The 57,453-nt window shown below is 67.0% G+C and carries 56 protein-coding genes (2 of these 56 running past the window's edge); 43 read left to right on the top strand and 13 right to left on the bottom strand.

The annotated features are described in order from the left end of the window. On the top strand, positions 1-525 hold the 3' portion of the coding sequence (locus tag U7114_RS13390; protein WP_323057627.1) for a CoA ester lyase. Its footprint begins 315 nt before the window's first position; the window shows 525 of its 840 coding nt (coding positions 316-840); its start codon lies beyond the left edge, outside the window; its stop codon occupies positions 523-525. Positions 526-535: 10 nt separating this feature from the next. On the opposite strand, the gene U7114_RS13385 is transcribed toward U7114_RS13390, so the two are convergent. Continuing rightward, positions 536-2,005 carry a lipase maturation factor family protein gene (locus U7114_RS13385; protein ID WP_323057626.1) on the bottom strand — a complete coding sequence of 490 codons (1,470 nt, stop codon included), beginning with the start codon at positions 2,003-2,005 and terminating at the stop codon, positions 536-538. A gap of 113 nt (positions 2,006-2,118) precedes the next feature. On the opposite strand from U7114_RS13385, the gene dxr reads away from it, so the two are divergent. From dxr to U7114_RS13350, 7 genes are all read left to right on the top strand, one after another. Next, entirely contained in the window at positions 2,119-3,303 is a 1,185-nt protein-coding gene (gene dxr / locus U7114_RS13380) for a 1-deoxy-D-xylulose-5-phosphate reductoisomerase (protein ID WP_323057625.1), read from the top strand. Between the two features lie 17 nt (positions 3,304-3,320). After that, positions 3,321-4,652 carry a site-2 protease family protein gene (locus U7114_RS13375; protein ID WP_323057624.1) on the top strand — a complete coding sequence of 444 codons (1,332 nt, stop codon included), beginning with the start codon at positions 3,321-3,323 and terminating at the stop codon, positions 4,650-4,652. Between the two features lie 126 nt (positions 4,653-4,778). Beyond that, positions 4,779-5,468 carry a MarR family transcriptional regulator gene (locus tag U7114_RS13370; RefSeq protein ID WP_323057623.1) on the top strand — a complete coding sequence of 230 codons (690 nt, stop codon included), beginning with the start codon at positions 4,779-4,781 and terminating at the stop codon, positions 5,466-5,468. After that, positions 5,465-5,980, top strand: coding sequence for a hypothetical protein (locus tag U7114_RS13365; protein ID WP_323057622.1), 516 nt, complete (start codon positions 5,465-5,467; stop codon positions 5,978-5,980). The genes U7114_RS13370 and U7114_RS13365 overlap by 4 nt, the downstream gene beginning before the upstream one ends. 76 nt (positions 5,981-6,056) lie before the next feature. Continuing rightward, positions 6,057-6,350, top strand: coding sequence for a YciI family protein (locus U7114_RS13360; RefSeq protein ID WP_157238606.1), 294 nt, complete (start codon positions 6,057-6,059; stop codon positions 6,348-6,350). 34 nt (positions 6,351-6,384) lie between these two features. Beyond that, entirely contained in the window at positions 6,385-7,551 is a 1,167-nt protein-coding gene (gene ispG / locus U7114_RS13355) for a flavodoxin-dependent (E)-4-hydroxy-3-methylbut-2-enyl-diphosphate synthase (RefSeq protein WP_013600504.1), read from the top strand. Next, on the top strand, positions 7,514-8,404 hold the full coding sequence (locus tag U7114_RS13350) for a DUF4081 domain-containing GNAT family N-acetyltransferase (RefSeq protein WP_157242576.1): 891 nt from the start codon (positions 7,514-7,516) through the stop codon (positions 8,402-8,404). Before ispG ends, U7114_RS13350 begins: the two co-directional genes overlap by 38 nt. On the opposite strand, the gene U7114_RS13345 is transcribed toward U7114_RS13350, so the two are convergent. From U7114_RS13345 to U7114_RS13335, 3 genes are read right to left on the bottom strand one after another with little or no spacing between them, the layout of a single operon-like run. Continuing rightward, entirely contained in the window at positions 8,401-9,039 is a 639-nt protein-coding gene (locus tag U7114_RS13345) for a TetR family transcriptional regulator (RefSeq protein WP_323057621.1), read from the bottom strand. The genes U7114_RS13350 and U7114_RS13345 overlap by 4 nt on opposite strands. Next, the gene (locus tag U7114_RS13340) at positions 9,036-9,779 is read right to left on the bottom strand and encodes an ABC transporter permease (RefSeq protein WP_321216236.1); all 744 of its coding nucleotides are present in this window, start codon (positions 9,777-9,779) and stop codon (positions 9,036-9,038) included. Before U7114_RS13340 ends, U7114_RS13345 begins: the two co-directional genes overlap by 4 nt. 11 nt (positions 9,780-9,790) lie before the next feature. Beyond that, complete coding sequence (locus U7114_RS13335) at positions 9,791-10,627, bottom strand: ABC transporter ATP-binding protein (protein WP_323057620.1); 837 nt, start codon at positions 10,625-10,627, stop codon at positions 9,791-9,793. 459 nt (positions 10,628-11,086) lie between these two features. On the opposite strand from U7114_RS13335, the gene U7114_RS13330 reads away from it, so the two are divergent. From U7114_RS13330 to U7114_RS13320, 3 genes are read left to right on the top strand one after another with little or no spacing between them, the layout of a single operon-like run. Then, positions 11,087-12,898: a proline--tRNA ligase gene (locus U7114_RS13330; RefSeq protein ID WP_323057619.1), complete on the top strand. Its 1,812-nt coding sequence runs from the start codon at positions 11,087-11,089 to the stop codon at positions 12,896-12,898. A gap of 7 nt (positions 12,899-12,905) precedes the next feature. Continuing rightward, the gene (locus tag U7114_RS13325; RefSeq protein WP_323057618.1) at positions 12,906-13,700 is read left to right on the top strand and encodes a sulfite exporter TauE/SafE family protein; all 795 of its coding nucleotides are present in this window, start codon (positions 12,906-12,908) and stop codon (positions 13,698-13,700) included. 57 nt (positions 13,701-13,757) lie between these two features. Next, entirely contained in the window at positions 13,758-15,149 is a 1,392-nt protein-coding gene (locus tag U7114_RS13320) for a pyridoxal phosphate-dependent decarboxylase family protein (RefSeq protein ID WP_323057617.1), read from the top strand. Between the two features lie 17 nt (positions 15,150-15,166). Here the strand turns inward: U7114_RS13320 and U7114_RS13315 are convergent, their stop codons facing one another. From U7114_RS13315 to U7114_RS13305, 3 genes are all read right to left on the bottom strand, one after another. Beyond that, positions 15,167-16,210, bottom strand: a complete 1,044-nt coding sequence (locus U7114_RS13315) for an aminoglycoside phosphotransferase family protein (protein ID WP_323057616.1) — start codon at positions 16,208-16,210, stop codon at positions 15,167-15,169. Between the two features lie 49 nt (positions 16,211-16,259). Next, the gene (locus U7114_RS13310) at positions 16,260-17,027 is read right to left on the bottom strand and encodes a VIT family protein (protein WP_323057615.1); all 768 of its coding nucleotides are present in this window, start codon (positions 17,025-17,027) and stop codon (positions 16,260-16,262) included. A 135-nt stretch (positions 17,028-17,162) separates the two neighbouring features. After that, a complete protein-coding gene (locus U7114_RS13305; RefSeq protein WP_323057614.1) occupies positions 17,163-18,284 on the bottom strand; it encodes a DUF4439 domain-containing protein in 1,122 nt (373 codons plus the stop codon). 134 nt (positions 18,285-18,418) lie between these two features. On the opposite strand from U7114_RS13305, the gene rimP reads away from it, so the two are divergent. The 5 genes from rimP (at position 18,419) to rbfA (ending at position 24,459) form a co-directional block, all read left to right on the top strand. Next, entirely contained in the window at positions 18,419-19,033 is a 615-nt protein-coding gene (rimP, locus tag U7114_RS13300) for a ribosome maturation factor RimP (protein ID WP_321215848.1), read from the top strand. Beyond that, positions 19,033-20,013, top strand: a complete 981-nt coding sequence (gene nusA / locus U7114_RS13295; protein WP_104997387.1) for a transcription termination factor NusA — start codon at positions 19,033-19,035, stop codon at positions 20,011-20,013. The genes rimP and nusA overlap by 1 nt, the downstream gene beginning before the upstream one ends. A 164-nt stretch (positions 20,014-20,177) precedes the next feature. Beyond that, positions 20,178-20,534: a YlxR family protein gene (locus U7114_RS13290; protein WP_321215849.1), complete on the top strand. Its 357-nt coding sequence runs from the start codon at positions 20,178-20,180 to the stop codon at positions 20,532-20,534. A gap of 152 nt (positions 20,535-20,686) precedes the next feature. Further along, a complete protein-coding gene (gene infB / locus U7114_RS13285; RefSeq protein ID WP_323057613.1) occupies positions 20,687-23,602 on the top strand; it encodes a translation initiation factor IF-2 in 2,916 nt (971 codons plus the stop codon). 347 nt (positions 23,603-23,949) lie between these two features. Continuing rightward, positions 23,950-24,459 (top strand): 30S ribosome-binding factor RbfA, encoded by a 510-nt coding sequence (rbfA, locus tag U7114_RS13280; protein ID WP_157238601.1) that lies wholly within the window; start codon positions 23,950-23,952, stop codon positions 24,457-24,459. 77 nt (positions 24,460-24,536) lie between these two features. On the opposite strand, the gene U7114_RS13275 is transcribed toward rbfA, so the two are convergent. Beyond that, positions 24,537-25,670 carry a ScyD/ScyE family protein gene (locus tag U7114_RS13275; RefSeq protein WP_323057612.1) on the bottom strand — a complete coding sequence of 378 codons (1,134 nt, stop codon included), beginning with the start codon at positions 25,668-25,670 and terminating at the stop codon, positions 24,537-24,539. A 180-nt stretch (positions 25,671-25,850) separates the two neighbouring features. On the opposite strand from U7114_RS13275, the gene U7114_RS13270 reads away from it, so the two are divergent. Both U7114_RS13270 and trxA read left to right on the top strand, forming a co-directional pair. Beyond that, entirely contained in the window at positions 25,851-26,336 is a 486-nt protein-coding gene (locus U7114_RS13270; RefSeq protein WP_321215852.1) for a nucleoside deaminase, read from the top strand. Between the two features lie 2 nt (positions 26,337-26,338). Beyond that, complete coding sequence (trxA, locus tag U7114_RS13265) at positions 26,339-26,776, top strand: thioredoxin (RefSeq protein ID WP_157238598.1); 438 nt, start codon at positions 26,339-26,341, stop codon at positions 26,774-26,776. 14 nt (positions 26,777-26,790) lie between these two features. Here trxA and U7114_RS13260 read toward each other — a convergent pair whose 3' ends face one another. Continuing rightward, positions 26,791-27,948 carry a pyridoxal phosphate-dependent aminotransferase gene (locus U7114_RS13260; RefSeq protein ID WP_323057611.1) on the bottom strand — a complete coding sequence of 386 codons (1,158 nt, stop codon included), beginning with the start codon at positions 27,946-27,948 and terminating at the stop codon, positions 26,791-26,793. A gap of 88 nt (positions 27,949-28,036) precedes the next feature. Between U7114_RS13260 and truB the strand changes: the two genes are divergently transcribed. The 12 genes from truB (at position 28,037) to U7114_RS13200 (ending at position 39,731) form a co-directional block, all read left to right on the top strand. Beyond that, a complete protein-coding gene (gene truB, locus U7114_RS13255) occupies positions 28,037-28,975 on the top strand; it encodes a tRNA pseudouridine(55) synthase TruB (protein ID WP_323057610.1) in 939 nt (312 codons plus the stop codon). Between the two features lie 2 nt (positions 28,976-28,977). Continuing rightward, positions 28,978-29,331: a hypothetical protein gene (locus U7114_RS13250; RefSeq protein WP_321215854.1), complete on the top strand. Its 354-nt coding sequence runs from the start codon at positions 28,978-28,980 to the stop codon at positions 29,329-29,331. A gap of 19 nt (positions 29,332-29,350) precedes the next feature. After that, positions 29,351-29,818, top strand: a complete 468-nt coding sequence (locus U7114_RS13245) for a hypothetical protein (RefSeq protein WP_321215855.1) — start codon at positions 29,351-29,353, stop codon at positions 29,816-29,818. Positions 29,819-30,053: 235 nt separating this feature from the next. Then, positions 30,054-31,085 carry a TerC family protein gene (locus U7114_RS13240; RefSeq protein ID WP_323057609.1) on the top strand — a complete coding sequence of 344 codons (1,032 nt, stop codon included), beginning with the start codon at positions 30,054-30,056 and terminating at the stop codon, positions 31,083-31,085. Between the two features lie 21 nt (positions 31,086-31,106). Next, the gene (locus U7114_RS13235) at positions 31,107-31,478 is read left to right on the top strand and encodes a winged helix-turn-helix domain-containing protein (protein ID WP_323057608.1); all 372 of its coding nucleotides are present in this window, start codon (positions 31,107-31,109) and stop codon (positions 31,476-31,478) included. Between the two features lie 134 nt (positions 31,479-31,612). Then, entirely contained in the window at positions 31,613-32,596 is a 984-nt protein-coding gene (locus U7114_RS13230; RefSeq protein ID WP_157238593.1) for a bifunctional riboflavin kinase/FAD synthetase, read from the top strand. A 26-nt stretch (positions 32,597-32,622) separates the two neighbouring features. After that, positions 32,623-33,477, top strand: a complete 855-nt coding sequence (gene kynA, locus U7114_RS13225; protein WP_323057607.1) for a tryptophan 2,3-dioxygenase — start codon at positions 32,623-32,625, stop codon at positions 33,475-33,477. After that, complete coding sequence (locus U7114_RS13220; protein ID WP_323057606.1) at positions 33,474-34,733, top strand: kynureninase; 1,260 nt, start codon at positions 33,474-33,476, stop codon at positions 34,731-34,733. The genes kynA and U7114_RS13220 overlap by 4 nt, the downstream gene beginning before the upstream one ends. Before the next feature lie 181 nt (positions 34,734-34,914). Next, complete coding sequence (gene rpsO, locus U7114_RS13215; RefSeq protein ID WP_321215859.1) at positions 34,915-35,184, top strand: 30S ribosomal protein S15; 270 nt, start codon at positions 34,915-34,917, stop codon at positions 35,182-35,184. A 243-nt stretch (positions 35,185-35,427) separates the two neighbouring features. Then, positions 35,428-37,686 carry a polyribonucleotide nucleotidyltransferase gene (locus tag U7114_RS13210; RefSeq protein ID WP_157242566.1) on the top strand — a complete coding sequence of 753 codons (2,259 nt, stop codon included), beginning with the start codon at positions 35,428-35,430 and terminating at the stop codon, positions 37,684-37,686. A 125-nt stretch (positions 37,687-37,811) separates the two neighbouring features. Beyond that, positions 37,812-39,155 (top strand): M16 family metallopeptidase, encoded by a 1,344-nt coding sequence (locus tag U7114_RS13205; protein WP_157238590.1) that lies wholly within the window; start codon positions 37,812-37,814, stop codon positions 39,153-39,155. Between the two features lie 63 nt (positions 39,156-39,218). Continuing rightward, entirely contained in the window at positions 39,219-39,731 is a 513-nt protein-coding gene (locus U7114_RS13200; RefSeq protein WP_323057605.1) for a DUF1579 domain-containing protein, read from the top strand. Positions 39,732-39,804: 73 nt separating this feature from the next. Here the strand turns inward: U7114_RS13200 and U7114_RS13195 are convergent, their stop codons facing one another. From U7114_RS13195 to moaA, 3 genes are read right to left on the bottom strand one after another with little or no spacing between them, the layout of a single operon-like run. Beyond that, on the bottom strand, positions 39,805-41,556 hold the full coding sequence (locus U7114_RS13195; RefSeq protein ID WP_323057604.1) for an HNH endonuclease signature motif containing protein: 1,752 nt from the start codon (positions 41,554-41,556) through the stop codon (positions 39,805-39,807). A gap of 59 nt (positions 41,557-41,615) precedes the next feature. Continuing rightward, the gene (locus U7114_RS13190) at positions 41,616-41,882 is read right to left on the bottom strand and encodes a MoaD/ThiS family protein (RefSeq protein ID WP_157238589.1); all 267 of its coding nucleotides are present in this window, start codon (positions 41,880-41,882) and stop codon (positions 41,616-41,618) included. Between the two features lie 5 nt (positions 41,883-41,887). Then, on the bottom strand, positions 41,888-43,021 hold the full coding sequence (gene moaA, locus U7114_RS13185; protein WP_323057603.1) for a GTP 3',8-cyclase MoaA: 1,134 nt from the start codon (positions 43,019-43,021) through the stop codon (positions 41,888-41,890). 294 nt (positions 43,022-43,315) lie between these two features. Here moaA and U7114_RS13180 point away from each other — a divergent pair, with 294 nt between their 5' ends. The 7 genes from U7114_RS13180 (at position 43,316) to U7114_RS13150 (ending at position 48,959) form a co-directional block, all read left to right on the top strand. Further along, a complete protein-coding gene (locus U7114_RS13180; RefSeq protein WP_416235556.1) occupies positions 43,316-44,836 on the top strand; it encodes a molybdopterin-dependent oxidoreductase in 1,521 nt (506 codons plus the stop codon). A 23-nt stretch (positions 44,837-44,859) separates the two neighbouring features. After that, positions 44,860-46,137, top strand: coding sequence for a gephyrin-like molybdotransferase Glp (gene glp / locus U7114_RS13175; protein ID WP_323057602.1), 1,278 nt, complete (start codon positions 44,860-44,862; stop codon positions 46,135-46,137). Further along, positions 46,125-46,619: a cyclic pyranopterin monophosphate synthase MoaC gene (moaC, locus tag U7114_RS13170; RefSeq protein ID WP_321215863.1), complete on the top strand. Its 495-nt coding sequence runs from the start codon at positions 46,125-46,127 to the stop codon at positions 46,617-46,619. The genes glp and moaC overlap by 13 nt, the downstream gene beginning before the upstream one ends. Next, positions 46,616-47,146 (top strand): MogA/MoaB family molybdenum cofactor biosynthesis protein, encoded by a 531-nt coding sequence (locus tag U7114_RS13165; protein WP_321215864.1) that lies wholly within the window; start codon positions 46,616-46,618, stop codon positions 47,144-47,146. The genes moaC and U7114_RS13165 overlap by 4 nt, the downstream gene beginning before the upstream one ends. Next, a complete protein-coding gene (locus U7114_RS13160) occupies positions 47,136-47,609 on the top strand; it encodes a molybdenum cofactor biosynthesis protein MoaE (protein ID WP_321215865.1) in 474 nt (157 codons plus the stop codon). The genes U7114_RS13165 and U7114_RS13160 overlap by 11 nt, the downstream gene beginning before the upstream one ends. Before the next feature lie 96 nt (positions 47,610-47,705). Next, positions 47,706-48,476: a 4-hydroxy-tetrahydrodipicolinate reductase gene (gene dapB, locus U7114_RS13155; protein ID WP_323057601.1), complete on the top strand. Its 771-nt coding sequence runs from the start codon at positions 47,706-47,708 to the stop codon at positions 48,474-48,476. 3 nt (positions 48,477-48,479) lie between these two features. After that, positions 48,480-48,959, top strand: coding sequence for a hypothetical protein (locus U7114_RS13150; RefSeq protein WP_323057600.1), 480 nt, complete (start codon positions 48,480-48,482; stop codon positions 48,957-48,959). A gap of 55 nt (positions 48,960-49,014) precedes the next feature. On the opposite strand, the gene U7114_RS13145 is transcribed toward U7114_RS13150, so the two are convergent. Next, positions 49,015-50,250: a heparan-alpha-glucosaminide N-acetyltransferase domain-containing protein gene (locus U7114_RS13145; RefSeq protein WP_323057599.1), complete on the bottom strand. Its 1,236-nt coding sequence runs from the start codon at positions 50,248-50,250 to the stop codon at positions 49,015-49,017. An 84-nt stretch (positions 50,251-50,334) separates the two neighbouring features. Between U7114_RS13145 and U7114_RS13140 the strand changes: the two genes are divergently transcribed. From U7114_RS13140 to U7114_RS13115, 6 genes are all read left to right on the top strand, one after another. Beyond that, a complete protein-coding gene (locus tag U7114_RS13140; RefSeq protein ID WP_370460360.1) occupies positions 50,335-50,694 on the top strand; it encodes a hypothetical protein in 360 nt (119 codons plus the stop codon). Between the two features lie 138 nt (positions 50,695-50,832). Further along, complete coding sequence (dapA, locus tag U7114_RS13135; RefSeq protein WP_157238585.1) at positions 50,833-51,741, top strand: 4-hydroxy-tetrahydrodipicolinate synthase; 909 nt, start codon at positions 50,833-50,835, stop codon at positions 51,739-51,741. A 41-nt stretch (positions 51,742-51,782) separates the two neighbouring features. Continuing rightward, complete coding sequence (locus tag U7114_RS13130) at positions 51,783-53,474, top strand: ribonuclease J (protein WP_157238584.1); 1,692 nt, start codon at positions 51,783-51,785, stop codon at positions 53,472-53,474. Positions 53,475-53,608: 134 nt separating this feature from the next. Then, positions 53,609-56,527, top strand: a complete 2,919-nt coding sequence (locus U7114_RS13125; protein WP_323057598.1) for an FtsK/SpoIIIE family DNA translocase — start codon at positions 53,609-53,611, stop codon at positions 56,525-56,527. 23 nt (positions 56,528-56,550) lie between these two features. Next, a complete protein-coding gene (pgsA, locus tag U7114_RS13120; RefSeq protein ID WP_321215869.1) occupies positions 56,551-57,195 on the top strand; it encodes a CDP-diacylglycerol--glycerol-3-phosphate 3-phosphatidyltransferase in 645 nt (214 codons plus the stop codon). Next, positions 57,192-57,453, top strand: partial view of a CinA family protein gene (locus U7114_RS13115; RefSeq protein WP_157238582.1) — the 5' portion only. Its footprint extends 218 nt past the window's final position; only the first 262 of its 480 coding nucleotides appear in the window; the start codon lies at positions 57,192-57,194; its stop codon lies off the right edge, out of view. The genes pgsA and U7114_RS13115 overlap by 4 nt, the downstream gene beginning before the upstream one ends.

Below are 57,453 nucleotides of genomic sequence, written 5' to 3'. Positions count from 1 at the left end.
CTCGACGCCCTGGAGGGCTATAAGGTGATTGCGCTGTGTGAAACAGCGCTCGGAGTCCTTAACGCCCCCGCCATTGCCGCCGTCCCCAATGTGGTGGGCTTGATGTGGGGGGCAGAGGACCTGCTGGCATCGCTGGGCGGTACGTCCAGCAGGAAGGCCGACGGCGGCTACCGGGCGGTGGCGCTGCACGCCCGTTCCGCCGTGCTGCTGGCCGCGCGCGCCTGCGGCAAGGAGGCGGTGGATGCGGTTTACACGAACATCCCGGACCTTGCCGGGCTGGAGGAGGAGGCGGCCGACGCCGTGGCCTCCGGCTTCAGCTCCAAAGCGTGCATCCATCCGAGCCAGGCAGCCGTGGTCCGCGCCGCCTACGCGCCCTCCGACGCCGAAGTGGCGGCGGCTGAAGCCCTCCTGGAGGCTGCAGAGTCGGCAGGGTCAGGAGTGTTCCAGTACCAGGGAAAGATGATCGACGGGCCCATCCTGAAGCATGCCCAGGAAATCATCCGCCGGGCCCAGGGCATGGGCTAGCCGTTCCGCCTCATCCCGGCCGCCCGTGCGACCGCCGCAATGACAGCGGGGGGATCGGCTCGTACAGCAGCGTCCGCACCCACCGGTTTCCGGTTTCCCGGAACTCCTTGCGGCTTGCGAACCGGTAGTGGTAGCTGCGCACGCGCACCCAACGCGGCGGGGCGCCGTCGAACGGGTCATCGCGGAGGAGCCGCAGCGTCTGCCGGTCCGCCTCCAGGAGCTTGCCCAGGAAGGCGTAGAACCACTCCTCATGGACGGTCCTTAGCGGCAGGAACCACATCAGCCAGTCCAGGCGCAGGTGGTAGGGCGCCCACTGCCGCGGGAGCCCGCCGGGCTCGCCGGGCTTGCCCTTGAAGCCGTACTCCCGCCACTCGGAGGAGTCGTCCGGGTCCTCGTCGGAGGTGCCCTCCACCACTATTTCAATCCGCTGCTTGGTGACCGTGCCGAACGCGCCGTAGGTGTTGACCAGCTGCCACCGGTTGAAACTGGCATTCATCAGCTGCCGGCGCGAGAAGAGGTTGCGCAACGGCCAGTAACTGAGCACAACCAGCAGCAGCGTGGCAGCCAGCGTGATGGCCAGCCACCACAGCGGCGTCTCCCGGTCCACGCCCGGCGCTCCGTGCCAGTCCAACGGAATGGCCGGCAGGACGGCGTGGGCAACCGGATCACTCACGGCGGCGAAGGCCAGCACAATGGCAATCCAGTTAAGCCACGCGAAGTTGCCTGTGGCCACCAGCCAGAGCTGGGTGGCGATGACAATGCCTGCCGCGACGCTGGCAACAGGCTGCGGAGCAAACAGGAAGAACGGCACCACCAGCTGGGCGAAGTGGTTGCCCAGCACTTCCACCTTGTGCAGCGGCTTAGGCAGGAGATGCGCCTGCCGGCTGAGCGGACCCGGCATGGGCTGCGTCTCGTGGTGGTAGTAGAGGGCAGTCAGGTCACGCCATTCCCGGCCGCCGCGGATCTTGATCATCCCGGCGCCGAACTCCAGCCTGAACACCAGCCACACGATCAGGATCAGGATGGTGCGGGGAGGGTCCGTCTGGTCCGAGCCCAGGAAGGCCACCGTGAAGCCGGCCTCCAGGAGCAGCATCTCCCAACCGAACCCGTAAAAGGTCTGCCCTACGTTCACGATGGACATGTACAGCAGCCACAGGACAAGGAACGCTATCAGCGGAACCCACGGCGGGCCCTGCTGCGGGATGCCGGCCACGAGCAGAGCCGATACCAGCAGCCCTGCGGCGCACACCCAACGCAGCAGGCGGTCCGAATACCGCCAACGGAACAGGGTGGGCCGGCGCAGGCGGCTGAAGCCGGAAAGGTATTCGGGGACGGGGAGAAGGCCGCGTTCACCCAGCAGCGCCGGGAACTGGTTCAGCGAGGAGAGGAACGCAACGAAATACAGTGCCGCCACGCCTCGCTGCAGCACCTGCCGGGCGAATTCGTATTCCGGCGCATCAAACCAGGAGAGCCAGTCCACGCAGTCCACGTTACGCCCGCTCCCAACAGTGCTGCTACTGGGGCCAAAGGGATGTTGAGGGGCCCCGCTTAAGGCGGCGGCTGTCCGGCAGCGCGGTGCGGGATACTTAAGCAATGCAGCCACGCAGAATCGTCCTCCTCGGATCCACCGGTTCCATCGGCACCCAGGCGATTGACGTCGTCGACGGCGCCCCGCACCTTTTCGAGGTGGTGGCCCTCAGCGCCGGGGGAGGCAACCTGGAGCTCCTCGCTCGCCAGGCGGTGCACACGGGTGCCTCTGTGCTTGGCATAGCCGCCGGGGACCCCGGTCAACTGGCCTACTTGGTGGCCGAAGCCGCAGCCGCTGCCGGCAAGCAGGGTTACCGGCCGGAAATCATTGCCGGACCGGACGCGTCCACCCGTATTGCGGGGGTCGAGGCTGACGTGGTCCTGAACGGGATCACCGGTTCCATTGGCCTGGCGCCCACCCTGGCGGCCCTCAAGTCCGGTGCCACGCTGGCGCTTGCCAACAAGGAGTCCCTGATTGTGGGCGGTTCGCTGGTGAAGGCCGCTGCCCGCGAAGGCCAGATCGTGCCGGTCGATTCCGAGCACTCGGCGATCGCCCAATGCTTGCGTTCCGGATCTGCGGCGGAAGTGGAAAAACTGATCCTCACCGCGTCCGGCGGTCCCTTCCGCGGCAGGAGCAGGGACGAACTGCACGGGGTAACTCCACAGGAGGCGCTGGCGCATCCCACGTGGGATATGGGTGTCATGGTCACCACCAATTCCGCTACCCTCGTCAACAAGGGCCTGGAAGTCATCGAGGCGCACCTGTTGTTCGATGTTCCCCTGGACCGGATCGATGTGGTGGTGCATCCGCAGTCCGTGGTGCACTCGATGGTGCAGTTCATCGACGGGTCCATCATTGCCCAGGCGTCCCCGCCGGACATGCGCCTCCCCATTGCCCTGGGACTGGGCTGGCCGGACCGGGTGCCCAACGCGGCCGCGGCCTGTGACTGGACGCGGGCCGCTTCGTGGACATTCGAGCCGCTGGATACGGAAGCCTTCCCCGCCGTCGGACTCGCCAAGGACGCCGCGAAGCAGGGCAGCACGTTCCCCGCCGTGTTCAACGCCGCCAACGAGGAAGCCGTGGCGGCCTTCCATGCCGGGCGCATCAGGTTTACCGACATCGTGGCCACCATCGAGTCCGTCCTCAGCGAACATTCAGGCTCCTCCGGGCTGACAGTGGAGTCCGTGCTGGATGCTGAGGACTGGGCACGCGCCCGCGCCCACGAACGTTTAGCAGTCAGCAGTCTCTAGGAAGCAGCAGCACGTCAATGACCCCCGTTCTCCTTTTTGTCCTCGGCGTCGTCTTTGTGGCGATCGGCATCGCTGCCTCCATCGCGCTCCATGAAGTGGGCCACCTGCTGCCTGCGAAGCTCTTCAAGGTCCGCGTCACCAAGTACATGATCGGCTTCGGCCCTACGCTCTGGTCGCGGCGGAAAGGCGAAACCGAGTACGGCGTCAAGGCCATCCCGCTGGGCGGCTACGTCTCCATGATTGGCATGTATCCGCCCAACAAGGAGGACGGTTCGGTCCGGCCCTCCAGCACGGGCATGTTCCAGACCCTGGCCACCGAAGCCCGGTCCGCGGCCCATGAGGAAGTGGGCCCCGGCGATGAGGGCCGGGTGTTCTACCGGCTTCCGGTCTGGAAGAAGATCATCGTGATGCTGGGCGGGCCGGCCATGAACATGGTGCTTGGCGTGCTCCTCACCGCCGTCCTGCTGATGGGCTTTGGCGTCGCCACGGCCACCACCACCATCTCCGACGTCTCCAAATGCCAGGTGGCGGCGGGGGAGACAGTGGATCCCGACTCTGCGGACTGCCGGCTCACCCCCGCCGCGGCGGCCGGCCTCAGGCCCAACGACAGGGTCATCGCCTTCGACGGCAAATCGGTGGCCAGCTGGGACCAGCTGACGGAATGGATCCGGGCTTCCGCGGGGCGCGAGGTAGCCATTACCGTGGAGCGGGACGGCACCCGGGTGTCCGCCACGGTGACTCCGGTGCTGTCGGCTCGCCCCGTCATCGGCACGGACGGACGCCAGGAAACGGACGACGCCGGCAACCTCCGTTACCAGGACGTCGGCTTCCTGGGTATCGGTTCCCAGACTGAACTGGTGGCCCAGCCGGCGTCGTCCGTTCTTCCAGTGGCGGGGGAGAACATCCGCCAGGTGGCAGGGGTGGTCTTCAACCTGCCCGCACGCGTCGTGGGCGTGGCGAAGGCTGCCTTCAGCGAGGAGCCCCGCGACCCCAACGGCCCCATCAGCGTGGTGGGCGTGGGACGGGTGGCCGGTGAAGTGGCCGCCATGGAAGAAATCCCGGTGCAGTCCCGGCTGGCCGCACTGATCGGGCTGCTCGCCGGCCTGAACTTCGCGCTGGCCGTGTTCAACCTGATACCGCTGCTGCCTTTGGACGGCGGACACGTAGCCGGCGCCCTGTACGAGGGTGCGCGGCGCCGCGTGGCCAAGCTGCTCGGCAAGCCGGACCCGGGAGCCTTCGACATCGCCAAGCTGCTGCCGGTGACCTACGTGGTGGCCGCCCTGCTCATCGGCATGAGCGCGCTCCTCATTTATGCCGACATTGTGAAGCCCGTGAACCTCTTCGGCTGACGCCTGCGGCTCCTTCGGGAGAGCAGGACCGACGGCTGATTTCCGATTTTAAGCTAAATATGACTGATATTTAATAATCAGCCGCAGGTGGTTGATTCGGAGGAATCAGCTGCCTAAGGTTGGAACATGTTCGTTCTCACCATTGACCAGCGGGGGAGCACCTCGGATGTGGACCGCGTCCCGGACCTGATCGCCGCACTGCAGAGCCGCACCCCGGTTCCGTTTGAGCGCTCAGTGGGTGACGAACTCCAGGGTGTAGTGGAACAGGCTGCGGACGTCGTGGACGTCGCCCTGCATGCACTGCGCAGCGGGTACTGGTACGTGGGCATCGGCATAGGCGCCGTGCACCTCGCTCCGGGTGCCAGCCCGCGGGAAGGGTCCGGAAGCGGCTTCGTGGCGGCGCGCAAGGCAGTGGAACTCGCTAAAAGCGCGGCCGGCCAGGTCCCGTTGTCAGTGGTGTCCGGCACCATGGTCCGTGGGAGGGACATTCGGTCCCCGCAACAGAATGATGCAGCACAGGAAGGCGTCATGGCCTGCTCCAACGCACAGGCAGTGCTTCGGCTGATCGGGCGCCTGGTGCAGCAGCGCACGGAGGCCCAGTGGCGGGTGGTGGACCACCTGCGCGCGCAGGGGGACGGCAGGCACGGCAGCCAGAAGCAGGTGGCCCGGGAACTGGGAATCACCGAGCAGTCGGTGAGCCGTGCGGTGCTGAGGTCCGGCTGGCAGGAAGAATGGGCGGCGAGGCCCGCAGCGGCAATGCTCCTTGACTATGCGCAGTCCCTGATTGCGGGCACCCGGACGGAAGGAAACCAGTGAACGCACTCTGGATCACGGTTGCGCTGCTCGTGGCAGGATTCGCCGGCTGGCCCGTGACCGCACTGGTGTTCCGGCTCGCCAAGACCATTGATGACAAGGCAGACGCAGCCAAGGCGGCCGAGGAAGCCGGAGGGGCAGCCGACGATCCGTCCGCGGACGTCACCGTCGACCCTCCGCCTTCCGGCCGGGGCCAAAATGTGGACGATGAGCTGACCGCCGTGGCCAGCGCACCGCCGTCGGCCGGTCCTGGCTCCGGACCGGCGGCTCCCACCCAGCGGATCCTTCGGGGCGGCGCCATCATTGGAGTCCTGGAGCGGCTCGGAGTTTGCCTTGCCATCCTCACCGGCCAGCCGGTGGCCATCGCCTATATCGTGGCCATCAAGGGCCTGGGCAGGTTCGCGGAGTTGAAGGAAACCCCTGTGGCTGCTGAACGGTTCATCATCGGAACGCTGGCGTCCATGCTGTGGGCGGCCGGAACGGCCGCGGCCGTCAAGGTCATCTTCCTGGCGTGACAAAAGGGTCTGCCCGTCCGGTGGCAGGCGGCCCACCGGATGCGTCCGGAGGCCTGCAGGGCGATAGGGTAGCGGTATGACAGTTTTTGCCGTTGAGTACGTTTATGCCGCCGAATCCACTGACGAACGCAATGCCGTTCGGCCCGCGCACCGTGAATGGACCGCCGGCCTGGCCCAGGACGGCGCCATTCTGGCCAGCGGGCCGTACGGTGACGGTGCCGGGGCGCTGCTGATTTTCAAGGCAGCCGATGAAGCCGCCCTCAACTCGATCCTGAAACAGGATCCGTTCGCAGCAGCCGGAGTCATCGCCGGAACCCGCATCACCGAATGGTCGCCAATTACCGGCGTGCTGGCCGGCCTCGCCGCCTAAGCCGCCTCCACTTTTCGAACCTCTAGGAGTCCTCGTGACCTCGGTCAGCCTGGGAATGCCCTCAGCACCGCCACCCGTCCTTGCCCCCCGCCGCAAGACGCGGCAGATCAAAGTCGGTTCCGTGGGGGTCGGCTCGGACTCGCCCATCAGCGTGCAGTCCATGACTACGACGCCCACCACGGACATCAACGCCACCCTCCAGCAGATCGCGGAACTGACGGCGTCGGGCTGCGACATCGTGCGCGTTGCCTGCCCGTCCGCCGACGACGCCGAGGCGCTGCCCATCATCGCCCGGAAGTCCCAGATTCCCGTCATCGCGGACATTCACTTCCAGCCCAAGTACGTCTTCGCGGCGATCGAGGCCGGCTGCGCGGCGGTGCGGGTCAACCCCGGCAACATCCGCAAGTTCGATGACCAGGTCAAGGAGATCGCAGCGGCTGCCCGCGATCACGGGACGTCCATCCGCATCGGCGTGAACGCCGGCTCCCTGGAGCCCGGAATCCTGAAGAAGTATGGAAAGGCCACCCCGGAGGCGCTCGTGGAGTCTGCCGTCTGGGAAGCATCCCTCTTCGAGGAGCACGGTTTCCACGACTTCAAGATTTCCGTGAAGCACAACGACCCCGTCATTATGGTGGCCGCGTACGAGATGCTGGCGGAAAAGGGCGACTGGCCGCTGCACCTCGGCGTCACCGAGGCAGGCCCGGCATTCCAGGGAACCATCAAGTCGGCCACGGCCTTCGGGGCGCTTCTGTCCCGGGGCATCGGCGACACCATCCGGGTTTCCCTCTCCGCTCCGCCGGTGGAGGAAATCAAAGTGGGAAACCAGATCCTCCAGTCCCTCAACCTGCGTCCGCGCAAGCTGGAAATCGTCTCCTGCCCCTCCTGCGGCCGCGCCCAGGTGGACGTCTACACGCTGGCCGAGCAGGTTACGGCCGGGCTTGAAGGAATGGAGATTCCACTGCGCGTGGCGGTCATGGGCTGCGTGGTCAACGGCCCGGGCGAAGCCCGCGAAGCAGATCTTGGCGTTGCCTCGGGCAACGGCAAGGGCCAGATCTTTGTGAAGGGCGAGGTCATCAAGACTGTCCCTGAGAGCCAGATTGTTGAGACACTGATCGAAGAGGCCATGCGTATCGCGGAAGAGATGGGGGAGGCCGATGGCGAAGATGCTGTCAAGGGTAGCCCCGTGGTTAGCGTCTCGTAAGGACGTCCCCGCCCCGCCGGGGATTTCCGTCCGTACCCTGGACCGGGAGGACACTGCAGCGCTGAGGCTACTGGCGCAGCGTGATCCGGTCACGAACGTGTTCATCCTGGCGCACTTGCGTGCCGCCGGTTCCGCCGCAGCCACCAGCGGCGGAGCCGGGGTCCTCGGCGTGTTCGACGACGGCGTCCTGGCGGGTGCCTGCTGGGCAGGGGCCAACCTGGTTCCCGTGCAGCTGGACCCGGACCTGGCCGGAGTGGTGGCTGCGGCGGCCAGCGCATCCGGACGCCGCTACGCCTCCGCCTTCGGCCCCGCCAGTTCCGTACTGGCCCTTCACGCAGAATTGGTTGAGTTGGGGCACCGGGCCCACGAGGTGCGCCCGGACCAGCCTTTGATGACCATCGGCGGGCCCCCGTCCGTTGAGCCGAACCCGGGGCTGGGGCTGGGAAACCTAGCGGATTTCGACCGCATCCTGCCGGCGTGCGCCGCGATGTTCGAGGAAGAAGTGGGATATTCCCCTTTCCTGGGCGGCAGGGAGTTCTACAGCCGCCGGGTGGAAAGCCTGATTCGGCAAGGGCACTCCCTCGTGCACCTGAACGACGCCGGCGAAGTGGTGTTCAAGGCCGAACTCGGGGCCGTCACCTCTGACGTAACGCAGATCCAGGGCGTCTGGATGAACCCCCTCTACCGCGGCCAGGGGCTGAGCCCCGGGTATATGGCGGCAGTGGTGGAGCAGGCACAAAGGGTGGCGCCCACCACAAGCCTTTACGTCAACGGCTTCAACACCCGCGCACGGGCCACCTACGAGCGGGTCGGTTTCCAGCAGGTGGGGACCTTCGCCACCGTTCTCTTCTAGGACTGCGTCCCCTTCCTGCCGTCCAGGTCTCCCGTCAGGTAGCGCTGCACATTGGGTGCGACCAGCCGGACCACGTCCTCGGGTGCCGCGGACGCCAGCGGCTCCAGCCGGACCACGTAGCGGACCATCATCAATCCCACCATCTGCGTCGCCACCAGGCCGCCGCGAAGCGCCACGTCCTCCTTCGGCCCGGGCACGCCCGCCATGATGCGGCTGATGATGGCCCGTGTGGCGGTCTCCCGGAGGAGGGCGGTCTTCGCCTTCGATCCAATGGTCCCGCGCAAGAATGCCACCAGTCCTGGCTGGGCAGGGCTCTCCCACAGGCGCAGCACTGCTTGGACGATGAGCTCGGCCCGCTCGCCGGGGGGAGAATCCTCCACGCCGGCCAACACCTCCCCGGGATCCGCCGGAAGCTCCACGCTGAGGGCGAAGAGCTCGTCTTTCCCGTTGAAGAAATGGTGGATCATGGCCGGATCCACCCCGGCCGACCGCGCCACCTGCCGCAGGCTGGTCCCCTCAAAGCCGTGCTCGGCGAAAAGCCGCCGGGCCGCCTCGAGGATGTGGCCCCGCGATGCGTTTGTCCCGCCCCGGCGTCCCCGCCGCACAGCCGGGGGCTGTCCGCCCGGTGCGCTCACGGGCTCTGCCTGCGCAGGGTGAGGGAGGCCAGCACCAGGACTCCCACAACAATCGCCGCCATGATCCCGGCGTCCTGCCATAGCTGTTCCGTGGCTTCCGTGTTGGCAGCGATCTCCTGCAGGGCGTCCACGGAGAATGTCAGGGGAAGGACGTTGGAGATTGCTTCAAGGACATCGTTCATGCGGTCCCGGGCCACGAACAGTCCGCACAGCAGGATCTGCGGCACCACCACCACAGGCATGAACTGCACCGCCTGGAACTCGGTCCTGGCGAAAGCTGAACACAGCAGTCCCAGGGCCACGCCCAGGACCGCGTTGATCACGGCGATCAGGACCACGAAGCCGGGCGGCCCCTGGATATCAAGATCAAAGATCCAGTAGGCAACGGCGGTGGCCACCAGCGACTGCAGGGCGGCCATGATCGAAAACGCCAGGCCGTACCCAAAGAGGAGGTCGGCTTTGTGCACGGGTGTGGTGAGCAGCCGTTCCAGGGTTCCGGAGGTGCGCTCGCGCAGCATGGTGATGGACGTGACCAGGAACATCACCACGAAGGGGAAGATGGCCAGCATCATCAGGCCTACCCGGTCGAAGGTCCGGGGGGCTCCCGGAGGCAGCGTCTCGTTCTCGTACAGGAAGTAGACCGCAGTGAGCAGCAGCGCGGGCACCACCAGGATCATGGCGATGCTCCGGTGGTCGTGGCGGAGCTGGTCCAGCACCCGGTGCGTCGTGGCGAGCATCATTCGGACGTCCATCACCGCACGCTCCTGGTCCGTGCCTTGGGTTCCCGGGTGCCGGCAGCCGCTGCCCCGGGCGTCTCCGGCGCCGTCGTCGCAGTCGTCGTCGTCTCCTGGATGATGTGGAGGAACGCCTTCTCAAGGTCGCTGCTGTGTCCGCGCCGGCTGAGTTCCCCGGGCGTCAGCCGGGCGAGCAGCCTGCCCCCACGGAGGAGCAGCAAGTCGTCACACCGGCTGGCTTCCTCCATCACGTGGCTGGACACGAGGAGGGTCGTTCCAGCCTCTGCCATGGCCTGGAACCGGCTCCAGAGGTCCGCCCGCAGTACCGGGTCCAGTCCTACGGTCGGTTCGTCCAGCACCAGGAGCGGGGGATGCGCCACCAGTGCGCAGGCGAGGGAGGCGCGGCTGAGTTCGCCGCCGGACAGGTCCGCCGTCTTCTGCCGGGCCTGCCGTTCAAGCCCGACGGCGGTAATCGCCTCCGCCGCCTCAAGCTTCGTTTTCCGGTGCATGGCTCCGAAGTAGCGGACATTCGCTTCCACAGTCAGGTCCGGGTACAGACTCGGCGACTGGGTCACATAGCCCACCCGGTGGCGCAGGGCAGCGCTGCCGGCGGGCAGGCCCAGGACCTGAACCGTTCCGGACGCAAGCCGCTGGACTCCGACGATGGCCCTCATGAGGGTCGTCTTTCCGCTGCCCGAGGGTCCCAGCAGTCCGGTGATCCTGCCGGCCGGGATGGTGAAGTCCAGCCCGCGAAGCACAGGGACCTTGCCTCGCGTGACATTCAGGCCGGCGGCGACAATGGCGTCTCCGCCCGTTCGGCCCTGACCTTCCGGTATTGCCGCCGCATGGGACATGATCGCCCTCCGTTGCCAGGAGCAGGGCTGCCGGCGCCTGGTGGCGCCGTAATTCATCACCTGATGAATTAAAGCTAGGGCGCCGGAAAGGCCCGGTCAACAGCAAGAAATGAGAAACACTTGTCAATGTGCCTCCCATCACATAGGTTCGATCTAGCTGCGCTGGAGTGGCGTGGGCGGTCTCACCAGTCCTCACCAGTACTTAGGCGATAACGGCGTCGAGCCACGCCCGGATGCGATGACCAGCCTCATGGGGGGCCAGGGGCTTTGCATCTCCGGGCGTGGCTCAACTGCGTTCCGGGAAAGTGCCGGGCGGCTGTACCGCTGCCGGGCGGCCGGTGCCCGCACCGGCTGCGTTGCGTACCCGCCAGCGGGGAGTGGCCCTGCCAGCCGGTAGATTAGTACCAGACGAAATCCCGGCCCTGCTCTCCAGCACTCCCCAGAAACGGATACCCACCCGTGGTTACAAGACTGTCCCAGCTATTCCTGCGCACCCTCCGCGAAGATCCCGTCGACGCCGAGGTGGCCAGCCACCGGCTCCTGGTCCGCGCAGGCTACATTCGCCGTGCCGCCCCCGGCATCTACACCTGGCTGCCGCTGGGACTGAGCGTCCTGCGCAAGGTGGAAGCCGTCATCCGCGAGGAGATGGCCAGGATCGGGGCGCAGGAAGTCCACTTTCCGGCCCTCCTGCCCCGTGAGCCCTACGAGGCCACCAACCGCTGGACCGAATACGGCGAGGGCCTGTTCCGGCTCCAGGACCGTAAGGGCGCCGATTACCTGCTGGCCCCCACGCACGAGGAAATGTTCACGCTGCTGGTCAAGGACCTGTACTCCTCCTACAAGGACCTGCCGCTGAGCCTCTACCAGATCCAGAACAAGTACCGCGACGAGGCGCGTCCCCGTGCGGGCCTCCTGCGCGGCCGCGAGTTCATCATGAAGGACTCCTACTCCTTCGACGTGGATGACGCCGGCCTGGACGCAAGCTACGCCGCCCACCGCGGCGCCTACCTGCGCATCTTCGAGCGCCTCGGGCTGGAGGTCATCCCGGTGACCGCGACGGCCGGTGCCATGGGCGGCTCCAAGAGCGAAGAGTTCCTGCACCCCACCGACATCGGCGAGGACACCTTCGTGCGGTCCGCCGGCGGCTACGCAGCCAACGTTGAGGCCGTGACCACCGTGGCTCCGGCGGAGATCGACTTCACCGATGCTCCTGCCGCCGAGGTGCTCGACACCCCGGACACCCCCACCATCGACACCCTGGTGGCAGCCTCCAATACACTCGCCCCGCGCAGCGAGGCCGGCGGCGGTGCCTGGACCGCCGCCGACACGCTGAAGAACGTCGTGCTCGCCGTTACCCTGCCCACCGGGGAGCGCCAGCTGGTGGTCATCGGGGTGCCGGGCGACCGCGCCGTGGACCTGAAGCGCGTCGAAGCAAATATCGGATCCTTCCTGCCCATCGGCGGGGAGATCGGCCTGGAAGCGGCCAACGACGACGACCTCAAGAAACAGCCGCTCATCGTCAAGGGCTACCTGGGCCCCGGCCTGTCCCTGGAGGAGCCCCTGCTGGGAGCCGAAAGTGCAACGAAGCTTCTGTACCTGGTGGACCCCCGCGTGGTCCGCGGCACTTCCTGGATCACGGGTGCCAATGAGGCCGGCAGGCACGTGTACGGCCTGGTGGCCGGACGCGACTTCACCTGGGACGGCGTCATCGAGTGCACCGAAGTGCGCGAAGGCGATCCCGCCCCGGACGGCTCCGGTCCGCTGGAGACCGCCCGCGGCATCGAGATGGGGCACATCTTCCAGCTCGGCCGCAAGTACGCGGAAGCGCTGGAGCTGAAGGTCCTGGACCAGAACGGCAAGCAGGTCACCGTGACCATGGGCTCGTATGGCGTCGGCGTCACCCGTGCCGTTGCAGCGCTGGCCGAGGCCAACCACGACGCACGGGGGCTCGTCTGGCCGCGTGCTGTCGCCCCTGCCGATGTCCATGTGGTCGCCGTGGGCAAGGGCGAGGAGATCTTCGCCACCGCCGAGCGGCTGGCGGCCGACCTTGAGGCAGCAGGCCTGGATGTCCTGCTCGACGACCGGCCGAAGGTTTCGCCCGGGGTCAAGTTCGGCGATGCCGAACTGTTGGGCGTTCCCACCATCCTGGCCGTTGGCCGCGGCCTGGTGGATGGTGTGGTCGAGATCAAGGACCGCCGCAGCGGTGACGCCGAAAACGTGGCAGTGGACAAGGCGGTTGACTACGTAGTCAACGCTGTCCGCACCAGCTGACCCGGCAGTGGAGTTCGGACTCGAATCGCTCGGGCTGACAACACTCCTCTTAATCGTGCTTGCCGGTTTTGCCGCCGGCTGGGTGGATGCAGTGGTAGGAGGGGGCGGGCTGATCCAGCTCCCCGCCCTGCTGCTGGTCCCGGGGATCACCCCCGTCCAAGCGCTGGCGACAAACAAGATGGGGTCCATCTTCGGCACAGCCACCAGTGCTACCACCTACTACCGGCGCGTAGGACCGGACCTTAGGACGGCGCTGCCGATGGCCGCGATCGCCCTGGCGGGCAGCTTTGGCGGCGCCGTGCTGGCAGCGACCCTGCCCGCCACTGTCTTCAAGCCCATCATCGTCACGGCGCTGGTCGCCGTCGCCCTTTTCACAGCACTGAAGCCGGACGTTGGCGGCATCACCGCCCTGCGGCATGATGGCCGCAAGCACTACGTGGTTGCCTGCCTGATCGGGGCCGTCATTGGTTTCTACGACGGCCTCATCGGTCCGGGGACAGGCTCCTTCCTGGTCATCGCGCTGGTCTCGGCGATGGGGTATGCCTTCCTGGAAGCCAGCGCCAAAGCCAAGATCGTCAACATGGCCACCAATGCGGGCGCACTGCTGTTCTTCCTGCCCCACGGCTCCCTCCTGTGGGGCCTGGGCCTGCTGCTGGGGGCGGCCAATATGGCGGGCGGATACCTCGGAGCCAGGACAGCAGTCAAACAGGGAAGCCGCTTTGTCCGCGTGGTCTTCCTTGTGGTGGTGTCGGCCCTCATCATCAAGCTCGGCTACGACGCCTGGCAGGAAAACTTCGCCTGATACCGCCCTGGAAAAGCAGGCTCGGAGGCCCGGCCGGCGGAGGCGTAGCATGCAGATATGTCACATGGCTATGACGAGTACGCCCGGGCCCTGGCGGCAGCGGCAGGCCACGCCGCGGCCTGGCTGCGAAGCCTCCCCGAGAGGCCCGTGGGACCGGCGGCGGCCGCCCATGACCTTACCGGCGCCTTTGGCGGCCCGCTGCCGCGTGAGGGGATGCCGGCTGAGAAAGTGGTGGACCTGCTGGCAAAGACGGCAGAACCGGGGCTCATGGCCATGCCCTCCGGCCGGTTCTTTGGCTGGGTGATCGGCGGGACGTTACCTGCCGCCCTTGCCTCCGACTGGCTGGTGAGTGCCTGGGACCAGAACGCCGGACTGCGCTACGCCACCCCTGCCATGGCGGCGGTCGAGGAGGGCGCGGGCAGTTGGCTCCTGGAACTGCTGGGACTTCCTGGACAGTCCGACGTCGGGTTCGTTACCGGCGCCACGATGGCGAATTTCACCTGCATGGCGGCCGCACGGTGGCGGCTGCTTGCGGACGCCGGCTGGGACCTGGACAGTGACGGGCTGTTTGGCGCTCCGAGGGTCCGCTGCCTGGTGGGGCGGGAACGGCATGACACCGTGGACCTTGGCCTGCGCTACCTGGGCCTGGGCAAGCCCGCGGTGGTGGACGCCGACAGCCAGGGGCGGTTGATCCCCGAAGCCCTGGACGCAGCACTGGCTGGAGGCTCAGGCCCCGCATTAGTCTGCCTCCAGGCGGGGAACGTCCATTCAGGCGCTTTTGACCCGTTCCCCGAAGCCATCCGCGTTGCCCGGAAACACGGAGCCTGGGTCCATGTGGATGGCGCCTTCGGCCTGTGGGCCGCCGCAGCCCCCGAACTGCGGCATCTGATCCGTGGCTATGAGGATGCGGACTCCTGGGGAACGGATGCCCACAAAACCCTCAACGTTCCCTACGACTGCGGCATCGCAATTGTCCGGGATGCTGCAGCCCTTCGCTCTGCCATGGGCCTGCACGCCAGCTACCTGGTGCATGACGCGGAAGGTCCCGGCGATCCCTTCGAAAAGGTCCCGGAGCTGTCACGGCGGGCGCGCGGCGTGACGGTGTGGGCAGCCCTGAAGAGCCTCGGCTCCGACGGCGTTGCAGCCCAGGTGGAGGGAATGGCCGCCGCGGCCTCGGAAATCGCCGCGGGGCTGGCCGGGCTGGACGGCGTGGAAGTGCTGAACGACGTCGGCTACACCCAGGTTTGCGTGGCGTTCGGCGACGACGCCACCACCCGGGCGGTGACGGCCCGCGTCATCAGGGACGGCAGGGTATGGATGTCCGGCTCACGGTGGCGGGACCGGGACATCCTCCGGGTGTCGGTCAGCAACTGGCGCACCGAAGGGGACGAGGCGGGCACTGCCGTGGATGCGATCCGTTCCGCACTGGCCGCCGTGCGCGGCAGCTGACCCGGGAACGTCCCCGGTCAGCTTGGACCCGGGGCCTGGCCGGGCTCCGGCAACGCGTGGGCCGGCGGCAGCCCCTCCAGGGTGCGGCCGGCGAGGGTGCTGGCAACCCAGAGGGATCTCGCCAGGTCGCCGCGATGGCCGGGCTTTCCGACGTACCCCAGCGCGTTGGCCACTTCCCTGGCCACGGCCCATTGCCGGGCCGCATCGGGGTCCAGGCCGGCTGCGGCACTGAAGTCCGCGCAGCGTTGCCGCAGGCCGGCTTCGGGCTGGTTCAGCGGCAGGTCCGGCAGGCGGTTCCACAACAGCGGGGCCACGCCGAATTCCGGTTCACCGATCATGGGCTGGGGGTCAATGGCTGCGAAGCCGCCCGGCGTCGGCTTTCCGCCTGTTCCGCGCGTGCCCGGCCTGGCCAGGATGTTGAGGTAGTGCAGGTCAGTATGGACCAGGACGTCCCGCCCCGAGCGGCGCCCCACCGCGCCCCGCGTCTGGCACACCTCAAGCGCCGCTTCCAGCAGCCACCGTGGAAAGGGGCGGCCGAGCTGTTCCCAATCCGCGGGGAGGTCGTCGCTCCACTGTTCGGCACGAGCGGCGATGTGCTCGAATTCCCGCCACTGCGGCCGGTCGTCCGGAACAATGCTCAACTGCCGCACAAGCCCGCCCCACACGGCCGCGGCGTCAGCCATTGGCAGGTTGCTGAGCGGGCGCTCGGCGTCGAGCCTTTCGAGGAGCATGGAACACGTGCCTGCATCCGACGCCAACAGCGCGACGGCGCCCCGCCCGTTCCACAGTTCCAGCGCATGCCGCTCCGCCCGCGCTTCGTCGTGGGGGAAGGCGATCTTGAGGGCAGCGGGGGAGCCGTCCTCCCGGACCACCGGAATGACGATCGCACCATGGCCGTTCCAGGGCATGACGCCGGGACCAAGGCCGGAGGTAAGGCGCCACCGGTCAAGCAGGCTTTCGGCGATGCCGGGCAAGGAAGCCAGCCAGGCCCGGCCTTCCGGGGTGCCGCCGTAGCGCGCGGCAAGGTCCGGAGGGATGGGGAGTACCGTTGGCTGGCTCATCAGTCCCAGCCTAAGGGCAACGGCAGTGCTGCGCCGGGGGATGCAGGCCCTACACCACGCCCGTGGCGCCGAGCAGGCTGCCGATGCTGAACGTGGCGGCGAGGGCCAGGGCGCCGCCCACCACCACCCGGACCGCGGCCCTGGATTTGGAACCGCCGCCGATCCACGCGCCCAGTGCTCCGGTCAGGGCCAGTGCCACCAGGACAGCAGCAAAGGTCAAGGGAACACGGATTTCCGGCGGCGGAAGAAGGATTGCCAGCATCGGGAGGACCGCGCCGATGATAAAGGCCACGGCCGAAGCGAAGGCCGCGTGCCAGGGGCTCACGATGTCTGTCTCGTCGATGTTGAGCTCGGCGGTGAGGTGCGCGGCCAGGGCATCATGGGCCGTGAGTTCCTCGGCCACCTTGCCGGCTGTTTCGGGGCTGAGGCCCTTGGCAAGGTAGATGGCGGTGAGTTCCGCCAACTCCTCCTCCGGTTGCTCGGCCAGCTCCTGGCGTTCCTTCTCTATCAGGGCTTTTTGGCTGTCGCTCTGGCTGCTCACAGATACGTACTCGCCCAGCGCCATGGACACCGCTCCGCCCACCAGTCCCGCGGCCCCCGCGGCGAGGATGGGACCGGACTCGGCGGTGGCCCCTGCCACGCCAACCACGATGGCCGCCACCGAGACGATGCCGTCGTTGGCGCCCAGGACGCCCGCCCGCAGCCAGTTCAGCCGCTGGGCGGTGTCGTTGCCGTGCGGTTCAGTCTCCAGATGGCGGCGAAGTTCCGGGCTCCCGGCGTCCGCTGCACCCTGTTCGGCCGGTTCGTATGCGTCCATGCTCTTCAGCAAACCATTAGAAGTCTTCCGGGGCCACCCTGCCCTGGCAGGAAAGACGCCGCCTGCAGCGGGTTCGTCGGAGTGGGGGTGGCTGCCGTAATGATGGGAGAAGAAGTGCTGCCGCGCCCCCGGAGCTCATGGCCCTGTCGGCGCAATGGCGGAACTGGCGGGAAGGTCCGGCAGCTGGTCCTGGTCGAGGACGACGCCGGGAACCGGCCCCGGGTCGCCGCCCCAATGGCCAGCCCGGCGTGCCGCGGACTGAAGGGCGGAGATGGCCCACTCCCGCGTGCCGCCGTCGGCAAGGGCAATGACGTCCCCGAAGGCAGGCAGCGACCCCAGCTCCAGGCGGGCAAGCCCGGCAGCCGGGGCGGCAAGGAAATCCGGGTCCAGAACGTAGCCGGGCTGCTGCGCCTGTGCGGCACTGCATGCTGCCCGGGTGTGCGCCGTCGCTTCGGCGGCAAGGTCTTCATGCTCGGCGAGGAACGCTCCCGCCGCGCCGGCGTCCTTGGCCGCCAGGCGGGGGAGGGCCGCCTGGTAGGCGTAGACGCTCTGCTGTTCGGCGGCCAGGGCTGCTGAAAGCGCACTGGCCGCAGCTGCAGGCGTCCCTGCGCCGGTTGCTTCCTGTCCAGCAGATGCAGGCGCGGCGGGCGTGGGAGGGCCCTCGGGTGCCGGAGGAAGTGACGGGCAGGCGGATCCCGCGGGGGACGAGGTTGGGGTGGCTGCGGGGGTCCCTGCGGCTGCGTGCGGCAGTGTTTCCACAGCGATGCCGCCGGCCGCGGCCACATCCTCGGCGGCAAGCAGCTGGGCGGTGCCGGCGCCGGCCAGCAGCCGCGCCATCCCGCCGTCGGCCTTTGCCGCGTCAGCGAGGCGCTGCACTCCGCTGGCCGAGAGCGCGGAAGCCAGCCCTGCAAGGCCGGGAAGCGGCGTCGTGGGAAGCGCCGTCGCCGGTTGGGGGAGAGGGGAGGAATCCGACGGCGAAAGGAGGGTGCGCGCCTGCAGCGTCAGCAATGTCACAGCCGCGTCCACGGCGGCCGTTTTTCCGGCAGTATCCGGGGCGCCGCCGGCTGCGGTCGCGGCAGACAGCAGCCCGGCGGCAGTCCGCAGCTCCAGCGCATCATCCAGCGCGGCCATCCTGGCCTGCTCGGAGAACGGCGGATCCGCGGGCGGCGGCGGTTCCGCGGGGATCAGGGCGAATCCGAGGCTGAGGACAAGGAAGGCCGTGAACGAAACAACGGCGTACCGGAAATAGCGCAGCACTGGGCGGTTTTCCCGATTGTCGTCTTTCACAACAGACCATGGTGTCACGCCGGCTGGGAATCTCCGTCCCGCCGGACCGGTAAAATAGCTACGCTAGTACACACAACATCATCTATAGGGAGGCGGCGGGCATCGTGAGCAATTCAGAAGCCACGGCTTCATCGGACCTGACCGGAACGGGTAAGGCTGATGCCGCACCCGCAAACAACCCCGAAGCTGCCCGCCTCCGCGCGCTCCTTGAACCAGCGGTGCAGGCGAACCGCCTGTACCTGGAGGACGTGGCCATCCTGGCGGGTTCCCACCGGGTGGTCCACGTCGTCGTGGACCTGCCGCAGGAGGAATCCGGCGGCGTCGGCCTTGATGTCATTGCCGACATCTCGAGAGTCCTGTCCGACGTCCTGGACAACGATCCCGCCGACGACGGCCGGCCCTACGATCTCGAGGTTTCCTCGCCCGGCGTGGGGCGCCCCCTGACCGAACCGCGCCACTGGCACCGCGCGAAGGGCCGCATGGTCAAGGTCAATGTTGTCCAGGGGGACAACGTCACCGGCCGCATCCAGTCAGTGGATGACGGGGGAGTGACGATCATCCCGGAGATCGCCGTGAAAAAGGGCATGAAGCCCAAGCAGGGCGATCCCATCAAGCTTCCTTTCGACAGGATCCGCAACGGAAAAGTCGAGATCGAATTCAGCCACCTCTCTGAGGACGGTCTGGAACCTGAACACAATGGACCTTCTGAGGAGGCCTGATGGATATTGACATGAGCGCACTGAGACTTCTGGAGCGTGAGCGTGAAATTCCGCTGGACCTCCTGATCCCCACCATTGAGCAAGCGCTCCTGGTGGCCTACCACAAGTCGCCCGGCGCTTTCGAAAAGGCCCGTGCCGAACTGGACCGCAAGAGCGGCCACGTGACCATCTGGGCTGTGGAGATTGACGACGACGGCGCCCCCATTGGTGAGTTCGAGCACACCCCTGAGGGGTTCGGCCGGATCGCTGCCAGCACCGCGCGCCAGATCATCCTGCAGCGCCTGCGTGACGTTGAGGACGACAACGTGCTGGGCGAATTCAAGGGCCGCGAAGGCGAGCTGGTGTCCGGCACCATCCAGCAGGGCAACAACCCCCACATGATCCAGGTCAACCTGGGCTCCGTCGAAGCGCTGCTGCCGCCGCCCGAGCAGGTTCCCGGGGAGAAATACATCCACGGCAACCGGCTGCGCGCGTTGGTCATTGACGTCCACCGTGGTTCAAAGGGCCCGTCCGTCACCCTGTCCAGGTCCCACCCCGGCCTGGTCCGCAAGCTCTTTGAACTGGAAGTGCCGGAGATCGCCGACCGCTCCGTCGAGATCGTGGCACTGGCCCGGGAAGCCGGCCACCGTACCAAGATTGCGGTCAAGGCAAACGTTCCCGGCATCAACGCCAAGGGTGCCTGCATCGGCGAGATGGGGTCGCGTGTCCGCGCAGTCATGAACGAGCTCAACGACGAAAAGATCGACATCGTCGATTTCAGCGAGAATCCGGCTACCTTCATTGCCAGCGCGCTGTCGCCGTCGCGAGTGAATTCCGTCACCATCACCGATGAGGCCACCCGGTCCGCCCGCGTGGTGGTTCCGGACTACCAGCTCTCCCTGGCAATCGGCAAAGAGGGCCAGAACGCGCGGCTGGCAGCCAAGCTCACCGGCTGGCGGATTGACATCGTGTCCGACGCCGCCCAGGCCCGGGACAACTAGGCGGCCTCCCGCCGTCCTCCCGCGCCGGAAACGCCCCCGCAGTTTCGGGCAGAACGGCCGGGAGGGGCTAGAATAGTAAAGACCGCGCCTAACGGCCGGCAGTCGTGCGCCTTGGGCGTGCCCGTTCCGCTTACCGCGGAGTGGGCCGTCTGCGGCCAGCAAGTATGAACGTCAGGAAGATGACCGTGCCAGTAGCAAGCGGGAATCAGCCGGAGCGTACCTGCATCGGATGCCGAAAGAAGGGGCTGCGGTCTGAGTTACTCCGGCTCGTCGCCGAAGGCAGCGGATCAACCGCTGTCCTGGTGGATGAACGACGCCGGATGGCTGGCCGGGGTGCATGGCTGCATCCCAGCGAATCGTGCCTGGCTCTGGCCATCAAGCGGCGTGCATTCGGACGTGCCCTGGGGGGCGCGGCCGGTACCGCCGCCGTCGAACGCCGGATCAAGTCAGGCGCGTACGTTGCAGGCGCTCCGGTAACTGCAACACCAACCGTCCAACCTGAAAGCGGGTCAGAAATCTGATGGAAACCCGATGAGTTCCCAGCGATGAGTGCGTAACGATGACAACTTTGTTGCGCTCTGCAATGGGCCCTGCTGCAGTAATCGCGGCTTGGGCCCGCAGTAAGAAGTAGACGGTTCGTGCCTGGCTCGGTGCGGACCGAGACAGGAGAAATGTGGCCAAGGTCCGCGTACACGAGCTCGCAAAAGAGCTCGGTATTACTTCCAAAGATGCAGTGACAAAACTGCAGGAACTGGGCGAATTTGTTCGCTCCGCCTCTTCCACCATTGAGGCCCCCGTTGTGCGGAAGCTGCGCAACGCCTTCCCGGACGCCGCCCCCAAGGCAGCAGCTCCGGCAACAGCCCCCAAGGCTCCCGCCCCGGCGGCAGAAGCACGCCCCTCAACCCCCGCTCCCGGACCGGCCGCCCCCAAGGCTCCCGCTCCGCAGGCGCAGGCACCGGCCCCCGCCGCTCCGGCAGCACCGGCACAGGCGGCTGCTCCGGCAGCACCCGCTGCCAGCGCACCGGCTGCCCCGGCCGCCCCTGCCCAGGCCGCTCCGACCACCGGGGCAAAGCCCGGCGCCCGGCCGGCACCCAAAGCCGAAACCCCTGCTGCACCAACCCGCTCCGGCGGTTCAGGGCAGGGCAGCTCGGCACCACGTCCCGGCGGTCCCCGTCCGGGCAACAACCCCTTCGCTACGTCCCAGGGCATGCCCCGCGGCCGTGGCGGCGACGGCGAGCGTGCTCCCCGTCCCGGCAACAACCCGTTTGCCACCTCCCAGGGCATGCCCCGTCCGGGTGGAAGCCGTACTGACGGCGACCGTCCCGGTGGTCCGCGCCCCGCAGCAGGTGCAGGCGGTCCCCGTCCGGGCGGCCCCCGCCCCGCGGCAGGTGCAGGTGGCCCCCGTCCCGCAGCAGGTGCAGGCGGTCCCCGTCCGGGTGCACCGCGGCCAAGTGGTGCCGGTGGAAACCGTCCCACCCCGGGCATGATGCCCAACCGTACTGAGCGCCCGGCTCCGGCCGGTGCGGGACGTCCCGGTGCCGGCGGCCGTGGTCCCGGACGCCCGGGCGGCGCTCCAGGAACCGGTGGTCCCGGTGGCGGCGGCGGTGCTCCCGCCGGCGGTGGCTTCGGCAAGGGCGGACGCGGCCGCGGCGGTACCCAGGGTGCCTTCGGCAAGGGCGGCGCCGGACGTGGCAAGCAGCGCAAGTCGAAGCGTGCAAAGCGCCAGGAACTTGAGCAGATGAGTGCCCCGTCGCTGGGTGGCGTGAGCGTACCCCGCGGCGACGGCAACACTGTGATCCGGCTGCGCCGCGGCTCGTCCATCACGGACTTCGCCGACAAGATCGAGGCAAACCCCGCCGCGCTGGTGACTGTCCTCTTCCACCTCGGTGAAATGGCCACGGCCACGCAGTCGCTGGATGAAGAGACCTTTGCCCTGCTGGGCGAGGAGCTGGGCTACAAGCTCCAGGTTGTGTCTCCGGAAGACGAGGAGCGCGAGCTGCTGTCCGGGTTCGACATTGACTTCGATGCCGAGCTCGAAGCCGAAGGCGACGAAGAACTTGAGGCCCGTCCTCCGGTTGTCACCGTCATGGGCCACGTGGACCACGGTAAAACCCGCCTGCTCGATGCCATCCGCAAGTCCGACGTCATGGCCGGCGAGCACGGTGGAATCACCCAGCACATCGGTGCCTACCAGGTCACGCACAACCATGAAGGCGACGACCGGAAGATCACCTTCATCGATACCCCGGGCCACGAGGCGTTCACCGCCATGCGTGCCCGTGGTGCGAAGGTCACCGACATCGCCATCCTGGTGGTCGCAGCGGATGACGGCGTTATGCCGCAGACCGTTGAAGCCCTCAACCACGCACAGGCGGCCAACGTGCCGATCGTTGTGGCCGTGAACAAGATCGACAAGGAAGGCGCCAACCCGGAGAAGGTCCGCGGCCAGCTGACCGAGTACGGCCTGGTTCCGGAAGAGTACGGTGGCGACACCATGTTCGTGGAGGTCTCTGCCCGCCAGAACCTCAACATCGACGAGCTGCTCGAGGCCGTCCTGCTCACCGCGGACGCTGCCCTGGACATGCGCGCCAACCCGAACAAGGACGCCCGCGGTATCGCGATCGAAGCCAACCTGGACAAGGGCCGCGGTGCGGTTGCCACCGTCCTGGTGCAGTCCGGTACCTTGCGCGTCGGCGACACCATCGTTGCAGGCACGGCCCACGGCCGCGTCCGCGCAATGTTCGACGACGACGGCAGCGCCCTGACCGAGGCCGGCCCGTCCCGCCCCGTCCAGGTGCTGGGTCTGTCAAACGTCCCGCGTGCAGGCGACACCTTCTTCGTGACCGCTGACGAGCGCACCGCCCGCCAGATCGCCGAGAAGCGCGAAGCCGCGGACCGCAACGCCGCACTGGCCAAGCGCCGCAAGCGCATCAGCCTGGAAGACTTCGACCAGGCCGTCGCCGAAGGCAAGATCGACACCCTCAACCTCATCCTCAAGGGTGACGTGTCCGGTGCCGTGGAAGCCCTCGAAGACGCCCTGCTCAAGATCGACGTCGGCGAAGGCGTGCAGCTGCGCGTCATCCACCGCGGTGTTGGTGCCATCACGCAGAACGACGTCAACCTGGCAACAGTGGACAGCGCCGTCATCATCGGCTTCAACGTCAAGCCTGCCGAGCGCGTTGCCGAACTGGCAGACCGCGAAGGCGTGGACATGCGCTTCTACTCCGTCATCTACTCCGCAATTGATGACATCGAGATGGCGCTCAAGGGCATGCTCAAGCCGGAATACGAAGAATTCCAGCTGGGTACCGCCGAGGTCCGCGAAGTCTTCCGCTCCTCCAAGTTCGGAAACATTGCAGGCTCGATCGTCCGCTCCGGCATCATCCGCCGTAACAGCAAGGCACGCATCAGCCGCGACGGCAAGATTATCGGTGACAACCTCACCGTTGAGACGCTCAAGCGCTTCAAGGACGACGCCACCGAGGTCCGCACGGACTTCGAGTGTGGTATCGGCCTTGGGTCGTACAACGACATCAACGAAGGTGACATCATCGAAACCTTCGAGATGCGTGAGAAGCCGCGCGTTTAGGCTGGTTTCGCACTAGCGGCCGGGAGCCTCCGAGTTTTGGGGGCGCCCCGCCCCTACGCTGGGCGGCAAAGGATCTTGCGATCCTCTGCCGCCCAGCTCCGGTAGGCCCGATGCCACTCCCGGGCGCCCCCAAAACTCCGAGGCGCCCCGCCCCGACGCAGGGCGGCCAAGGATCTTGCGATCCTCTGCCGCCCAGCTCCGGTAGGCCCGATGCCACTCCCGGGCGCCCCCAAAACTCTCCGGCATCGTCCCTGACTTACCAAGGCGCGCGGCAGTGAAGGCAACTCAAAAGCGGAACTGTCCTCGCGCCGTCGTACGTCCCAAATTTTTTTCTTTAGGAGTTGTTCATGGCTGATCCGGCACGTGCTGCCAAGTTGGCGCAGCGGATTAAGGTTGTTGTTGCTGAGGCCCTGGGCCGGAAGGTTAAGGATCCTCGGCTGGAGGGCATTACCGTCACTGATGCCCGGGTGACCAATGATCTGCAGCATGCCACTGTGTATTACACCGTCTTTGGCGACCAGGCTGTCCAGGCTGACGCCGCCAAGGGACTGGAGAAGGCCAAGGGGGTGCTTCGGCAGGAGGTTGGCCGGAACATTACCGTCCGGCTGACTCCCAGCCTCGAATTCGTCGCCGACCAGATTCCCGTGGTTGCCTCCAACCTGGAGGAACTGCTGCGGGAGGCCAAGAAGCGTGACGCCGAGGTGGCCGCGCTTGCCGCCCAGGCAAAGCACGCGGGCGACGCCGACCCCTACAAGAGTGACGCTTCCGCTGATGTGGACATCGACGAGGACGACTTCGACGAAGAGGACCTTGACCTCGGTGACGACGAGGAACTCGACGAAGACGGCCACAAGTAACCGTTGAGCGCAGCAGAAGGCCCGGACCGCTATGTGCGGTCCGGGCCTTCTGCTTCCCAGAAGATCTCTATCGCCCGCTAGCGGAGGTCGGCCTCGATGACCTTCCCGGCCGGCGGCCCCGCGGGCGCCCCGCCGGGACCGTGCGGGGGTCCAGCCAATGCGTTCACCGTGGCGTACAGCGTGCCCCCGCGGATCTCGACGTCCGCCGGTGATTCGACTGCGAGGAACTCGGTACGGTGTCCCTTCGATGCGATGAACCTCAGGATCTGGTTGCCGAAAAGCGATGCAACGTACACGTCGCCGTTATTCGCCACTGCCAGGCCCGTGGGGCTGAGGATGTAGTCGACCCAGAGCTTCGTCTGGCCGGTCCAGGGATTGACCTTGAAGATCGCGCCGCGGTCACCAAGCGAGGGGACCTCCGGGCCGCCGGGCAGGGACGACACGTACAGCCAGCCGTCCGGACCCATTTCCACATCCGTGGGAACAGGCTCGAATGCGTACTCGAACCCTGCGCAGCCAGGCGCCCCCAGCGTGGCCGCAGCTTCCGCCGTGAGCACTGCGGGCCGCGGCGGCAGGACCGCCAGTGTGGTGATGTCGCCCGAGCTGATGTTGACCTTGAGGATTGCGTTCGCTCCGGCATCAGCCACGTAGGCCGTGTTGGCCTGCACGTAGGTGGCGTACGGATTTGAATCCAGGGCGCCTGTGTACTGGGGCGGCGGGGCATCCGGGATGCCGGCGGCTTCCTCAAGGCACTGGCCGCTTGTGCCGGAGGCGAAACCGTAATGCTGGCCGGCGTCCGGGTTGATGGTCCGCTCGTATTCAGCGAGGTCCGCTATGGTATCGGCCTCGCCTCCGGGGCGGATCGATTTCAGGTACCCGCCCAACGCCGCCGGCACACCTTGGCCCGCCCCCTTGGCTTCAAGGAAGAAGGCCGTGGCGCCACGTGTTTCCACCCCGGCCACGCCCCAGCCTTCCGGAGCCTGGTAAACGGCATCGACAGTCCTGTCACGGTCCACGCGGCTCAGCGTCCCCGCGAAGTCCTGGGTGACGTAGACCGACTTGTTTGTTCCCACGGCCAGATGCAGGGGCGAAACGAGGCCGTCGGCCAGGACGTCCTGGTCCTGGGCTTCGTCGCGGGCCCAGGACGGAGCTGCCGGTGCGATGACGGCTGCAGCCGCCACGCAGGCGATGATGGTTAGCCTTCTCGTCATTGGGTACTCCGGGGTTGGCGCCCAAAAGTGGGCCGGGATATGAAGCCTCACGGGAGGAAATGATTCAGGGACCCCTGGCCGCCAGAGTATGCCCCCGACCGCCGGTTTGTCGCCGCGATTTCCCCCTATTCCGCCCCCTATTTCGTCCCCTAACGCCAACCCCTTGGCTAGGATCAAGCTATGACCGAGCCGAATGACACTGACCACACCGCAAGGTACTTGGAGCAGGCCGTGGAACTGGCCACCAGGAACGTCGGCGAAGGAGGCGGACCGTTCGGAGCGATTGTTGTGACGGCGGACGGGCGGGTGCACGAAGGCGTTAATCGCGTCACCCGCGACAACGATCCCACCGCCCACGCCGAAGTGGTGGCCATTCGGGCGGCAGCAACGGCGATAGCCAACTATGACCTGCAGGGAGCGGTCCTCTATGCAAGCTGCGAACCGTGCCCGCTCTGCCTTGCCTCCGCGCTCTGGGCCCGGATCGACCGCGTCCATTTCGCCGCAGACCGCCATGGCGCGGCCGCGGCCGGTTTCGACGACGCCGTCTTCTACGAGTACTTCGACGGGACCCGGCCGGAACTGTTGCCCGTCACCCGAAGCGACATCCCGTCGTCGGACGCGCCGTTCCAGGCGTGGGGCGCGTTTGAAGACAAAAAGGAGTATTAGGAATGGAAGCTGCGCTCACTGCCTGCCCGGCCTGCGGCAAGACCAACCGGGTCCCGGCGCAGGCGGCCGGCCGGCCGCGGTGCGGCAACTGCAAAGCTGACCTGCCCTGGATTGTGGACGCGGGGGACGCGGACTTTTCCGCCGTCGCCGAGCAATCGCCGGTTCCGGTGCTGGTGGACTTCTGGGCGGCCTGGTGCGGTCCCTGCCGGATGGTCAGCCCCGTGCTGGACAAGCTGGCCAGGGAACGGCCGGGCCGGATCAAGCTCGTCAAGGTGGACGTCGACAAGTCGCCGGGCCTGTCCCGGAGGTTCGACGTGCAGGCCATTCCCACGCTGATGGTCCTGGTGGACGGCAAGGTGGCAGCGCGCCAGGCCGGGGCTGCTCCCGCGGAGGCTTTGCGGACGTGGCTGGACCGGGCCCTGTCCGGAAGCCGGAGCTAGCCGGACCGGCCCCTTCAGCCGTGACGGCCGGGCAGCCGGTTCAGGCCCTCTACGAGGTCATCCTGCTTTCCGCACAGCGCAACCCGGACCCAGCCCTCGCCGATGGAACCGAATGCAGTCCCCGGCGCCACGGCAACGCCGGAATCCGCAAGGAAGCGGCGCACCCAGCTGCGGACGTCCCCGCCGCTGGCGTGGGAAACATCCGCCCACAAATAGAAGGCTCCCTGTGCCTTCAGGTAGGGGATTCCCTTGGCATCGAGGACGGCGGATGCGGCGTCCCGGTTTGCCCGATAGTGCCGGTGCGCGTGCTGGACGTAGTCCTGCGGTCCGGTCAGGGCGGCGAGCGCGGCGTACTGGGACGGTGACGCGACGCAGGAGACGATCGACTCCATCACGTTGTCCATCTCCTGCTTGATCCCGGGCGGGCAAATCAGTGCCCCGATCCGCAGCCCGGTGAGCCCGTACGTCTTGGACAGGGTCAGCGAAGTGAAGACCCGGGCATCTTCCGGCGTATCGCCGTCGAACCTGGCAGGGCTGATGTGCGGCACGTCGTAGGTGAATGCCTCGTAGCATTCATCAGAGATGACCCACAGATCGTGCCGGCGGGCCAGGTCCATCAGGTCGCGGGTGAGGTCCTCAGCCAGCACGGCGCCGAGCGGGTTGGAAGGAGAGTTCAGGACCAGCACCCGTGTCCGGCCGGTCACCAGCGCCTCGATATCGCCGGGCCTGGGCTGGAAGCCGTGGTCCGGGTACAACGGATAACCCACCGGAACAGCGTTCAGCAGGCGGCTGGTCATGGCAAACGTGGGATAGCCAGGGTTGGGGACCAGGATTTCGTCACCGGTGGAGAGCATCAGGCTCATGGCAAAGTGCAGGCCCTGCTGCGCTCCGTCCACCACATACACCCGGTCCGCGGCAATGTCGCAGCCCTGCTGCTCCCGGAACCGGGCCGCGAACGCCTCGCGCAGCCCCGGGATGCCCGCGTTAGGGGTGTAGTTGGTCTCGTCCCTGTCCAGGCACGCCATGCCTGCATCCAGGACGTGCCGGGGGAGCGGAAAACCGGGTTCGCCGATGCTGAGCACCAGGGCGCCGGGAGTCCGCCACGCGGCTTCGGTGATCTCGCGGATCTGGTTGACGGGCACGTCGCGGACATGGGCGGCAAGCTCAGGCATGCCTGCCATCCTAGTGCCGGTGCAGGCCGTTGCAGATTGCTGCAGGGCGTGCGCCGGGGCATCAACCAGCGCCGATATACTGGGAGGCGTGCTTTCTGGACTGGTGATAGTGGACAAGCCGCAGGGATGGACCAGCCATGACGTGGTTGGCCGGATGCGGCGCCTCGCAGGTACCCGGAAAGTAGGGCACGCCGGAACCCTCGACCCCATGGCCACGGGCGTCCTGGTGGTGGGCATCAACAAGGCCACCCGGCTGCTCACCTACATCGTGGGCACCTCCAAGACCTACACCGCCACCATCCGGCTGGGCCAGACCACCGTCACGGACGACGCCGAAGGCGAAGTTACTGCCACGGCAGGCACTTCGGGGGTCAGTGAGCAGGCAATCCACGACGGCGTCGCCGCGCTCACAGGCGCCATCCAGCAGGTGCCCAGCAGTGTCAGCGCCATCAAGGTCAACGGTGAACGCGCCTATGCCCGGGTGCGCTCGGGTGAAGACGTGAAGCTTGCCGCCCGCCCCGTCACCATCCACCGCTTCGAGGTGCACGGCATCCGGCGGGACCCGGAAGCGGACGTCGTGGACCTGGACGTCACCGTGGAGTGCTCCTCCGGAACCTACATCCGCGCCCTCGCCCGTGACCTGGGCAAGGCGCTGGGAGTGGGCGGGCACCTGACCGCGCTCCGCCGGACCCATGTGGGCCCGTACTCCCTGGAACAGGCGCGCACGCTCGAGCAGCTCGCCGAGGAACTCAACGTCCTCGAAATGTCGCAGGCTGCCCGGGCACTGATGCCCAACCGTGAGCTGACCGCGGAGGAAGCCACCGAGATCTCCTTCGGCCGGAGGATCGCTGCCGGCGCCGCCCCGGGCAGTCCCGCGGCGGCCACCGCCGACCACCCGGCCGCCGCCTTCGCACCGGACGGGAGCCTGGTGGCACTGCTTGCCGATGCCGGCAGCTTCGCCAAGCCCGTGCTGGTGTTTGCCCCGGGCAACGGCAGCTCCGCAACCCGCACCCCCGGTGAAGGCTGAGCGTGGACGCCTATTTCTACATCATCCTGGTGGTCGGGCTCCTGTCCACGGGCGTGTGCCTCACGGCAGGAATCCTCAAGAAGGCGCCGAACGACGTCACTATCCTGTCCGTGGCGGCGGTGGAGGTCTCCCTCCTGGTCTACCTGGTGGGCTCGATCATCCGGGTCATCGCCGGCGAACCCATCGCCGGCGAGGCATGGGAATTCTGGGGGTACCTGGTCACGGCCATGCTCCTGCCGCCGGCTGCCGTCTACTGGTCCATCCTGGAGCGGACCAGATGGAGTAACTTTGTCCTGGCCGCCGTCGGCGTCACCGCACTGGTGATGGCGGCCCGCATGAACCAGATCTGGTACTGAAGTGGAAGAAGCACACAACGTGAAAGACCAGCAGGCAACAAGCGCCGCCGGAGGGCACACCCCGGGCAACAGCCAAGCCGGCGTCAACAGCCGCAATACCGGCCCGGGGCGGCTGCTCATCGCCGTGTACGCCGTCTTTGCCATCTCGGCGTCCGCCCGTGCCGGCTACCAGATCCTCACCAAGTTCTCAGAGGCTCCGCTCGCTTACCTGCTGTCCGCCTTCGCGGCCCTCGTGTACGTGGTGGCCACCGTGTCGCTGGCCAAAGCCGGCACCACCTGGTTCAAGGTTTCGGTTGCCGCGGTGCTGGTTGAACTGGTGGGCGTGCTGGTGGTGGGCGCCCTGAGCCTCTTCGACCCCGTCCAGTTCCCGCACGAGACGGTCTGGTCGCTGTTCGGCCGGGGCTACGCCTTCATTCCGTTGCTGCTGCCCGTCCTGGGCCTGGTATGGCTGTACCGGCGGCGCCCGGGTGCACGGGCCGCTGCCTGAGGCACGCTTTCCACCAGGCCGCGGCCGCGAAAGGCGCCTGAAACTTCGTCCGGAAACCTCGTCAAGAACCCTTGTCCGGACACATGAAGTCTGCTTCACTATTTCGTATGGAGGGGAGTATCCCCGAATGCTTCGTCGTCAGTCCGGCCGCCCCTGAGCGGCCCGGTGAAGCAGGCTCCCGCGGGAGCCGGGAAAGACCTCCGGTTGGTTTATCTGACTGGAAGTGGGTTCCTTCATGTATGTTCCCCTGTGGGGCTGGCTGGCTGTCCTGCTCTTTATCGTCCTGATGCTTGCCTCGGACCTCTTTGCCCACCGCAAGGCGCACGTGATCGGCGTGCGGGAGGCGGCGCTGTGGTCCGCCGTCTGGGTGGCCTTTGGCGTTGGTTTCGGTGTCCTGGTGTGGCAGCTGTACGGTGCGGAGTTTGGCCAGCAGTACTTTGCCGGCTACCTGATTGAAAAGTCCCTCGCCGTGGACAACGTGTTTATTTGGGCAATCATCTTCACGTACTTCGCCGTACCGCGGGAGTACCAGCACCGCGTCCTGTTCTTCGGTGTCCTCGGTGCCCTGGTGTTCCGAGGCATCTTCATTGCGGCCGGCGCCGCCATCATCGCCAGCGCCGGGTGGGTGCTCTACCTGTTCGCCGCGTTCCTGCTCATCACCGGCTACCGAATGATCCGGCACCGTAACGACCACGTGGATCCGGAGAAGTCCCGGGCATTGAAGTTCTTCCGACGGCACGTGCCCATGACGGACGACTTCCACGGGCAGAGGTTCCTGATCCGGCGCCGCGGCGTGCTCCTGGCCACTCCGCTGCTCGCGGTCCTGGTCCTCGTCGAGGCGACTGACATCATCTTCGCCGTCGATTCGATTCCTGCCATCTTCGCCGTCACCGATGACGTGTTCCTGGTGTTCACCGCGAATGCCTTCGCCATCCTGGGCCTTCGCGCCATGTACTTCCTCCTGGCGGACCTTATCCACCGGTTCATCTACCTGAAGACCGGCCTGGCCCTCGTCCTGATCTGGGTGGGCATCAAGATGTTCCTGAAGATCGATATCTACTACATCCCCACTCCGGTGTCCCTGGCAGTTATTGCCGCGATCCTCTCCGTGTCGGTAGGAGCCAGCCTGTGGGCAACACGGGGCCAGGAGCGCCGTCCGCTGCCCGCACCGGAGCGCGCACCGTTTGGATCCGCCGCCCCCGAGGACCTGGAAGCCCTGGAACCGCTGTGGCGCCGCAGGCAGCCCAACAGGTCCAGCCACCTGTGACCCCCAAACGATGGAGCATCCATGACAGCTGAACGTTCCGCCGACAGCGGTCAGGAGGCTCCGGGTCCAGGCGGGCCTGCCCGGCCTGCCTGGACCTTCCTCACCAACCACGGGCATGTCCTGCTGTCCGTGGCACGGGAGCCGGACATCCTGGTTGCAGACATCGCTGAGCGGGTGGGCATCACCACCCGGGCCGCCCTGCAGATCCTCAAGGACCTTGAAAGTGCGGGCTATCTGCTGCGGACAAGGGTGGGGCGCAGGACCCACTACACCATCCGGCCCCACCAGCACTTCCGGCATCCCGCCACTGCCGCGCAGGAAGTGGACGGCTTGATCCGCCTGTTCACAGCGGCTGCGCCGGGCGATGCTCCGGCGGCACCGGCGGAACCGTAACAGCCAAACCCGCTGCTTTCCCGGCACCCGCCCGGCTTGGCAAAGTTGGCCAGGCGAATGCAGGTAATCTTAGAGAGTTCCGCGGCCGGTACCGGCCCGAACATTGATACTTGCAAGCGTTTAAGGCGAGGGTGATGGTCTACATCTGGAACGATCCGTCCGAGGTCCCGGCGGACTTCGGCCCATCTGTTGTCACCATCGGAAACTTTGACGGAGTGCACCGGGGACACCAGCAGGTGCTCTCCGAACTGGTCCGCACGGCCCGGATCACAAGGTCCAAAGCTGTTGTGGTCACCTTCGATCCACACCCGGCCCTGGTCCACCGTCCCGAGTCCGCGCCCGAGCTGATCATGGGCCTGCAGGACAAGCTCGAGGCGCTGGGGGAGCTGGGCCTGGACGCCATCCTGGTCATGAAGTATTCGCTGGACCTGGCCAGCCTCACCCCTGAAGAGTTCGTGGAGCAGTATCTGGTGGACTGCCTGCACGCCGGCCATGTGGTCATCGGCCACGACGTACGCTTCGGACGCAACAACTCGGGGGACCTGGACACCATGAAGGCCCTCGGCCAGAAGTTCGGGTTTGAGGTGCAGGTGATCAGCGAGTTCGGCTCTGAGGGCTACCCCCTGCATGACGACGACGGCACGGACCGCCGCTGCTCCTCCACCTGGGTGCGGGAGGCCCTGCAGGAAGGCGACGTCGCCACGGCGTCCGCTGTCCTGGGGCGTCCGCACCGGATGCGCGGCGAGGTTGTCCACGGCGCCGCACGCGGCCGCGCACTTGGCTTTCCCACCGCCAACCTCGCCAGCAACGCCAGCGGCCTGATCCCTGCCGACGGCATCTACGCCGGCTGGCTGGTGGACCAGGCCGGTACCCGGTGGCCCGCGGCCATTTCCGTAGGGTCGAACCCCACGTTCGACGGCGTCAGCCGCCAGGTGGAGGCCCACGTGATCGACCGGCCCAAGGAGGACGTGGAGGACTTCGATCTCTACGGCCAGACAGTAGTTGTGGAATTTGTTGCCCGGCTCCGGGGCATGGTGGCTTACCGTGGGCCGGAGGCACTCGTGGAGCAGATGCGCCTGGACGTCATCCAGGCACACGGGCTGCTGGCAAGGCGCTAGGCCGCCACCAACGAAAGGCAGTACCCGTGTCCGTCGAGAAGAACACCCGGAAGCTGGACAAGGGGATTGTCCGCGACTTCAGCTCGCGGATGAGCTACGCGTCCTACCTGCAGCTCCCAACCCTCCTGAGCGCGCAGCAGCCGGTCAGCAAGCCCGAACACCACGATGAACTTCTCTTCATCATCCAGCACCAGACCACGGAACTGTGGCTGAAACTGGTGCTCCATGAACTGCGCAGCGCCGCCGCCTGGCTCCGGGCAGACGACCTGGGGTCGGCGCTCAAAGGCATTGCCCGGGTGAAGCACATCCAGAAAACCCTCACCGAGCAGTGGTCCGTCCTGGCCACCCTCACCCCTACCGAGTACTCCCAATTCCGCGGCTTCCTCGGCAATTCCTCCGGCTTCCAGTCGAGCCAGTACCGCGCAGTGGAGTTCGTGCTGGGCAACAAGAACCGCAAGATGCTCCCGGTGTTCGAGTCGGACCCGGAGGCGCACGCCATGCTTGAGGAACTGCTGGCGGCTCCCAGCATCTACGACGAATTCCTCGCCTACCTCTCCCGGCAGGGTTTTGATGTGCCGGCGTCCGTCCTGCAACGGGACGTCACCAAAGCGCACGAGTACACGCCGGAACTGGTGCCGCTGTTCAAGCACATCTACGAGAACGCGGCGGGCAACTGGGGGGCTTACGAGGCCTGCGAGGAACTGGTGGACCTGGAAGACAACTTCCAGCTGTGGCGCTTCCGGCACCTGCGGACCGTTCAAAGGACCATCGGCATGAAATCCGGGACCGGCGGATCCAGCGGTGCTGCGTTCCTCCAGAAGGCCCTCGAACTGACCTTCTTCCCGGAACTTTTCGCTGTCAGGACGGAGATCGGACAATGAGCATCCACCAGGAGAATGCAACTGCGCCGGCTGCGGAGCAGTTGCAGCAACGGGCCGCGGAACTCGACCGGGAGGATCCGCTGGGGCACTACCGCGAGCACTTCATCGGCACCGACACGGCCGTGTCCTACCTCGATGGAAACTCACTGGGCCGGCCGCTGAAGCGGACCGCGGAGGACATCGCAACCTTCATCCGCGACGACTGGGGAGGGCGGCTGATCCGCGGCTGGGACGAGCAGTGGCTGGGCCTGCCGCAGTCCATCGGCGACCAGCTCGGACGGGCAGTCCTCGGCGCCGCGCCGGGCCAGACCATCATCGCCGACTCCACCACCGTGGTGCTCTACAAGCTGATCCGTGCCGCCCTCGCAGCGGTTGCCGATCCGGACCGCAACGAGCTGGTCCTTGACACAGAGAACTTCCCCACGGACCGGTACCTCGTCGAGGGCATTGCACTGGAGGAGGGACTTACCCTGCGCTGGATCCAGGCGGATCCGGCCGCCGGGGTGACCGTTGAACAGGTGCGCCAGGCAACCGGGCCGCGTACCGCCGTCGTACTCCTGAGCCAGATCGCCTACCGCTCGGGCCACCTGGCGGACCTCCCGGCCATCACGGCCGCAGTGCACGACGCCGGCGCGCTGGTTGTGTGGGACCTGTGCCACTCCGCGGGGTCAGTGGAGATCGCCCTGGACAGTGCCGGCGCCGACTTCGCCGCCGGCTGCACCTACAAATACCTCAACGGCGGACCGGGGTCACCGGCCTTCGCGTACGTGAACCAGCGCCACCTGGCGTCGCTCAACCAGCCGATCTGGGGATGGATGGGTCGCAAGGACGCGTTCGAAATGGCTGCCGGCTATGAGCCGGCAGCCGGAATCCGCGGGTTCCTCAGCGGAACGCCGGCGATCTTCGGGATGCTGGCCATGCAGGGCACCCTCGATGTCATTGAAGAAGCGTCCATGGCCGCCATCCGGGCCAAGGCGGAGAAGCTCACGGCCTTCGCCGTCGAGGTCTTTGATGCCTGGCTCGCGCCGCTGGGCGCTGAACTTGCCTCACCGCGGAATCCGGCAGAGCGCGGCAGCCACATCACCATCGACCATCCGGATTTCACCAAGGCGACAGTACAGGCGCTGTGGGACCGGGACGTGATCCCGGACTTCCGCGCTCCGCGCGGTATCCGCGTGGGCCTTTCGCCGCTGAGCACCAGCTACCAGGAGGTTCTGCGGGGCATGGCGGCTATGCGGGACTGCCTGCAGGGATAACGGGGCTGTTTCGACAACATTAGGCAGTGGCCGGTAAACTGGACGATGGATCCAGCTGCAGTCCGTGGCGGCTGGTTCCTGTTGCGTACGGCCCGCCCCGGTTTTCCGGCAACGGCTGCGGCGGCAGACCCGGCAGTGAGTTACTGACCTGGGCCCTCACGGCACATCCCTAGGAGTTATTGTGGCACTTGACGCCGCTGTAAAGCAGTCCATCATCAAGGAATACGCAACCGGCGAAGGCGACACCGGTTCGCCGGAGGTCCAGGTTGCCGTCCTGACCCAGCGGATCAAGGATCTGACTGAGCACATGAAGGAGCACAAGCACGATTACCACACCCAGCGCGGTCTGCTGGCCATGGTTGGTCGTCGCAAGCGCATGCTGGGCTACCTCAAGAAGACTGACATCGCCCGCTACCGTTCGCTCATCGAGCGCCTCGGCCTGCGCCGCTAGTCGGACTTAGGGGCGGCCCATTCCAGCATGGAACGGGCCGCCTTCTTCAAAAGAAAAACTAAACAGGAGGATCAACCGCATCACGCATTCGCGGTCCTCGGTAGTGATCCCCGGGAACGGCTTCGTTGACTGAAGCCGGCGGCCCGTGGGTCTCGATCGATGACCGGGTGCAGGGCCAGTAGACAGATGCTGGCTGGGTTGATGCGGCTGGACTTCCGTAAAACAGAAACGGAGGTGACTCTCTTGGAGGGTCCCGAAATCCAGTTCTCGGAAGCAGTCATTGACAATGGCCGTTTCGGCAAGCGCGTAATCCGCTTTGAAACCGGGCGCCTTGCCAAGCAGGCAGCCGGCGCAGCCATGGTGTACATCGACGATGACACTGCACTGCTGTCCGCCACCACTGCAGGCAAGCACCCGCGTGAAGGCTTTGACTTCTTCCCGCTGACGGTCGACGTCGAAGAGCGCATGTACGCTGCCGGCCGCATCCCGGGCTCGTTCTTCCGCCGTGAAGGACGCCCGTCCACCGAAGCCATCCTGGCCTGCCGCCTGATGGACCGCCCGCTGCGCCCCGCCTTCATCAAGGGCCTGCGGAACGAGGTCCAGATCGTGGTCACCGTCCTGGCGATCAACCCGGACGAGCTCTACGACGTGGTGGCCATCAATGCCTCCTCCATGTCCACGCAGCTGTCCGGCCTGCCGTTCTCCGGCCCCATCGGCGGCGTCCGCGTTGCCCTGGTTGCTGACGAAAACGGTTCACAGTGGGTGGCTTTCCCCAAGCACTCCCAGCTGGAGCACTCCGTCTTCAACATGGTGGTTGCCGGCCGCATTGCCGGTGACGACGTCGCCATCATGATGGTCGAAGCCGAAGCCACCGACAACTCCTGGAACCTCATCAAGGAACAGGGCGCCACCGCCCCCACCGAAGAGGTTGTCTCCGAGGGCCTCGAGGCTGCCAAGCCGTTCATCAAGGCACTGTGCGAAGCCCAGGCCGACCTCGCCGCCCGCGCTGCCAAGCCGACCGTTGAATTCCCGGTCTTCCTGGACTACGAGGACGATGTTTACGCCGCCGTCGAGGCCGCTGCCGCTGAGAAGCTCGCCGCTGTCTTCCAGATCGCGGACAAGCAGGAGCGCGACAACGCTTCGGACGCCCTGAAGGACGAGGTCACCGCCTCCCTCGCCGGCCAGTTCGAAGGCCGCGAGAAGGAGCTGTCCGCAGCGTTCCGCTCGGTCACGAAGCACGTTGTGCGCCAGCGCATCCTGAAGGACCAGATCCGCATTGACGGGCGTGGCCTCACGGACATCCGCCAGCTCACCGCCGAGGTCGAGGTCCTGCCGCGCGTTCACGGTTCGGCCATCTTCGAACGTGGTGAAACCCAGATCATGGGCGTCACCACGCTGAACATGCTGAAGATGGAACAGCAGATCGACTCGCTGTCTCCGGTGAAGACCAAGCGCTACATGCACAACTACAACTTCCCGCCGTACTCCACCGGCGAGACCGGCCGCGTCGGTTCGCCGAAGCGCCGCGAAATCGGCCACGGTGCCCTGGCTGAGCGCGCGCTCGTGCCGGTCCTGCCGTCCCGCGAGGAGTTCCCGTACGCCATCCGCCAGGTATCCGAAGCCCTCGGTTCCAACGGTTCGACGTCGATGGGCTCCGTTTGCGCCTCCACCCTCTCGATGCTGAACGCAGGTGTGCCCCTGAAGGCCGCCGTCGCCGGCATCGCCATGGGCCTGGTCTCCGACCAGGTGGACGGCCAGACCCGCTACGCTGCGCTGACCGACATCCTTGGTGCCGAAGATGCCTTCGGCGACATGGACTTCAAGGTTGCCGGTACCTCCGAGTTCGTTACCGCCATCCAGCTTGACACCAAGCTCGACGGCATCCCCGCTTCCGTGCTGGCAGCAGCCCTGAAGCAGGCCCGCGAGGCACGCCTGCACATCCTCGAGGTCATCAACTCGGCCATCGACACCCCGGACGAGCTCTCCGAGTTCGCACCGCGCGTCATCGCCGTGAAGATCCCCGTGGACAAGATCGGCGAGGTCATCGGCCCCAAGGGCAAGATGATCAACCAGATCCAGGAAGACACCGGCGCCGACATCTCCATCGAGGACGACGGCACGGTCTACATTGGCGCCACCAACGGCCCGTCGGCAGAAGCAGCGCGTTCCGCCATCAACGCCATTGCCAACCCGCAGGTCCCGGAAATCGGCGAGCGCTACCTGGGTACGGTCGTCAAGACCACCACCTTCGGTGCCTTCGTTTCGCTGACCCCGGGCAAGGACGGCCTCCTGCACATCTCCGAGCTGCGCAAGATCGCAGGCGGCAAGCGCGTGGACAACGTCGAAGACGTTGTCTCGGTGGGCCAGAAGGTCCAGGTGGAAATCACCAAGATCGATGACCGCGGAAAGCTGTCGCTGTCTCCGGTAGTGGCTGAAGAGGAAGGCGCCGGGGAGACCGAGCGCGTTCACGCCACGGAGCCCGCTGAAGGCGCAGAGGTCTAGCACACCGCACAGCGGGCTCGCCCGCAGCATGAAGAGGCGGGGGGGGGGGGGGGTGGGCCCCCCCCCCCCCCCCGCCGCTGTTACGATGGCAGCCAGATCCCGGCTGCCCCTCTTGAAAGGCCTCAATGACTGTTGTACCCCTGCCGCTTGAGCAGAACCACCGCGGCGATACCCTGGTCCACGGGGCCGACGGCGGCTCCGAAGTGCGGCGTTCGGTGCTGCCCGGCGGAGTGCGGGTACTGACCGAGGCGATGCCCGGGCAGCGGTCGGCCACCATCGGATTTTGGGTGGGGGTCGGTTCCCGCGATGAGGCCCCGGGCCAGCACGGCTCAACGCATTTCCTCGAGCACCTCCTGTTCAAGGGAACCAAGCGCCGGACTGCGCTGGAGATCGCCTCTGCATTTGACGAGGTGGGCGGCGAGTCGAACGCGGCCACGGCGAAGGAAAGCACGTGCTACTTCGCACGGGTCCTGGACTCCGACCTGCCGATGGCCATCGACGTCATTGCGGACATGATCACAGGCGCCGTCATCGATCCTGCCGAGATGGAGCAGGAACGCGATGTCATCCTTGAGGAAATCGCCATGGACAGCGACGACCCCACGGACGTCGCCCACGAACACTTTGTCTCAGCCGTCCTGGGCAGCCATCCGCTGGGACGCCCCATTGGCGGCACACCGGATGCCATCAAGGCGGTGGCCCGTGATTCTGTGTGGGAGCACTACCAGCGCTATTACCGGCCGGACGAACTGGTGATTACCGCAGCCGGCGGCCTGGAGCACGACGTCGTCTGCGGCCTTGTGGTGGATGCGCTTGAGTCTGCCGGCTGGTCACTTGAGTCCGATGCGGCGCCGGTGGAACGCCGGTCCACCGAACGTGCCCTCATCACCGGGACCGCAGGGCTCCACGTCGTCAAGCGCGCCGTGGAGCAAGCGAACATCATCATGGGTTGCCCCACGATCGTGGCCACGGACGAAAGGCGCTACGTCATGAGCGTCCTCAATGCCGTGCTGGGCGGGGGCATGTCCTCACGCCTGTTCCAGGAGATCCGCGAGAAGCGCGGCCTGGTGTACTCCACGTACTCCTTCGCGTCCTCCTATGCCGATGCCGGCTACTTCGGCATGTACGCCGGCTGCACGCCGTCCAAGGTACGGCAGGTGCTGGACCTGCTCGCTGTTGAGCTGGACAAGCTGGCTGAGCACGGCATCGCCGAGGACGAACTCCGCAAGGCGGTAGGCCAGCTGGGCGGCGGGATCGTGTTGGCCCTGGAGGACACCGGTTCGCGGATGTCCCGGCTGGGCCGGGCCGAGCTTGTGTCCGGCGAGTACCAGGACATTGACGAAACCCTGCGCCTGATCAAAGCTGTCACCACCGAACAGGTCCAGGAATTGGCGGCCGAACTCGCTGCCGCTCCCAGGACTGTGACCGTCGTCGGACCATTCGAGGAGACGGAAACGTTCGGACTCTGACGCGTCGGAACGGCAGGACTTAGCTCGCAAACGGCAGGACTTGGCTCTGGAGGTGAGGGGACAGTGGAACGGACCCCTCCCAGCCGTGCGCCGGGAGCTCTGGCCGCTTTCCTGGGCCGCTGGCGGGGGAGTACCCGGTTCGCCGCCGGTCCCTGGGGGCCCGAACGGACCGTCGACGCCGAGGTGACCTACACCCCGGTGGCTGGCGGATCTGCCGTCGTCCAGAGCTACCGCCACCTGGAACCGGACGGGACGCATTCCGAAGGCCACGGGATCTTCACTGTCGACCCGGATCACCAGGATGTTTTTTGGTACTACGTGGATAATGCGGGCCCGGCACCTGCAGCCGCCGCCCGCTGCACGTGGCATGACGGCGCCCTTAGGGTGGAACGCCGGGGCGGTGCCGGGTGGACCCGCCATACGTTGCGCGTCGACGGCAACGTACTCACCCACATCACGGAGCTACGAACCCGTGGCGGCAAGACCACAAGCACCACAACGGACGGGTCCGGCGGGGACGACGGGACCGGCCCGGCCTATGTTCCCTTCATGACGTCGTCGTTCCAGCGGAGCTGACGCGGTCAGACGAAGCACACCAAAATGACGGCTCATCCAGATGGCGGCAGATTCAGTCAGGTTCAAAGCGACGTCACCAGTGCACCAAGCCCCACTCCCACTCTTTGAGCGGGTCCTCGGGCAGTTTCGGGGGCATGGCGTAGAAGTCGACCCATACAGAATCCTCTTGCGAAAAGACCTCGGGATCCACAAAGTTGTCGCCCACTGGCTCTTCAAGCGGAAGTTCCGCCGGCTGGGACCCCGGGGGTTCAGCGGCAAGGAGTCCAGGCGGCCAGTGGGGTGGTTCCCAGTCGTGGTGTTCGGGCTTGTAGTGGCGGCCGGTGGGTGAGGTCCAGCCGGGTGGCTGGGTTTTGCTGCCGGGGGTGGGTTTCCAGCGGCTGTTGTGTTTGAGGCGGTGGTGTTTGGGGCAGAGTTGGGCCAGGTTGCTGATTCCGGTGGTTCCGCCGTGGTGCCAGGCCTGGAGGTGGTCTGCCTCGTTGTCCGAAGTCCGGTTGTTGCAGCCGGGGAAGGTGCATTTTCCGTCGCGGAGGCGGAGTGCTTGTTTCATGGCTTTGGTGAGGCGGTAGCTGGTACGGCCGATTTCCAGTGGCGCACCGTCCCGCGGGTCCACCAGGACGCGATGGAACGAGGCGGCGCCGTCAGCGACGAGTTTGCGGGCCATGGAGGCGGGGATGGGGCCGTAGCCGTCCAGCATTGCGGGTTCATCGGTGAGACCGAGGAGTGAGAACACCGGGACGGTGACCAGGACGTCCGCCTTGGGCACCGGAACGTCGGCAAGATCGGCGCACGCGCTGTTGACGTCAGTGGCAGCACCGGCAGAGGCCTCCCCGACAGTTGGTCCCGCGGCATCTGTGCGGATGGTTGCGGCATCTGCTTGGTCATTGACGGAAAGGAAAGCCAGCCCTACAGGGGCGTCGGTGCCCTCTACAGTGCTGTGTTCCGCCGTGCCGGTTTTGCCTGGGGTGCCTTCCTGTGCGTGGCTAAGGGCTGGTCCCGCGCTGAGGAGCAGGTGGGCGGCGACGTCTGGCCGCAGTTGCGTGAGCGTCCGGGGCTCATTGGGGCCTTGGAGTCCGCGGGCGAGGGCGGTGGTGCGGTTCCAGATGGCGGATGCGGTGCTGCCGGGCAGGTAGAGCGAGAGCCAGGCCATGCCGTCGCGGTCCGGGGCGTATTCCATCCGCCGGTCCGCGGCACATTTGCTGTGGCGCTTCTCCAGGGTCTCGGGGTGGTGGCGTTCACGCCAGCCGCGGACCTTGGCGCGGAACCGGTTAGGTACGAGTTCACCGGCGGCGGCTCCGCGGGCGGGCTTAGGTGCGTCGGGGTCGAGGAAGTGCGCAACGAGGGCGGCCGCGCCGGTAGGGCCGAGGGCATCGGCTTCGTCGACGAGGATTTTCGCGTGCTGCCAAGTGATGGTCCCGGCCGCCAGTGCGTCCATGGCCAAGGGCAGGGTGGCGAGTTGGCGGGCCTGGGTGACGAGGACCCCGGCGGCGGGGGAGCTGAGGGTCAGGACCCCGGCGATTTCCTCAACCGCCGACATCTCGGCGTAAGTCCGTTCGTGCACGGGCGCGTCCGGCGGGGTCATGGCGTTCTGGATTCCGACGGCCTCTGCCGCGTCCCCGGCCTTTACGGCGGCGATCTGCGCTTCGAGTTGCTTCGCCACGGCCATCCGCTCCAGGCGGAGCTCATAGCGGCGCTGGAGCACATCAACCCCGGCGGCGGCACCACCGCCGGCTTCCAGGGCGGAATCTTCGAGAAACAGCGCATTCAGGCGGGAGGTGGAGGCCTGAATGCCCTCCATCGCTGGTGCCGTGCCCGCGCCGTTTCCCATGGAAACATCCTCTAACGGGGGTCTGACATTTTGCGGGTGCCAAGCAGAGGAGAACTCTCCTAGCCCCCGGCGAACGGAGGCAGCACATCCACTACGTCGTCGGCCTTCAACACAACCGAATGATCGCGCACGGCGACTTCATTGAGGAGGAAGCTGCTCCGGGACAGGATGCGGGGCAGCGGAGGAGTGCCGGTGGGCGGTTCAGGGCGCTCGACTGCCAGGACAGCCTCCAAGAGATCCGCAACAGTGGAACCCGCCGCCAGGTTGAAGCGCTCTTCCTCGACGCCGGAGGCAGCGCGTGCGGCAGCGAAGTAACGTACGTTCAAAAGTTTCAGCCCCCGATGGCGCTCATGCTGCGGTCCGGCTGGACGAAGTCCGGAGCATCGAGTCCCACGTGGTCCATTCCGTGGGCTTTGGGCTTAAGCCACATGGCGTCCTGCCAGCGCTGGGCGAGTTCGCCGTCGCTGGCTCCCGAACGCAGGAGCCCCAGCAAGTCGATCTCTTCCCGGGAGAACAGGCAGCTCATGATCTTGCCCTCGGCGGTGATCCGGGTCCGGCGGCAGTCTGAACAGAACGGTTCGGTCACGGAGGCGATGATCCCCACCGTGCCCAGGACCGGGCCGGACAAAACGTCGGAAACAGACCCGGCCTCCCGCCGTCGTACTTCAAAGCGTTCCGCCGGGGCGCCGTCACGGGCGCGGGGGTCGGGGCTGAGGACAAAGTCGGAGGAGAGCAGCCCACGGATCTCGGCGGCCGTGATCATGTTCCGACGCGTCCAGCCATGGTCGGCGTCGAGCGGCATCTGCTCGATGAACCGCAGCTCGTAGCCGCGCTCCAGCGCCCATGCGAGCAATGACGGCGCCTCGGCATCGTTGATACCGCGCATCAGGACGGCGTTGAGCTTGACGGGGCCAAGACCTGCCGCCCATGCGGCATCCACCCCGGCCAGCACCTGGTCCAGGAACGGCCGGCGGGTCAGCTGGGTGAAGGTTTCCTCGTGCAGCGAATCCAGGGACACGTTGATCCGGGTCAGGCCGGCCGCCTTCAATGCAGCGGCTTTCTTCGCCAGCCCCACACCGTTGGTGGTCATTGAAATGGGCAGCCCGGGATGGTTCCGGCGGAGTGAGGCAATGATGTCAACCAGGTCGTGCCGCACCAGCGGTTCGCCACCGGTCAGGCGCAATTCGCGCACACCCAGCTGGTCCACGCCGATCCGCACGATCCGCACGATTTCCTCCGCGGACATCACTGCCTGCTTGGCGAGCCATTCCAAACCCTCGGCGGGCATGCAGTATGTGCAGCGGAGATTGCATTTGTCCGTCAGGGACAGCCTCATGTCCGTGGCCCGGCGGCCGTACCGGTCCACGAGTCCGGCAGCAGCGCCGGCGGGGCGGGCCGCCGGGACGGACGGCAGCGCTGCGCCCGCTTCCTCCCGTGGCTGCGGCATGCCTAGCTGGACACTCATGGATTCAGGCTACGCCACGATGGGCTCTGCATCACACCCGGGACGGTGCGGGCAGGGCAAACAGAATGTGTGGCCGGCAACGGGGACGCGGGTATCCGGCGAATCTATGCTGGAGATGTGGACAGCTCCCAGCCAGGGCAGGCAACGCACGACGGCGGGACACGGCTTCCGGAGCGCCCGGCGCCTTCCCTGCGGCATGGACGTGGGCGCGAGCAGCGGAGTGGGCATGGGCAGGCGCTACGGCGCCGCGCGTGGCTGGCAGCCGCGGCGGGTGCGGTCGCGGTGGGCAGCGCCCTGGTCCTGGGGGAACTCTTGGCAGCGGTGTTCAGTCCGTCGCTGTCACCTGTGACTGCTGTGGGCGGTGCCGTCATCGATGCCGTTCCTCCCGGTGTCAAGGACTGGGCTGTGGCAGTGTTCGGGACAGCGGACAAAGTTGCCCTCCTGGCGGGCATGGCGCTGGTCATCGCCGGATTCGCGGTGCTGGCAGGGGTCGTGGAGGACCGGCGGCGCTACGCCGGCGCCGCCGTGGTTGGCGTCTTTGGCCTGGCCGGCCTTGCGGCCGTCCTGACCCGTGCCCAGGCCAATGCCAACGCAATGAGCCTGGCGGTGTTCACCGCCGTCGTGGCGGTCGTCCTACTTCGGTTCCTGGTCCGCATGCTTCAGGAGTGGGGGAGCCAGGCAGCGGAGCCCGACCCAGCCGCGACGCCCGCCCCAACCCCGACCGCCGCCTTAGCAACTCCCGCCCCGGCCCGCCGCCGCTTCCTGCAGGCTTTGGCCGGGGGAGCCGCTTTCACGGCAGTCGGCGGCGTGCTCGCGGCAGCCTGGCGCGGTGCCGCCGCCGTCGTCAGCGAGGCCCGGGGCCGCGTGGCCCTGCCGGCTCCCGCGTCAGCGGCTCCGGCCATACCGGCAACTGCCGAGGCTGGAGTCGAGGGCATCACCCCGCTGGTCACCCCGAATGCCGACTTTTACCGCATCGATACCGCACTGTCCGTTCCCGCCGTCGATCCCGCCACCTGGGTCCTGAGGGTCACGGGAATGGTGGACAGGGAGGTTGAGCTGTCCTTCGCCGATCTCCTGGCCAAACCCCTGGTTGAACGCCATGTAACCCTCGCCTGCGTGTCCAACAGCGTGGGCGGCGACCTTATCGGCAATGCGCGCTGGCTCGGCTGGCCGGTCCGCGAGCTCCTCGCACTGGCAGGCCCCCGGCCCGGCGCGGACATGGTCCTGTCAAGGAGCGCCGACGGCTGGACCGCAGGAACGCCCCTTGAGGTGCTCAGCGACGGCAGGGATGCGCTGCTCGCCATTGGAATGAACGGCGAGCCGCTGCCCCTTGAGCACGGCTTTCCCGTGCGGCTGGTGGTGCCCGGACTTTACGGCTACGTCTCCGCCACCAAATGGGTCACCCAACTCAAGGTCACCAGGTTCGCGGATGACGTCGCCTACTGGACACCCCGAGGCTGGTCGGAACGGGGTCCCATCAAGACCTCCTCGAGGATCGATGTGCCGCGTGGCGGGCGCCCCGTGAAGTCGGGAAGGGTGCTGTTCGGAGGCGTGGCCTGGGCGCAGCACACCGGCATCGGGAAGGTGGAGCTGAGGGTGAACCGGGGCCCGTGGCAGCAAGCTGAACTGGCGGAAGGAATCTCCCGGGACATCTGGTACCAGTGGAAGCTGGGATTGGACCTGACGGAAGGGCAATACGAAATCCAGGTCAGGGCAACGGACCTTTCCGGCCATGTCCAGGACGAGCAGAGCCGCCCTGCCGCCCCCAACGGAGCCACCGGGCTCCACACCATTAGAGTGGACGTGAAACCCTGAAGGCTGACACTGAAGGCGGAACCATGACCAGCCCGCAACCGCATGGAACGCCTGTAGACCAGGCACTGCACCGTTCCCCGCACCACGCACGGTCCGTGGCTGGCCATGTGGCCGCCGTCGAAGATCTGTTGCGGCCCTTGCGGTCACCGGAGCGGACGGAGCGCCTGCCGCTGCGTGAGGCCCTGGGCCGGGGCCTGGTCGGCGACGTCCCGGCTCCCATCAGCCTGCCGCCCTTCCCCAACTCCCAGATGGACGGCTACGCCGTCCGCTCCGCTGACCTGCCCGACGGCGGCGGAGAGCTGCGTGTTATGCCTCCCGTCCCCGCCGGTGCCAGTCCGGACGGACTAAAGCCTGGCATGGCCGCGCCGATCATGACGGGAGCCATGCTCCCGGACGGAGCCGACGCCGTCGTCCCCATCGAGCGGGCCGTTCCGGACCGGTTCCTGCCGCCCGCCGCGCAGTCAGCGGAACAAGCAACGGTGCGTCTGCCCCCGGCAGCGCCCGGAACGTTTGTGCGCGCAGCAGGCAGCGACGTCCTCGCCGGGGAGACGGCCTTGGCAGCCGGTACTTTCCTGGGGCCGGCCCAGCTGGGACTGTTGGCGGCACTGGGGATCCCGGACGTGACGGTCTACAAGGCTGTGACGGTCCTGCTGGTGACCACCGGCGACGAGGTGGTGGAGCCCGGCCAGGAGCTCCCCGCCGGCAAGATCTACGACTCCAATGGCACCCTGCTGGAAGCGGCCATGACGCAGGCGGGGCTGGTGGTCCGGCGGGCAGGCATTGCCACGGACAACCCGGACGCGCTGCGGGCGCTGCTGCGGGCCGAAGGCAGCGCGGCGGACCTGATCGTCACCACCGGAGGGGTCAGCAAGGGCGCCTACGAGGTAGTCCGGCAGGCCATGGAGAACCAGCCGGTGGAATTCCTCCATGTGGCAATGCAGCCGGGGGGCCCGCAGGGGATCGGCAGCTTCGACGGGCGTCCCTTCCTGGGCTTCCCCGGCAACCCTGTCAGCTGCCTGGTGTCCTTCGAGATGTTCCTCCGCCCGGTGCTTGCGGGTTTGCTGGGGACGCCCGCACCCCGCCTGCCCCTCCGCGCCCGCCTCGCCCACCCGCTCACGTCTCCCGAACACAAGCACCAGGTCCGCCGGGGAACGTTGCAGTCCGACGGGACGGTGGAGCTGCAGGGCGGGGAAAGCTCACACCTGATGCACGCGCTCGCGGGTTCCAACGTGCTGGTTCACGTCCCCGAAGGAGTGGCCGCGCTCGCGGCCGGTGCGGAGGTGGAAGTATGGATGCTGTGAATGCAGAACAAACCCCGGCCGCGCTGACGCACCTGCGCCAGGACGGCAGCGCCCAGATGGTGGACGTGTCCGCCAAAGCCGAAACCACCCGCGAGGCCACCGCCACCGCCACGGTCCACACCACCTCGGAGGTGATGGACCTGCTCGGCTCGGGCGGACTGCCCAAGGGGGACGCCCTGGCCGTGGCACGGGTTGCCGGGATCATGGCGGCCAAGAAGACCCCGGAACTGATACCGCTGTGCCATCCGCTTCCGCTGTCCAGGGTCACCGTGGACTTCGAACTTGGCGCCGCGACGGTTTCGATCCTCGCCACCGTGAAGACCCGCGGCGTCACCGGCGTGGAGATGGAAGCCCTCACGGCAGTCTCCGTTGCGGCGCTGAGCGTTTACGACATGATCAAGGCCGTGGACAAGCACGCTGTCCTGACCGACATCAAGGTGCTGGCCAAGAGCGGCGGCAAGAGCGGGGACTGGGCACTGTGACTACTCCCGGCACCATCAATGCCCCCGAGCCGCACCGGCACGGCGACGTGCAGGGCCGGAAGGCCGGCGTCGTGATCGCCTCCACCCGCGCTGCGGCCGGCATCTACGACGACGAAACCGGCCCCGTGATTACGGACTGGCTGACCGAACACGGCTTCGACGTGTTCCCGGCCATGGTGGTCCCCGACGGCGAGCCCGTGGGCGCAGCCATCCGCGCGCTCCTCACCCAGCACCCCGCCGTCGTCATCACCAGCGGCGGGACAGGCCTCAGCCCGGACGACCGCACCCCGGACGTCACCCTTCCGCTGCTGGACCGCGAGATTCCCGGCATCATGGAGGCAGTTCGCCGCGCCGGTGCCGCGAAGACCCCGCTGGCGGCCCTGAGCCGCGGCTATGCCGGCGCGGCCGGCAGTACCTTCATCATCAACCTGCCCGGATCACCCAAAGGGGTCATGGACGGACTGACCGTCCTGGACCCCGTGATCGGGCACCTCTGCGACCAGCTGGAAGGCGGACATGGGCACTGAAGCAGTTTTCGAGGTAGTCAACGCCGTCCTGAGCGCGGAGCCAATCTCCGTTGACCAGGCCATTGCGGCAGTGGAGAGCGACACTGCGGGGGCAGTGGTCAGCTTCAGCGGCGTGGTGCGGAACCACGACGGCGGCAAGCCGGTTGAGCGGCTCAGCTACAGCGCGCATCCCACGGCACACCAGGTGATGGCCGACGTCGTCGCGCGCCTTGCCGGGGAACAGGCCGCCGGAAGCGGAGACAGCAGCGTGCCCCCGCAGCCGGTGCGGATTTGGGCGGCGCACCGGATCGGCATGCTGGAGATCGGCGATCCGGCGCTGGTGTGCGCGGTGTCCGCAGCCCACCGGGGCCAGGCCTTCGCCGTGTGCTCTGAGCTGGTGGACCGGATCAAGGAACAGGTGCCCATCTGGAAGGAACAGTTCTTTACTGACGGCACGGTGGAGTGGGTCGGCGCCGGCAGCTGAGGCGTCCGCTGGTGCCGGCCGGCACCATGCTTCCGGCGAGGTAACGCACAGTCCCTGGTTCCTGTGCGGCGCGGCCCCACCGGTAGGCTTAACGGCATGACCGAACAACTCCCTGCTCCCTTGCCCGTTGCCGTGCTGGGCGCGAACGGGCGCATGGGCGCCGAAGCCGTAAAAGCCATTGAAGCCGCACCGGACATGAAGCTGGTGGCGGCCCTGGGACGCGGCGATTCGCTGGACCAGATCACGGCTGCCGGTGCCCGGTTCGTGGTGGACCTGACGGTTCCGGAAAGCACCGAAGCGAACGTCCGGTTCGCCGTCGAACACGGCATCCACGCTGTTGTGGGAACCACCGGCTGGGACGCGGGCAGGCTGTCCGCGCTGGAAAGCCTGCTGGCCGGCCATCCGGAGACAGGTGTCCTGATCGCACCGAACTTCGCCCTCGGATCCGTGCTGGCCTCCGCCTTCGCCGCCAAGGCCGCCAAGTACTTCGAATCAGTCGAGATCATCGAGCTCCACCACCCGGACAAGGTGGACGCACCCTCGGGCACGGCGGTCCGCACCGCCCAGCTCATCGCCGCCGAACGCGCTGCGGCGCAGGTGCCGCCCAGCCCGGACGCCACCACCAGCGAACTGGCCGGAGCACGGGGCTGCGACGTTGACGGCGTAAGGGTCCACAGCGTGCGCCTCCGGGGGTTGGTGGCGCACCAGGAAGTCCTGCTGGGCGGTCCCGGAGAGCAGCTGACGCTACGCCACGATTCGTTCGACCGCGGCTCCTTCATGCCCGGCGTCCTGCTGGGCGTCCGCAACGTGGCGACACACCCCGGACTGACCGTAGGCCTGGACGGCTACCTGGACCTGGGGCTCTAGGCCATGAACGGGCTGCTGGCCGGCTTCCGGAAGAACCGCACCAAGATCTGGGTGGGAGCAGTAACCCTGCTGCTGGTCTTCTACCTGGTGGTGTCCTTCCAGCGCTCCATCCTCCTGCTGACGGACAGCAACCTCGCGGCGCAGGCTATCGGTGCGGCGTACCTGGTGCTGCCCGCCATCGGTGCATGGGCCCTGATCCGGGAGCTGATGTTCGGTGCCCGCACGGAGCAGATGGCCAAGGTCCTGGAGGCGGAGGGCGGACTGCCGGTGGACGAGCTGCCCCGCACGCCGGCCGGCCGGATCGTCCGGACAGCCGCGGATGCCGAGTTCGAGAAGTACCGTTCCGAGGCTGAGGCGGCTCCGGATGACTGGCGCTCCTGGTTCCGCCTGAGCTGCGCCTATGACGCCGCCGGCGACCGGAAACGCGCCCGCGCTTCCATGCGGGACGCCATCAAGCTTTTCCGCGGGAACGTTTCCGCCTAGGACCCCCCCTGCCGCCCGGTGCCCGCTTGTTGAGCACAGCTAGTGCTGAGCACAGTTAGCGGATGGACCGAGGCTCGCCCCGGCCCGCCCGGTTCGCGGCATGTCCCAGCCATTCCAGCGGCCCCCGCCACTTCAGCAGCACGAACACCATGCCCACAATTACTGCGGTGGCGGCATGAGCGAAGTACATTCCGTCCTCCGTCCAGCCGGCCGGCAGCGGTTTGAGGTAGAAACCGGAGACCACCCAGACGTGGACTGCGTAGAGGCTCAGGGTCATCGCTCCCGCACCGCGCAGCGGCAGCAGCAGGTCCAGGTCCACCCACTCGGCCAGCCGGCCCAGCAGCAGGCATGCCCCGATGACCGCCACAGCCACGCCCGACGTGTGCAGCAGGTCCAAGGTGGTGGCCGAGTGCGGTGCGGCGGACGCCAGCCACCACCAGGACCCCTCCTGGGGGATACCCGTCAAGTTCACCTGCAGGATGCTCTCCAGTGGATACCCCGGAGAATTCAGCAGCTCCTCCAGTGCAGCCCGGCCGCCCCAGCTTTCCATTGCCGTAACACCCAGGGTCTTGGCCAGGACTGCGACGATAGTGCCCCCTACCAGCAGCACCACCGGGACCATTGCCCTGCCCAGCACCAGCCTGCCCACGATGAGTCCGACGAGCAGGTATGAAAGCCACTGGAACACAGGGTAGTAGCCGGTGAAGAACAGGTCCGCCAGCAGGCTTGCCGGTGTCGAGAGGTCCTCCCAGGAGGGGTTGTGGCCCAGCTGCATCGGCGGTTGGGCGGCGAGGAGCCACGGGCGCAGCAGGTATGCCAGCACCGGTGACCCCAGGACCCAGCCGCCGGCCCAGGCGCAGAGCTGCTTCAGCGCCATTCCCAGGAAAGGCAGGACACACAGGAACAGCACCGCGTAGTGGACCAGGATGATGGCCAGGTTCACCTCCAGCCCGCCCAGGGAAAGTCCGACGGCGGCAATCACCAGGGCGCGCAGGGCAACGCCGCGGCGGGCGGCGGCCAGGTCAGGGCCCTGCAATGGCTTGTGCTTTCCGGTGGACAAGGCCAGGCCCACCCCCGCAAGTACCGCAAACAGTGCCGCAGCCCGGCCCGAGAAGGTGAGGCCAATCCAGGTGGGGGTCAGGTCCGCGTTCGACTCGAAGGTGGGAAGCAGGTGGGTGGCCATCATGCCCAGCAAAGCCAGGCCACGGGCAGCGTCGATGCCGTGGAGCCGCGCCGTAACGGGCCGCCCGGCAGTCTTGCGGGACGTTCTTGCCGGGGTACGGGACGTCATGACCAGATCGTCTCATACCTGACTGTGCCGGAGCTGTCAGGAAACTTCTTGTATTCGAATATGTGTTCGAATAATATGGGCTGCATGCACACTCCATCATCCGGAATTCCCGCCCATGAGTCCGGCAATGCAGGGCTCATGAAGGCCATGAGTCCAGGGGTTGTTGACTTCCTCTTCCGCCAGCTGGTGGCGGGCCGGCCGCCCGAGGATGTCGAATGGGAGCAGGAAGGCATCAGCCTTGCAGCCCAGCCCGAGGGTCCCGAGCTGGCCCGCCGCCTCGCGGAAGCGGACCTTGACGCACTGACCCCGGTGGAACTGTTCCACTATGTCCGGGCCGCCCAGCGGCTTGCCTCATGGGCGGAGGAGCTGCGGCAGGCCGCCGTCGGACGGTATTGCGGCCCGCCGGCAGGGGCGCCCCGCTCCGCAGGCCGGCACGCTCCCTGACTGCCCCGAATGCGGTGCGGGGGAGGTGCCGGGGAGGGGAGAGGAGCCGCTGGCGCCGAGGGGCGCGGCCGCCTGTTTGACCTGCATCACGCTCCCGGCATTGTCCTAACCAGCCGCTGACAGGGTAACGTTTTTTCCATGGCTGACAATTCCGCGCATCTCCCTGCCCTTGGTACTCTTCTGACCGCCATGGTCACACCGTTCACCAAGGACGGCGCAGTGGATTACGAGCAGGCCGCTGAACTGGCCAGCAAGCTGGTGGATGACGGCTGCGACGGCCTGGTGGTCACCGGAACCACGGGCGAAACATCCACCCTCACCGACGAGGAAAACCTCGGCATGTTCCGCGCCGTCAAGGACGCTGTCGGCGGCCGCGCTGCCATCATCGCCGGCACGGGCACCAACGACACCGCCCACTCGGTGCACCTTTCCCGGCAGGCGGCGGCCCTCGGCGTCGACGGCCTCCTCCTGGTGACGCCCTACTACAACAAGCCCAGCCAGGCCGGGGTCCGCGCCCACTTCGAAACGGTGGCCTCCGCCGTCGACGTGCCCGTCATGCTGTACGACATCCCCGGCCGCTCCTCCATCGCCATTGAGCCGGACACCATGATCCGGCTGGCGCAGCACCCGAACATCGTGGCAGTCAAGGACGCCAAGGCCGACTTCGTCGCCGCCACGCGCGTCATGGCCGAGACGGACCTCCTCTTCTACTCGGGCGACGACGGACTGACCCTTCCGTGGATGGCCCTTGGCGCCGTCGGCCTGGTGGGCGTCACAACCCACGTGGCCACGCGCCGCTTCCGCGAGCTCATCGACGCCGTCAACGCCAACGACCTCAGCACTGCCCGGAAGATCAACTTTGAACTCCTGCCAGTGGTCCGGGCCACCATGACGCGGGTCCAGGGAGCCGTTGCGGCCAAGCAGATTCTTAAATGGCAGGGAGTCCTGCCCAACTCGATTGTCCGTTTGCCCCTCGTGGAGCCGGACGAAGCCGAGATCGAAACCATCCGCGGGGATTTGGCGGAAGCGGGGCTGGTCTTTTCCTGAGGAGTAAGACCAGCACCCTTCCGCCTGGAAAGTAGTGCAATATGACCCAAACTGCCCTCACCGGCCTTGTCACCCCTCCCCGCCTGCCGCAGGGAACCCTCCGGATTGTTCCGCTGGGCGGACTGGGGGAGATCGGCCGGAACATGGCCGTGTTCGAAATCGACGGCAAGCTGCTCATCGTGGACTGCGGTGTCCTTTTTCCCGAGGAAACCCAGCCCGGCGTCGACCTGATCCTGCCTGATTTCTCCTACATCGAGGACCGGCTGGACGACATCGTGGCCGTTGTCCTCACCCATGGACACGAAGACCACATCGGAGCCGTTCCGTACCTGCTGCGCCGCCGCAACGACATTCCGCTGGTGGGCTCGCAGCTGACCCTCGCCCTGATCGAGGCGAAGCTGCAGGAGCACCGCATCCGGCCGTACACCCTCACAGTCGAGGAAGGCCAGATCGAAAAGTTCGGCCCGTTCGAGTGTGAGTTCGTGGCCGTCAACCACTCCATTCCCGACGCTTTGGCCGTGTTCATCCGGACCGCCGGCGGCACCGTCCTGCACACCGGCGACTTCAAGATGGACCAGCTGCCGCTGGACGGACGCATCACCGACCTCCGGCACTTCGCCAAGCTCGGCGAGGAGGGCGTGGACCTCTTCATGTCCGACTCCACCAACGCCGACGTCCCCGGCTTCACCACTGCCGAGAAGGAAATCGGGCCCACGCTCGAAAGGCTCTTCGGCCAGGCCACCAAACGGATCATCGTGGCGTCCTTCTCGTCGCACGTCCACCGGGTCCAGCAGGTGCTGGACGCAGCTGCCAAGCACAACCGCAAGGTGGCCTTCGTGGGCCGCTCCATGGTCCGCAACATGGCCATTGCCGAGAAGCTCGGGTACCTGGACGTCCCGCCGGGCCTGATCGTGGACATCAAGAACGTGGACAACCTCCCGGACAACCGCGTGGTGCTGATGTCCACCGGTTCGCAGGGTGAGCCCATGGCAGCCCTGTCCCGGATGGCCAACGGCGACCACCGCGTGGTGGTGGGCGACGGCGACACCGTCATCCTTGCCTCCAGCCTCATCCCCGGCAACGAGAACGCAGTCTTCCGGATCATCAACGGGCTGCTCAAGCTCGGCGCCGACGTGATCCACAAGGGCAACGCCAAGGTCCACGTCTCGGGCCACGCCGCCGCCGGCGAACTTCTCTACTGCTACAACATCCTCGAGCCGCTCAACGCCATGCCGGTGCACGGTGAGACCCGCCACCTGATCGCCAACGGCAAGATCGCCATCGAGTCCGGCGTGCCCGAAGCCAGCGTCATCCTCGCGGACAACGGCACCGTCATCGACCTGAAGGACCACCGGGCTGACGTTGTGGGCCAGGTGGAAGTCGGCTTCGTTTACGTGGACGGCTCCAGCGTCGGCGAGATCACGGACGCCGACCTCAAGGACCGCAGGATCCTCGGCGACGAAGGCTTCATCTCCATCATCACCGTCATCCACCGCGCCACCGGCAAGGTGGTATCCGGCCCCGAGATCCACGCCCGCGGCGTGGCGGAGGACGACTCCGTGTTCGACGAAATCATCCCCAAGATCAACGCGGCGCTGGAGGAGGCGGTCCTCAACCACGCGGACCACACCAGCCACCAGCTCCAGCAGGTGGTCCGCCGCGTGGTGGGCACCTGGGTCAACCGCAAGCTCCGCCGGAAGCCGATGATCATCCCCGTGGTGCTCGAGGCCTGACACCAGCCTGCCTGCTCCGGCCCGCGCTCCCGTCCGACGGGGCCGCGGGCCGGACGCGTTTAAGGGCCGCGAACCGGCGGACCAGGGGGTCCAAATCCCCGGAAAACCAGCCCAACTCGGGTACCGTGGCTGGTATGGCCACTCGTACTACGTCCGCGCCCAATGGCTCCAGCAGGGGCAGCGCCGGAAGCAAAACCGGCAGCTCCTCCGGCCGCGGTTCAGGCTCCACGGCCGCCAAATCGGGGCGTGCCGGCGGCTCTTCCAGCACCGCGCGCACCCGCCAGCTTCCCGCCGTCGAGCACCACCAGCCGTGGCTGCTGCGCGTGGTGGGCGGAGCCTGGCTGGGAGTGGGCCACCTGGTGGGCGGAGGCGTGCGGCGCATCGGCCACGACGTCAGCGACCTCCCCGCGGAAGAACGCCGTGACGGCGCCGCCCTGTTCAACCTGGCCCTTGGCATCTTTATTGCCACCTTCGCCTGGTGGGGCCTGACGGGCTGGTTCCCGGACGCGGTGTACGCCGTGGTCAACGGCACCTTCGGGTGGATCTCCCTGCTTCTTCCGCTGATGCTGTTTGTCTGCGCGTTCCGGCTCTTCCGCCAGCCCTCGGACGGGCGGGGAAACAACCGGGTGGGCATCGGCTTCCTGATCATGACGTTCGCCGGCTGCGGACTGGCCCACATCCTCGGCGGACAGCCCACCGTGGCCGACGGCTTCGACGGCCTCCGCCAGGCCGGGGGCATGCTGGGTTTCCTCGCTGCGTCGCCGTTGGCCGCCATCCATCCCGCCGTTCCAGTCGTGTTCTACTCGCTGCTGGCCTTCATTTCCCTGCTGATCATTACGGCTACTCCGTTCACCGCGATTCCGCGCCGACTGCGCGCCGGCTACGAGCACCTGATGGGCATTGACCTGCTGGATGACCAGGACCGGGACGCCCATGACCGCAGCTACCTGGAACGGACCGCGCCCGCCACAGCGTCCAAGGCCCCCAAGAAGAAGCGCCGCTTCTTCGGCAAGGACGAGGAGGACGCCGACGCCGGACTGGAGGGCTATGTAGGGGACGAAGCCTTCGAGCACGCGGTGATCGACGACGATGACGCAAAGGGAGGCGCGGCGGCCCGCCCGGCGCCGGGAGTCCGGCGGCCCACCCAGGCGGAGATCGCCGTCGAGAAGATCAAAGCTGCCCAGGGCCTGGGCAGCGCGGCGCAGGGAGCGGCTCCGGCGGGGGAGAACGCAACCGAAGCCATCCCCATGATCACCCCCGGCATGTCCGCAGCCGCTGCCAAACCGGCAGCCGCCCCCACAGTGCCATCCAACCCCGTGGCGCCCGCCCCGCCGCCGGTTCCCATTCCGCAGCGCACCGAGCAGCTGTCCCTCGCCGGCGACGTGACGTACACGCTCCCGGCATCGGACTACCTGACGCCCGGCTCCATCCCCAAGGAGCGCACGGAAGCCAACGACGCCGTCGTCGCTGCCCTGACTGACACCCTCCAGCAGTTCAACGTCGACGCCACCGTAACCGGCTTCAGCCGCGGCCCCACCGTTACCAGGTACGAGATCGAACTCGCCCCCGGAACCAAGGTGGAACGTGTCACCGCGCTGTCCAAGAACATCTCCTATGCCGTAGCCTCCAGCGACGTGCGGATCCTCAGCCCCATCCCGGGCAAATCGGCCATCGGCATTGAGATCCCGAATACGGACCGCGAGACCGTCTCGCTGGGCGACGTCCTGCGAAGCCAGAACGCCCGCCGGACGGACCACCCCATGGTGATGGGCGTGGGCAAGGATGTGGAGGGCGGCTATGTCGTAGCCAACCTCGCCAAGATGCCCCACCTCCTCGTGGCAGGCGCCACCGGTGCCGGAAAGTCATCGTTCGTGAACTCGATGATCACGTCCATCCTGATGCGTGCCACCCCTGACGAGGTGCGCATGGTGATGGTGGACCCCAAGCGCGTGGAACTGACCGCCTACGAGGGCGTGCCGCACCTGATCACGCCCATCATCACCAACCCCAAAAAGGCCGCCGAGGCACTGCAATGGGTGGTCCGCGAAATGGACGCGCGCTACGACGACCTCGCCAACTACGGCTTCAAGCACATCGATGACTTCAACAAGGCGGTGCGGGCCGGCAAGGTCCAGCCGCCGGTGGACTCCAAGCGCGTCATCCGGCCGTATCCCTACCTGCTGGTGATCGTGGACGAGCTCGCGGACCTCATGATGGTTGCCCCGCGCGACGTTGAAGACTCGATCGTCCGCATCACGCAGCTTGCCCGGGCGGCAGGCATCCACCTGGTCCTGGCCACCCAGCGGCCTTCCGTGGACGTCGTCACCGGCCTGATCAAGGCCAACGTTCCGTCCCGCATGGCGTTTGCCACGTCCTCCGTCACGGACTCGCGCGTTGTCCTGGACCAGCCGGGTGCCGAGAAGCTGATTGGCCAGGGTGACGCGCTCTTCCTGCCGATGGGCGCGTCCAAAGCCATGCGCGTCCAGGGCGCCTGGGTCACGGAGTCCGAAATCCACAAGGTGGTTGAGCACGTCAAGGGACAGCTCCAGGCAAGCTACCGTGACGACGTGGCCGCGGAGGCGCCGAAGAAGCAGATCGATGACGACATCGGCGACGACCTCGAGGTCCTGCTGCAGGCTACCGAGCTCGTGGTCACCACGCAGTTCGGCTCCACCTCGATGCTCCAGCGCAAGCTCCGCGTCGGCTTCGCCAAGGCGGGGCGCCTTATGGACCTGCTGGAATCCCGGGGCGTCGTGGGCCCGTCCGAAGGGTCCAAGGCCCGTGACGTCCTGGTGAAGCCGGACGATCTTGCCCCCGTCCTGGCGGCCATGAAGGGCCAGGACGCACCCGCTGCGCCGGACTCGCAGACCGCAGCCCTGAGCGACAACGCCAATGCGAACATCGCCCGGGGCGGATACGCGGAAGACCTCGTGGCTGCGGACCTCGACCAGCGGAAGCAGAGTGCCGAATATTACGACGGCTCGGATTCCCCGCCCGGCGGCTACGACGACGAGGACGGCTCCGAAGATGCCTGGTCCCTCACCGGGCGCTAGCCCAAAGACTGTAGCCTAGGAACGTGACTAGCACCGATGCCACCGCGGCCGGCCCAGGCCGTGCCGGGGTCTGGAACCTTCCCAATATCCTGACCATGATCCGCATCGCGCTGGTCCCGTTCTTCGTGTGGTTCCTTATCGCGGACGCGCCGGGGCTGCAGAGCGCGTCCGGGCCGTGGCGGTGGGCGGCGGTCGCGGCGTTCGCCGTCGCCATCTATACGGACAAGCTCGACGGCGACATCGCCAGGAGCCGGAACCTGGTGACGGACTTCGGCAAGATCGCCGATCCCATCGCGGATAAGCTCCTCACCGGTTCCGCCCTGGTGATGCTCTCGGTGCTGGGCGAACTTCCATGGTGGGCCACACTGGTGATCCTGGTCCGCGAGTGGGGCATCACCGCACTGCGCTTCTTCGTGATCCGCTACGGCGTCATCCCTGCTTCGCGGGGCGGAAAGCTCAAGACCGTTGTGCAGACTGCGGCCATCTTCCTGTACCTCCTGCCGCTGGGTGCCTTCGCTCCATGGCTGGCCTGGGTGGCGTTCGCCGTCATGATGGCGGCCGTGGCCATCACAGTCTGGACCGGCATCCAGTACGTGATGGAGGCACTGCGCCTTCGGGCGAAGGGAAAGCTGCAGGCACGCAGCAGCAAAGGACAGGAGCCGGCATGACCAACCTCCACCATCTGTCCGCGGAAGCAGTCAGGAAAGCCCTCGACACGGGACGCACCGTGGCCGCCGCAGAATCCCTGACCGCCGGGATGGTGTCCGCAGTCCTTGCCGACACGCCCGGCGCCTCCGGGATCCTGCAGGGCGGGGTGGTTGCCTACCAGAACTCGGTCAAGGAATCGGTCCTGGACGTCCCGGCCGAGTTGCTGGCCCGCGTCGGATCCGTCGACCCCGGCGTCGCCGCAGCCATGGCGGCCGGAG

Origin of the sequence: Pseudarthrobacter sp. C1, from assembly GCF_034720455.1 — a bacterium.
GTDB lineage: Bacteria > Actinomycetota > Actinomycetes > Actinomycetales > Micrococcaceae > Arthrobacter.
Note: the sequence above shows the minus strand (reverse complement) of the source record. Positions and strands in the feature narration are given on the sequence as shown.

Coding starts and splice junctions, on each gene's coding strand:
- dxr (WP_323057625.1), top strand. CDS start 2,119: ATGCAGCCACGCAGAATCGTCCTCCTCGGATCCACCGGTTCCATCGGC.
- U7114_RS13375 (WP_323057624.1), top strand. CDS start 3,321: ATGACCCCCGTTCTCCTTTTTGTCCTCGGCGTCGTCTTTGTGGCGATC.
- U7114_RS13370 (WP_323057623.1), top strand. CDS start 4,779: ATGTTCGTTCTCACCATTGACCAGCGGGGGAGCACCTCGGATGTGGAC.
- U7114_RS13360 (WP_157238606.1), top strand. CDS start 6,057: ATGACAGTTTTTGCCGTTGAGTACGTTTATGCCGCCGAATCCACTGAC.
- U7114_RS13350 (WP_157242576.1), top strand. CDS start 7,514: ATGCTGTCAAGGGTAGCCCCGTGGTTAGCGTCTCGTAAGGACGTCCCC.
- U7114_RS13340 (WP_321216236.1), bottom strand. CDS start 9,779: ATGATGCTCGCCACGACGCACCGGGTGCTGGACCAGCTCCGCCACGAC.
- U7114_RS13335 (WP_323057620.1), bottom strand. CDS start 10,627: ATGTCCCATGCGGCGGCAATACCGGAAGGTCAGGGCCGAACGGGCGGA.
- U7114_RS13320 (WP_323057617.1), top strand. CDS start 13,758: ATGTCACATGGCTATGACGAGTACGCCCGGGCCCTGGCGGCAGCGGCA.
- U7114_RS13315 (WP_323057616.1), bottom strand. CDS start 16,210: ATGAGCCAGCCAACGGTACTCCCCATCCCTCCGGACCTTGCCGCGCGC.
- U7114_RS13310 (WP_323057615.1), bottom strand. CDS start 17,027: ATGGACGCATACGAACCGGCCGAACAGGGTGCAGCGGACGCCGGGAGC.
- nusA (WP_104997387.1), top strand. CDS start 19,033: ATGGATATTGACATGAGCGCACTGAGACTTCTGGAGCGTGAGCGTGAA.
- U7114_RS13290 (WP_321215849.1), top strand. CDS start 20,178: ATGAACGTCAGGAAGATGACCGTGCCAGTAGCAAGCGGGAATCAGCCG.
- rbfA (WP_157238601.1), top strand. CDS start 23,950: ATGGCTGATCCGGCACGTGCTGCCAAGTTGGCGCAGCGGATTAAGGTT.
- U7114_RS13275 (WP_323057612.1), bottom strand. CDS start 25,670: ATGACGAGAAGGCTAACCATCATCGCCTGCGTGGCGGCTGCAGCCGTC.
- U7114_RS13270 (WP_321215852.1), top strand. CDS start 25,851: ATGACCGAGCCGAATGACACTGACCACACCGCAAGGTACTTGGAGCAG.
- trxA (WP_157238598.1), top strand. CDS start 26,339: ATGGAAGCTGCGCTCACTGCCTGCCCGGCCTGCGGCAAGACCAACCGG.
- U7114_RS13260 (WP_323057611.1), bottom strand. CDS start 27,948: ATGCCTGAGCTTGCCGCCCATGTCCGCGACGTGCCCGTCAACCAGATC.
- U7114_RS13240 (WP_323057609.1), top strand. CDS start 30,054: ATGTATGTTCCCCTGTGGGGCTGGCTGGCTGTCCTGCTCTTTATCGTC.
- U7114_RS13235 (WP_323057608.1), top strand. CDS start 31,107: ATGACAGCTGAACGTTCCGCCGACAGCGGTCAGGAGGCTCCGGGTCCA.
- U7114_RS13230 (WP_157238593.1), top strand. CDS start 31,613: ATGGTCTACATCTGGAACGATCCGTCCGAGGTCCCGGCGGACTTCGGC.
- U7114_RS13220 (WP_323057606.1), top strand. CDS start 33,474: ATGAGCATCCACCAGGAGAATGCAACTGCGCCGGCTGCGGAGCAGTTG.
- U7114_RS13205 (WP_157238590.1), top strand. CDS start 37,812: ATGACTGTTGTACCCCTGCCGCTTGAGCAGAACCACCGCGGCGATACC.
- U7114_RS13195 (WP_323057604.1), bottom strand. CDS start 41,556: ATGGGAAACGGCGCGGGCACGGCACCAGCGATGGAGGGCATTCAGGCC.
- moaA (WP_323057603.1), bottom strand. CDS start 43,021: ATGAGTGTCCAGCTAGGCATGCCGCAGCCACGGGAGGAAGCGGGCGCA.
- glp (WP_323057602.1), top strand. CDS start 44,860: ATGACCAGCCCGCAACCGCATGGAACGCCTGTAGACCAGGCACTGCAC.
- moaC (WP_321215863.1), top strand. CDS start 46,125: ATGGATGCTGTGAATGCAGAACAAACCCCGGCCGCGCTGACGCACCTG.
- U7114_RS13160 (WP_321215865.1), top strand. CDS start 47,136: ATGGGCACTGAAGCAGTTTTCGAGGTAGTCAACGCCGTCCTGAGCGCG.
- dapB (WP_323057601.1), top strand. CDS start 47,706: ATGACCGAACAACTCCCTGCTCCCTTGCCCGTTGCCGTGCTGGGCGCG.
- U7114_RS13150 (WP_323057600.1), top strand. CDS start 48,480: ATGAACGGGCTGCTGGCCGGCTTCCGGAAGAACCGCACCAAGATCTGG.
- U7114_RS13145 (WP_323057599.1), bottom strand. CDS start 50,250: ATGACGTCCCGTACCCCGGCAAGAACGTCCCGCAAGACTGCCGGGCGG.
- U7114_RS13140 (WP_370460360.1), top strand. CDS start 50,335: ATGCACACTCCATCATCCGGAATTCCCGCCCATGAGTCCGGCAATGCA.
- dapA (WP_157238585.1), top strand. CDS start 50,833: ATGGCTGACAATTCCGCGCATCTCCCTGCCCTTGGTACTCTTCTGACC.
- U7114_RS13130 (WP_157238584.1), top strand. CDS start 51,783: ATGACCCAAACTGCCCTCACCGGCCTTGTCACCCCTCCCCGCCTGCCG.
- U7114_RS13125 (WP_323057598.1), top strand. CDS start 53,609: ATGGCCACTCGTACTACGTCCGCGCCCAATGGCTCCAGCAGGGGCAGC.